The organism is Aeromonas finlandensis (genome assembly GCF_000764645.1).
GTDB lineage: Bacteria > Pseudomonadota > Gammaproteobacteria > Enterobacterales > Aeromonadaceae > Aeromonas > Aeromonas finlandensis.
Window position 1 is genome coordinate 1 of the sequence record NZ_JRGK01000350.1, and the last position, 55,759, is coordinate 55,759.

The 55,759-nt window shown below is 60.8% G+C and carries 52 protein-coding genes and 1 tRNA gene (1 of these 53 cut by a window edge); 34 read left to right on the forward strand and 19 right to left on the reverse strand.

Annotated elements, in window-relative coordinates:
- Window positions 1-228: 228 nt before the first annotated feature.
- The 6 genes from LD28_RS0120735 to LD28_RS0120760 all read left to right on the forward strand — a co-directional run bounded on the left by LD28_RS0120735 (window position 229) and on the right by LD28_RS0120760 (window position 5,249).
- Window positions 229-1,293 carry a polyamine ABC transporter substrate-binding protein gene (locus tag LD28_RS0120735; protein WP_241462330.1) on the forward strand — a complete coding sequence of 355 codons (1,065 nt, stop codon included), beginning with the start codon at window positions 229-231 and terminating at the stop codon, window positions 1,291-1,293.
- A 78-nt stretch (window positions 1,294-1,371) separates the two neighbouring features.
- Window positions 1,372-2,526 (forward strand): polyamine ABC transporter ATP-binding protein, encoded by a 1,155-nt coding sequence (potA, locus tag LD28_RS0120740; RefSeq protein ID WP_033138795.1) that lies wholly within the window; start codon window positions 1,372-1,374, stop codon window positions 2,524-2,526.
- On the forward strand, window positions 2,523-3,428 hold the full coding sequence (locus LD28_RS0120745; protein WP_033138796.1) for an ABC transporter permease subunit: 906 nt from the start codon (window positions 2,523-2,525) through the stop codon (window positions 3,426-3,428). Before potA ends, LD28_RS0120745 begins: the two co-directional genes overlap by 4 nt.
- Entirely contained in the window at window positions 3,425-4,267 is an 843-nt protein-coding gene (locus tag LD28_RS0120750) for an ABC transporter permease subunit (RefSeq protein WP_033138797.1), read from the forward strand. Before LD28_RS0120745 ends, LD28_RS0120750 begins: the two co-directional genes overlap by 4 nt.
- Before the next feature lie 45 nt (window positions 4,268-4,312).
- Entirely contained in the window at window positions 4,313-5,017 is a 705-nt protein-coding gene (locus LD28_RS0120755) for an MOSC domain-containing protein (protein ID WP_033138798.1), read from the forward strand.
- A 155-nt stretch (window positions 5,018-5,172) separates the two neighbouring features.
- Window positions 5,173-5,249 (forward strand) — tRNA-Pro (locus LD28_RS0120760).
- Window positions 5,250-5,739: 490 nt separating this feature from the next.
- Here the strand turns inward: LD28_RS0120760 and LD28_RS0120765 are convergent.
- Window positions 5,740-6,267 carry an AbiTii domain-containing protein gene (locus tag LD28_RS0120765; protein ID WP_005356927.1) on the reverse strand — a complete coding sequence of 176 codons (528 nt, stop codon included), beginning with the start codon at window positions 6,265-6,267 and terminating at the stop codon, window positions 5,740-5,742.
- A gap of 124 nt (window positions 6,268-6,391) precedes the next feature.
- Complete coding sequence (locus LD28_RS0120770; protein WP_033138799.1) at window positions 6,392-6,856, reverse strand: thioesterase family protein; 465 nt, start codon at window positions 6,854-6,856, stop codon at window positions 6,392-6,394.
- 133 nt (window positions 6,857-6,989) lie between these two features.
- On the opposite strand from LD28_RS0120770, the gene recQ reads away from it, so the two are divergent.
- Window positions 6,990-8,825: an ATP-dependent DNA helicase RecQ gene (gene recQ, locus LD28_RS0120775; protein WP_033138800.1), complete on the forward strand. Its 1,836-nt coding sequence runs from the start codon at window positions 6,990-6,992 to the stop codon at window positions 8,823-8,825.
- A gap of 72 nt (window positions 8,826-8,897) precedes the next feature.
- Here recQ and LD28_RS0120780 read toward each other — a convergent pair whose 3' ends face one another.
- Window positions 8,898-9,200 carry a c-type cytochrome gene (locus LD28_RS0120780; RefSeq protein ID WP_033138841.1) on the reverse strand — a complete coding sequence of 101 codons (303 nt, stop codon included), beginning with the start codon at window positions 9,198-9,200 and terminating at the stop codon, window positions 8,898-8,900.
- 105 nt (window positions 9,201-9,305) lie between these two features.
- Between LD28_RS0120780 and LD28_RS0120785 the strand changes: the two genes are divergently transcribed.
- From LD28_RS0120785 to LD28_RS0120795, 3 genes are all read left to right on the forward strand, one after another.
- Window positions 9,306-10,733: a protein adenylyltransferase SelO gene (locus LD28_RS0120785; protein WP_033138801.1), complete on the forward strand. Its 1,428-nt coding sequence runs from the start codon at window positions 9,306-9,308 to the stop codon at window positions 10,731-10,733.
- A 10-nt stretch (window positions 10,734-10,743) separates the two neighbouring features.
- Window positions 10,744-11,031: a DUF3630 family protein gene (locus LD28_RS0120790; protein WP_033138802.1), complete on the forward strand. Its 288-nt coding sequence runs from the start codon at window positions 10,744-10,746 to the stop codon at window positions 11,029-11,031.
- Between the two features lie 159 nt (window positions 11,032-11,190).
- Window positions 11,191-11,865 (forward strand): 7-cyano-7-deazaguanine/7-aminomethyl-7-deazaguanine transporter, encoded by a 675-nt coding sequence (locus LD28_RS0120795; RefSeq protein WP_033138803.1) that lies wholly within the window; start codon window positions 11,191-11,193, stop codon window positions 11,863-11,865.
- Between the two features lie 271 nt (window positions 11,866-12,136).
- Here LD28_RS0120795 and rraA read toward each other — a convergent pair whose 3' ends face one another.
- On the reverse strand, window positions 12,137-12,622 hold the full coding sequence (gene rraA / locus LD28_RS0120800) for a ribonuclease E activity regulator RraA (protein WP_033138804.1): 486 nt from the start codon (window positions 12,620-12,622) through the stop codon (window positions 12,137-12,139).
- 146 nt (window positions 12,623-12,768) lie between these two features.
- On the opposite strand from rraA, the gene LD28_RS0120805 reads away from it, so the two are divergent.
- Both LD28_RS0120805 and LD28_RS0120810 read left to right on the forward strand, forming a co-directional pair.
- On the forward strand, window positions 12,769-14,622 hold the full coding sequence (locus tag LD28_RS0120805; protein ID WP_033138805.1) for a methyl-accepting chemotaxis protein: 1,854 nt from the start codon (window positions 12,769-12,771) through the stop codon (window positions 14,620-14,622).
- Between the two features lie 122 nt (window positions 14,623-14,744).
- Entirely contained in the window at window positions 14,745-15,383 is a 639-nt protein-coding gene (locus LD28_RS0120810; RefSeq protein ID WP_033138806.1) for a chromophore lyase CpcT/CpeT, read from the forward strand.
- A 98-nt stretch (window positions 15,384-15,481) separates the two neighbouring features.
- On the opposite strand, the gene rpmE is transcribed toward LD28_RS0120810, so the two are convergent.
- Window positions 15,482-15,697, reverse strand: coding sequence for a 50S ribosomal protein L31 (gene rpmE / locus LD28_RS0120815; RefSeq protein ID WP_005340673.1), 216 nt, complete (start codon window positions 15,695-15,697; stop codon window positions 15,482-15,484).
- A 148-nt stretch (window positions 15,698-15,845) separates the two neighbouring features.
- Here rpmE and priA point away from each other — a divergent pair, with 148 nt between their 5' ends.
- A complete protein-coding gene (gene priA / locus LD28_RS0120820; RefSeq protein ID WP_081959662.1) occupies window positions 15,846-18,053 on the forward strand; it encodes a primosomal protein N' in 2,208 nt (735 codons plus the stop codon).
- A gap of 64 nt (window positions 18,054-18,117) precedes the next feature.
- On the opposite strand, the gene LD28_RS0120825 is transcribed toward priA, so the two are convergent.
- Window positions 18,118-19,218 (reverse strand): hypothetical protein, encoded by a 1,101-nt coding sequence (locus LD28_RS0120825; protein ID WP_033138807.1) that lies wholly within the window; start codon window positions 19,216-19,218, stop codon window positions 18,118-18,120.
- A gap of 167 nt (window positions 19,219-19,385) precedes the next feature.
- On the opposite strand from LD28_RS0120825, the gene LD28_RS0120830 reads away from it, so the two are divergent.
- From LD28_RS0120830 to dtd, 5 genes are all read left to right on the forward strand, one after another.
- Window positions 19,386-20,819, forward strand: coding sequence for a DUF2867 domain-containing protein (locus LD28_RS0120830; RefSeq protein WP_033138808.1), 1,434 nt, complete (start codon window positions 19,386-19,388; stop codon window positions 20,817-20,819).
- Between the two features lie 230 nt (window positions 20,820-21,049).
- Window positions 21,050-22,276 (forward strand): aromatic amino acid transport family protein, encoded by a 1,227-nt coding sequence (locus LD28_RS0120835; RefSeq protein WP_033138809.1) that lies wholly within the window; start codon window positions 21,050-21,052, stop codon window positions 22,274-22,276.
- A 256-nt stretch (window positions 22,277-22,532) separates the two neighbouring features.
- Window positions 22,533-23,774 (forward strand): malic enzyme-like NAD(P)-binding protein, encoded by a 1,242-nt coding sequence (locus LD28_RS0120840; protein ID WP_033138810.1) that lies wholly within the window; start codon window positions 22,533-22,535, stop codon window positions 23,772-23,774.
- A gap of 176 nt (window positions 23,775-23,950) precedes the next feature.
- Window positions 23,951-24,823 (forward strand): virulence factor BrkB family protein, encoded by an 873-nt coding sequence (locus tag LD28_RS0120845; protein WP_033138811.1) that lies wholly within the window; start codon window positions 23,951-23,953, stop codon window positions 24,821-24,823.
- 86 nt (window positions 24,824-24,909) lie between these two features.
- On the forward strand, window positions 24,910-25,347 hold the full coding sequence (gene dtd / locus LD28_RS0120850; protein WP_033138812.1) for a D-aminoacyl-tRNA deacylase: 438 nt from the start codon (window positions 24,910-24,912) through the stop codon (window positions 25,345-25,347).
- Here dtd and LD28_RS0120855 read toward each other — a convergent pair.
- Complete coding sequence (locus LD28_RS0120855; protein ID WP_033138813.1) at window positions 25,336-26,016, reverse strand: spermidine synthase; 681 nt, start codon at window positions 26,014-26,016, stop codon at window positions 25,336-25,338. The two genes, dtd and LD28_RS0120855, sit on opposite strands and share 12 nt — an antisense overlap.
- A gap of 170 nt (window positions 26,017-26,186) precedes the next feature.
- Here LD28_RS0120855 and LD28_RS0120860 point away from each other — a divergent pair, with 170 nt between their 5' ends.
- Window positions 26,187-27,095 carry a bifunctional GNAT family N-acetyltransferase/hotdog fold thioesterase gene (locus LD28_RS0120860; RefSeq protein WP_033138814.1) on the forward strand — a complete coding sequence of 303 codons (909 nt, stop codon included), beginning with the start codon at window positions 26,187-26,189 and terminating at the stop codon, window positions 27,093-27,095.
- A gap of 54 nt (window positions 27,096-27,149) precedes the next feature.
- Here LD28_RS0120860 and LD28_RS0120865 read toward each other — a convergent pair whose 3' ends face one another.
- The 4 genes from LD28_RS0120865 to gntU form a co-directional block, all read right to left on the reverse strand.
- Window positions 27,150-29,261 (reverse strand): AsmA family protein, encoded by a 2,112-nt coding sequence (locus tag LD28_RS0120865; protein ID WP_033138815.1) that lies wholly within the window; start codon window positions 29,259-29,261, stop codon window positions 27,150-27,152.
- A gap of 31 nt (window positions 29,262-29,292) precedes the next feature.
- Window positions 29,293-31,362 (reverse strand): ATP-dependent DNA helicase RecG, encoded by a 2,070-nt coding sequence (recG, locus tag LD28_RS0120870; protein ID WP_033138816.1) that lies wholly within the window; start codon window positions 31,360-31,362, stop codon window positions 29,293-29,295.
- Window positions 31,363-31,552: 190 nt separating this feature from the next.
- Window positions 31,553-32,902 carry a CDP-diacylglycerol--serine O-phosphatidyltransferase gene (gene pssA / locus LD28_RS0120875; RefSeq protein WP_033138817.1) on the reverse strand — a complete coding sequence of 450 codons (1,350 nt, stop codon included), beginning with the start codon at window positions 32,900-32,902 and terminating at the stop codon, window positions 31,553-31,555.
- 148 nt (window positions 32,903-33,050) lie between these two features.
- The gene (gene gntU, locus LD28_RS0120880) at window positions 33,051-34,391 is read right to left on the reverse strand and encodes a gluconate transporter (RefSeq protein WP_033138818.1); all 1,341 of its coding nucleotides are present in this window, start codon (window positions 34,389-34,391) and stop codon (window positions 33,051-33,053) included.
- A gap of 243 nt (window positions 34,392-34,634) precedes the next feature.
- Here gntU and LD28_RS0120885 point away from each other — a divergent pair, with 243 nt between their 5' ends.
- The 3 genes from LD28_RS0120885 to LD28_RS0120895 are packed head-to-tail and all read left to right on the forward strand — an operon-like array spanning window position 34,635 to window position 37,602.
- On the forward strand, window positions 34,635-35,144 hold the full coding sequence (locus tag LD28_RS0120885; protein WP_033138819.1) for a gluconokinase: 510 nt from the start codon (window positions 34,635-34,637) through the stop codon (window positions 35,142-35,144).
- Window positions 35,141-36,937, forward strand: a complete 1,797-nt coding sequence (gene edd / locus LD28_RS0120890) for a phosphogluconate dehydratase (protein WP_033138820.1) — start codon at window positions 35,141-35,143, stop codon at window positions 36,935-36,937. Before LD28_RS0120885 ends, edd begins: the two co-directional genes overlap by 4 nt.
- Before the next feature lie 23 nt (window positions 36,938-36,960).
- Entirely contained in the window at window positions 36,961-37,602 is a 642-nt protein-coding gene (locus tag LD28_RS0120895; RefSeq protein WP_033138821.1) for a bifunctional 4-hydroxy-2-oxoglutarate aldolase/2-dehydro-3-deoxy-phosphogluconate aldolase, read from the forward strand.
- A gap of 132 nt (window positions 37,603-37,734) precedes the next feature.
- Here LD28_RS0120895 and LD28_RS0120900 read toward each other — a convergent pair whose 3' ends face one another.
- On the reverse strand, window positions 37,735-38,742 hold the full coding sequence (locus LD28_RS0120900) for a substrate-binding domain-containing protein (RefSeq protein ID WP_033138843.1): 1,008 nt from the start codon (window positions 38,740-38,742) through the stop codon (window positions 37,735-37,737).
- Between the two features lie 89 nt (window positions 38,743-38,831).
- On the opposite strand from LD28_RS0120900, the gene LD28_RS0120905 reads away from it, so the two are divergent.
- Entirely contained in the window at window positions 38,832-39,482 is a 651-nt protein-coding gene (locus LD28_RS0120905) for a Qnr family pentapeptide repeat protein (RefSeq protein WP_033138822.1), read from the forward strand.
- A 131-nt stretch (window positions 39,483-39,613) separates the two neighbouring features.
- Here LD28_RS0120905 and envC read toward each other — a convergent pair whose 3' ends face one another.
- Together envC and gpmM are read right to left on the reverse strand one after the other, a co-directional pair.
- Complete coding sequence (gene envC, locus LD28_RS0120910) at window positions 39,614-40,963, reverse strand: murein hydrolase activator EnvC (RefSeq protein ID WP_033138823.1); 1,350 nt, start codon at window positions 40,961-40,963, stop codon at window positions 39,614-39,616.
- A 9-nt stretch (window positions 40,964-40,972) separates the two neighbouring features.
- Window positions 40,973-42,502, reverse strand: a complete 1,530-nt coding sequence (gene gpmM / locus LD28_RS0120915; protein ID WP_033138824.1) for a 2,3-bisphosphoglycerate-independent phosphoglycerate mutase — start codon at window positions 42,500-42,502, stop codon at window positions 40,973-40,975.
- A gap of 246 nt (window positions 42,503-42,748) precedes the next feature.
- On the opposite strand from gpmM, the gene LD28_RS0120920 reads away from it, so the two are divergent.
- From LD28_RS0120920 to gpsA, 3 genes are read left to right on the forward strand one after another with little or no spacing between them, the layout of a single operon-like run.
- Window positions 42,749-43,180 (forward strand): rhodanese-like domain-containing protein, encoded by a 432-nt coding sequence (locus LD28_RS0120920; RefSeq protein WP_033138825.1) that lies wholly within the window; start codon window positions 42,749-42,751, stop codon window positions 43,178-43,180.
- A 50-nt stretch (window positions 43,181-43,230) separates the two neighbouring features.
- The gene (gene secB, locus LD28_RS0120925; RefSeq protein WP_033138826.1) at window positions 43,231-43,701 is read left to right on the forward strand and encodes a protein-export chaperone SecB; all 471 of its coding nucleotides are present in this window, start codon (window positions 43,231-43,233) and stop codon (window positions 43,699-43,701) included.
- 2 nt (window positions 43,702-43,703) lie between these two features.
- Window positions 43,704-44,708: an NAD(P)H-dependent glycerol-3-phosphate dehydrogenase gene (gene gpsA / locus LD28_RS0120930; protein WP_033138827.1), complete on the forward strand. Its 1,005-nt coding sequence runs from the start codon at window positions 43,704-43,706 to the stop codon at window positions 44,706-44,708.
- An 84-nt stretch (window positions 44,709-44,792) separates the two neighbouring features.
- Here the strand turns inward: gpsA and nfuA are convergent, their stop codons facing one another.
- Both nfuA and LD28_RS0120940 read right to left on the reverse strand, forming a co-directional pair.
- The gene (nfuA, locus tag LD28_RS0120935) at window positions 44,793-45,371 is read right to left on the reverse strand and encodes a Fe-S biogenesis protein NfuA (protein WP_005340636.1); all 579 of its coding nucleotides are present in this window, start codon (window positions 45,369-45,371) and stop codon (window positions 44,793-44,795) included.
- A gap of 80 nt (window positions 45,372-45,451) precedes the next feature.
- Entirely contained in the window at window positions 45,452-46,180 is a 729-nt protein-coding gene (locus LD28_RS0120940; protein ID WP_033138828.1) for a ComF family protein, read from the reverse strand.
- A 38-nt stretch (window positions 46,181-46,218) separates the two neighbouring features.
- Here LD28_RS0120940 and bioH point away from each other — a divergent pair, with 38 nt between their 5' ends.
- The 4 genes from bioH to LD28_RS0120960 all read left to right on the forward strand — a co-directional run bounded on the left by bioH (window position 46,219) and on the right by LD28_RS0120960 (window position 48,423).
- Window positions 46,219-46,983: a pimeloyl-ACP methyl ester esterase BioH gene (gene bioH, locus LD28_RS0120945; RefSeq protein WP_033138829.1), complete on the forward strand. Its 765-nt coding sequence runs from the start codon at window positions 46,219-46,221 to the stop codon at window positions 46,981-46,983.
- Between the two features lie 71 nt (window positions 46,984-47,054).
- Window positions 47,055-47,288: a flagellar basal body rod C-terminal domain-containing protein gene (locus LD28_RS0120950; RefSeq protein WP_005340632.1), complete on the forward strand. Its 234-nt coding sequence runs from the start codon at window positions 47,055-47,057 to the stop codon at window positions 47,286-47,288.
- A gap of 1 nt (window position 47,289) precedes the next feature.
- Window positions 47,290-48,060 carry a putative metalloprotease CJM1_0395 family protein gene (locus LD28_RS0120955; protein WP_033138830.1) on the forward strand — a complete coding sequence of 257 codons (771 nt, stop codon included), beginning with the start codon at window positions 47,290-47,292 and terminating at the stop codon, window positions 48,058-48,060.
- 84 nt (window positions 48,061-48,144) lie between these two features.
- Window positions 48,145-48,423 (forward strand): hypothetical protein, encoded by a 279-nt coding sequence (locus LD28_RS0120960; protein ID WP_005340630.1) that lies wholly within the window; start codon window positions 48,145-48,147, stop codon window positions 48,421-48,423.
- A 70-nt stretch (window positions 48,424-48,493) separates the two neighbouring features.
- Here LD28_RS0120960 and LD28_RS0120965 read toward each other — a convergent pair whose 3' ends face one another.
- The gene (locus LD28_RS0120965) at window positions 48,494-50,806 is read right to left on the reverse strand and encodes a Tex family protein (RefSeq protein ID WP_033138831.1); all 2,313 of its coding nucleotides are present in this window, start codon (window positions 50,804-50,806) and stop codon (window positions 48,494-48,496) included.
- A gap of 265 nt (window positions 50,807-51,071) precedes the next feature.
- Window positions 51,072-51,545, reverse strand: coding sequence for a transcription elongation factor GreB (greB, locus tag LD28_RS0120970; RefSeq protein ID WP_033138832.1), 474 nt, complete (start codon window positions 51,543-51,545; stop codon window positions 51,072-51,074).
- Between the two features lie 249 nt (window positions 51,546-51,794).
- Here greB and ompR point away from each other — a divergent pair, with 249 nt between their 5' ends.
- Complete coding sequence (ompR, locus tag LD28_RS0120975; protein WP_033138833.1) at window positions 51,795-52,517, forward strand: osmolarity response regulator transcription factor OmpR; 723 nt, start codon at window positions 51,795-51,797, stop codon at window positions 52,515-52,517.
- Complete coding sequence (gene envZ, locus LD28_RS0120980; RefSeq protein ID WP_033138834.1) at window positions 52,514-53,824, forward strand: two-component system sensor histidine kinase EnvZ; 1,311 nt, start codon at window positions 52,514-52,516, stop codon at window positions 53,822-53,824. The genes ompR and envZ overlap by 4 nt, the downstream gene beginning before the upstream one ends.
- Window positions 53,825-53,876: 52 nt before the next feature.
- Here envZ and LD28_RS0120985 read toward each other — a convergent pair whose 3' ends face one another.
- On the reverse strand, window positions 53,877-54,803 hold the full coding sequence (locus LD28_RS0120985; RefSeq protein ID WP_033138835.1) for a DMT family transporter: 927 nt from the start codon (window positions 54,801-54,803) through the stop codon (window positions 53,877-53,879).
- 379 nt (window positions 54,804-55,182) lie between these two features.
- Here LD28_RS0120985 and rpsJ point away from each other — a divergent pair, with 379 nt between their 5' ends.
- Together rpsJ and rplC are read left to right on the forward strand one after the other, a co-directional pair.
- Complete coding sequence (rpsJ, locus tag LD28_RS0120990) at window positions 55,183-55,494, forward strand: 30S ribosomal protein S10 (RefSeq protein ID WP_005307944.1); 312 nt, start codon at window positions 55,183-55,185, stop codon at window positions 55,492-55,494.
- Between the two features lie 22 nt (window positions 55,495-55,516).
- Window positions 55,517-55,759 carry the 5' end (the start) of a 50S ribosomal protein L3 gene (rplC, locus tag LD28_RS0120995; protein WP_005340620.1) on the forward strand. It continues 390 nt past the right edge of the window, so only the first 243 of its 633 coding nucleotides appear in the window; it begins with the start codon at window positions 55,517-55,519; its stop codon lies beyond the right edge, outside the window.

Here is a 55,759-nt window from a genome sequence, read left to right on the forward strand (position 1 = left end):
CTGCAGAAGATCTACACCTTCCCGGATCTGCCGGCCAAGGTGCAGCGGGTGATGACTCGCAGCTGGACCAAGATCAAGTCCGGCAAGTAAGTAACGAATACCCCTCCCGGTCCGCAGTTCGGCCGGGAGGGTAGTGATGCCATCCCCGGGATGGGCCGCGCGAATGGATGCGCCGACGGTCAACCACTGAACAGGAGAACTGACACCGTGCAGACAACCAGATTGGCAATGATCGCCCTGACCATGGGGTTGGCGAATGCAGCGCAGGCGGAGCCTGTGTTGCACTTCTACAACTGGTCTGACTATATCGGCGAGACCACCCTCAGCGACTTTCAGCAGGCGACCGGGATCAAGACCGTCTACGACGTGTTTGACTCCAACGAAACCCTGGAAGGGAAGTTGCTGACGGGGCGGACCGGTTACGATCTGGTGGTGCCCTCCAACAATTTTCTGGCCAAGCAGATAGAGGCGGGAGCGTTCCAGAAGCTGGACAAATCCCAGCTGCCCAATATGGCCAACCTGGATCCCGTGTTGCTTGCTCAACTCGACAAGGTTGATCCGGGCCATCAGTACGCGGTGCCCTATCTCTGGGGCACCAACGGCATCGGCTACAACGTCGACAAGATCAAGGCGGCGCTGGGGGTCGACAAGATTGACTCCTGGGCCGTTATCTTCGAACCGGAAAACATGAAGAAGCTTTCTCATTGCGGCGTCGCCTTCCTCGACTCCGCCGACGAGATGATTCCTGCCGCTCTCAACTACCTCGGTCTTGATCCCAACAGCCACCAACCGGCTGATATCAAACAGGCCGAGGCGCTGCTGCTCAAGGTGCGGCCCTATGTGGCCTACTTCCACTCCTCCAAATACATCGGTGATCTCGCCAATGGCGATATCTGCGTGGCGGCCGGTTTTTCCGGCGACATCCTGCAAGCCGCCGCACGCGCCAATGAGGCTGGCAAGGGGGTGAAGATTGCCTACAGCATTCCGAAGGAGGGGGGCAATCTCTGGTTCGACATGATGGCGATCCCGGCTGATGCCACCAATGTCAAAGAGGCGCATGCCCTCATCAATTACGTACTGCAGCCAGAGGTGATCGCCAAGGTCAGCAACTATGTGGGCTATGCCAACCCCAATGCCAAGGCGGCCGCATTCATGGATGAAAAAGTGCGTGACGACCAGTCTGTTTATCCACCACAGCCGGTGCTGGCGAAGCTCTATGTGTCGCAGACACATCCTCGTGCAGTGATGCGGCTGATGACCCGGAGTTGGAACAAAATCAAGTCCGGTACCTAACCTTGGTGCCCGTTCGGGGGCGCCAAATCGCTTTTATGGATCGGCCGTGAGGTCGGTATCACGTTGGGGAGTTTGGTAATGGCGATAGCCTCCAGTGCCTACAAGAAAGCCCTCGAGGGCAGCCAGCAGCGCAAAGATGTGCTGGTGAAGATTGATCGGGTGAGCAAGCAGTTCGATGAAACGCTGGCGGTCGATAACGTATCTCTCAATATCCACAAGGGGGAGATCTTTGCCCTGCTCGGTGGCTCCGGCTCCGGCAAGTCGACCCTGCTGCGGATGCTGGCCGGTTTCGAGCGCCCGACCGAGGGTCGGCTGTTCCTCGACGGGGTCGACATCACCGATATGCCGCCCTATGAACGCCCCATCAACATGATGTTCCAGTCCTACGCCCTGTTCCCCCATATGACGGTGGCGCAGAACATCGCTTTTGGCCTCAAGCAGGATGGTTTGCCCAAGGCCGAAGTGGATGCGCGGGTGGAGGAGATGCTCAAGCTGGTGCAGATGACCCAGTATGCCCGCCGCAAGCCGCACCAGCTCTCCGGTGGTCAGCGCCAGCGGGTGGCACTGGCCCGTTCGCTGGCCAAGCGGCCCAAATTGCTGCTGCTCGATGAGCCGATGGGGGCGCTCGACAAGAAGCTGCGCTCCAAGATGCAGCTGGAGCTGGTGGAGATCATCGAGCGGGTCGGGGTTACCTGTGTCATGGTGACCCACGATCAGGAAGAGGCGATGACCATGGCGGAGCGGATCGCCATCATGCACCTCGGCTGTATCGAGCAGATCGGCAGCCCGATGGATATCTACGAGACTCCGGCCAGTCGGCTGGTGTGCGAGTTCATCGGCAACGTCAACCTGTTCGATGGCCTGCTGGTGGAGGATGAGCAGGACCACGCCACTATCGCCTGCGCCGATCTGGAGCAGCCCATCTATGTGGGTCACGGCATCAGTTCCCGCGCCGAGAACAAGAAGGTGACCTACGCCCTGCGGCCGGAAAAACTGCTGATGAGTCTGCAAAAACCGGAGGAGATCGAGCACCCGGACTTCAACTGGACCAAGGGTGAGGTCTATGACATCGCCTATCTGGGCGGTCACTCGGTTTATCACATCCAGCTGCCCTCGGGCAAAATCGTTCAGGCTTTCATCGCCAATGCCGAACGCCACGGCAAGCGGCCAACCTGGGATGACCAGGTGTTCCTCTATTGGGAAGATGACAGCGGCGTGGTGCTGCAATCATGAAGTTTTTGCGACGACTGAAGCGGGTCGGGGGGCGTCGGCTGGTGATCGGCATCCCCTTCTTCTGGCTGTTCCTCTTCTTCCTGCTGCCCTTCATCATCGTGTTGAAGATCAGCTTTGCCGAAGCGGATGTGGCGATCCCGCCCTACACCGACGTGGTGAGCTGGGCCGACAATCAGCTCACCATCCTGCTCAACATGGGCAACTACCTGCTGTTGCAGGAGGATGAGCTCTATATTGCGGCTTATCTGGGCTCGCTCAAGATGGCCTTTATCAGCACCGTTCTCTGTCTGTTGATTGGCTATCCGATGGCCTACTCCATCGCGCGAGCCAACAAAGAGACCCAGACCGTGCTGCTGCTGCTCATCATGATGCCGACCTGGACCGCCATTCTGATCCGGGTCTACGCCTGGATGGGGATCCTCAGCAACAACGGCCTGCTCAACAGCTTTTTGCTAAGCATGGGTCTCATCAATGAGCCGCTGCAGATCCTCAACACCAACCTGGCGGTCTATATCGGCATCGTTTACTCCTACTTGCCGTTCATGGTGCTGCCGCTCTACGCCAATCTGGTCAAGCATGACCAGAGCCTGCTGGAGGCGGCCTCCGATCTGGGTGCTCGCAACCTGACCCGCTTCTGGCAGATCACGGTGCCGCTCTCCAAGAACGGCATTATCGCCGGCTGCATGCTGGTGTTTATCCCGGTGGTGGGGGAGTTCGTGATCCCGGAAATGCTGGGCGGCCCGGAGACCCTGATGATTGGTAAGGTGCTGTGGCAGGAGTTCTTCAACAACCGCGACTGGCCGGTCGCCTCTGCACTGGCGGTGGTGATGTTGGCGGTGCTGATCATTCCGATCATCCTCTTCAACCGTAACCAGGCCAAAGAGCTGGAGGGCAAGGCATGAGACATTTCGGTTTTGCCAAGTTGATGCTCTGGTTGGGGCTGCTGTTTATCTACCTGCCCATGGTCATTATGGTGATCTACTCCTTCAACGCCTCCAAGCTGGTGACGGTATGGGGCGGCTGGTCGCTCAAGTGGTACTTCGGTCTGCTCGACAACAAGCAGCTGATTGGCTCGGTGTTCCGCTCGCTGGAGATCGCCTTCTACACCGCAATTGCCGCGGTTGCGCTGGGGACGGTGGCCGCCTTCGTGCTGACCCGAATTCCCCACTTCCGTGGCCGTACCCTGTTCGGTGGCATGGTGACGGCGCCGCTGGTGATGCCCGAGGTGATCACCGGTCTGTCGCTACTGCTGCTGTTCGTGGCGATGGCCCAGCTGGTGGGCTGGCCCGCCGAGCGAGGCATGCTGACCATCTGGATCGCCCACACCACCTTCTGTACCGCCTACGTGGCGATCGTGGTGTCGGCGCGGTTGCGGGAGCTGGATCTCTCCATCGAGGAGGCTGCGATGGATCTTGGCGCCAAGCCGTGGAAGGTGTTCTTCCTGATCACCATCCCGATGATCGCCCCCTCGCTGGCAGCAGGTGGCATGATGTCGTTCGCCCTGTCGCTGGATGATCTGGTGCTGGCGAGCTTCGTCTCCGGCCCGGGCTCCACCACGCTGCCGATGGAGGTCTTCTCGGCGGTGCGGCTCGGCGTGAAACCCGAGATCAACGCGGTGGCCAGCCTGATCCTGCTGTCGGTATCGCTGTTTACCTTCGGGAGCTGGTATCTGATGGCCAGAGCGGAGAAGCGCCGTCGCGCCGAGATCGCCATGACCACCCAGATGCAGGCCGTCGTCTGATGCCATGATAAGATCCGCTTACTCTCGTCAACCTGGAGGATGAGTATGCGGATCTCCCTTTTTAGCGGTCGCAGCACTGAGTTGGTGCCGGGCCTCACCACCGCCATTCACAAGCAACCGATCTCTGCGCCAGTTCGCTGTACCTTTGCCGGTCTGGAAGGGGATGAACAGTGTGACCAGCGCCACCACGGTGGCCCGGATCGGGCGCTCCACTACTATCCGGCCGATCACTATCTCTGGTGGCAGACCTGGCAAACCGCGCTGGGTCTTCCGGCGCCACGCACCCCCTGGCAACCTGCCGCCTTTGGCGAGAACCTCTCCGGTATCGGGCTGACCGAGGCGCAAGCCTGCATTGGCGATGTCTATCGACTCGGTGAGGCGCTGATCCAGATCAGCCAGCCGAGATCCCCCTGTTTCAAGCTCAACCAGCGCTTTGGCTATGGCCAGATGTCGCAGGTGATGCAGCTCAATGGCCGCTGTGGCTGGCTGCTGCGGGTACTGGAAGAGGGCATGATCGCGCCCGACGCGGCCATAGAGCTGGTAGACAGACCCTATCCCGAACTGACGGTGAAGCGCACGGCGGATATCCTGTTCAATCAGGTGCGCAACGAGGCCGACCTGCTGCTGTTGCTGGAAAACCCTGCCCTCTCCCCCAACTGGCGCCAGCATGCAGCCGACTGGCTGGAGCATGGCACTGTGGCTGACTGGCAGCGCCGTCTGCTTGGGCCGGCATCTCTGCGCGTGGTCTGACTCTGGGTTGCCGGAATGTCACCAGCTGGCTGCATCCCGGTAAACGGGTGAAAAGAGTGCTGAATAGTTAAGCGAACGGCACTTTTTTTCCTGTCAAATGCAAAAAAGGCTTGTGTCAGGTCGGGGCTTTCGGTAAATTCCCGTCCCGCAGACATCGGTGTGTAGCGCAGCTTGGTAGCGCACTTCGTTCGGGACGAAGGGGTCGGAGGTTCGAATCCTCTCACACCGACCAAATTTGAAAAGGCCGCTCAACAGAGCGGCCTTTTTGCATTTGTCTTCCGCCGCGCGTTACCCTTTTCTCTGCCGACCTGCCGACCTGCCGACCTGCCGACCTGCCGATAGTCCAAGACTCTACGAGCCATGATTGCCTGTTTGTGTTGCTGGTTCACGACGTGCGGCGCCACACTTTGCCTATCCGCTATCCGCTATCCGCTATCCGCTATCCGCTTGCGATGGCAAATCACTCTTATCCCGGTCGGGGGGCATTGAGGGGCGATAAGCCGGTGCGATATGGGAAGGGTGGGTAAAGGAAGAAAGGCTGGATATAAGCAGATGGTGTTTATGGGTTTCTGGCTGTCGATAGTGTGGTGGCTGCGGACATTAAAAGGGCCACCGCTCGGTGGCCCATCGGTGGAGTCTGATCCTGACTCCGGCACTCTAGATTGTGGCAATCTCGCTATGGGTCTTGTCTATGGTGCCCTCCTTGCGCGCCAGGCGCTTACTCAGATATGCCAGTGCTGATGCCGCAAAGCCTTGAAACTGTGTTGAGGCAGCAAGGCCGCGTGCTTGGGGTACTCACTAATGAAATGTTCTATTCCCTCCATCAGTTGTGCACGTAATGAAATGACGGGCTCATGCCAGGCTTGCAGGCATAGATGGCCGGGGATCAACTGCTCCTGATAATCTTCCAGCAGCTGTTCTGGCCAGGGTTCAATACCGGAATTGCGTTGCAGTAAATAGTGGGCGGCGGGTTCACGGGCATAAATGAACTGAATTTGGGCCAGATCGCGTTGGCATAGCGTTTGACTGTTGATGTGACAGGTCAAATATTTTCCCGTTTTCAGATCCAGAAAGTGACCGCGTTGCCGACAGGGAACGATGCGATACCAAGGCAGGGGTGAGGAGAGAGAATACCCCTCAAGCTCCTGTTCCAACCAGTGGCGACACTCGGGTGTCTGCACCTCGTCGAGCATGGACTCGAGCTGTGTCAACAAGGCTCTGGATGGTTTGATGGCCAGTTTCGCACTCATCGCCTGCAATCCTCCCTCTGCACACAATCCCGACTATGAGTATGGACCTTGTTCGGCCAGAGGGGGTAAGGAATCTAATGATTAAAAGTGGATTAGCAGCGTGGTTTTTATGCACTAACTTGGTTCAACCCACCAGATAGGTGCCGGTGCCGAAGGCGATGTGGGTGCCCTCTTCGTTGTGCAGCTCCATCCGGGCGACGGCGACCTTGCTGCCAGCCCGGATGATGTGGGCGGTGGCGATAAACTCGTTGCCGCGCCCCGGGCGCAGGTAGTCCACCCGCAGATCGATGGTGCCGAGGCGAGCGAAGCGCTCCTTGAGATAGCTGGGGGAGAACTCCTCCAGCTCGTCGATACAGGAGGCGGCGACTATCATGCCGCCCGCCACATCGAGCAGCGTGGCGGTGACGCCGCCGTGCAGGATGTTGTGGAAGGGGTTGCCGATCAGCTTGTCGTCCATCTTGATGCGCAGCTCCACCTTGTCGAAGTCGTAGTAGGTCACCTGCATGCCAATCAGCTTGTTGAAGGGCATCTTCTCGGCGAACAGGTTGGCAATGCCACTGAGCGCCATCTTCTTGAGCATCTGTTTCATTCTCTGATCCCAATCCTTGTCATCAAAGCCGAGTAAAAACTCCAGTCAGTCTGCAACAGTTCCTTAACAGTCGCAATGGCAGGTTTATTGTGGGCGGCGGCTGCTTTAGAATGGCGACCCCAAAGGAGAGCCCATGACCGCGATTGCCGAAACCCTGCCAGATCCTCAGCCAGAGAGTCCGCTTGCCTTGCTGCAGGCGGTCTTCGGCTATCAGCAGTTTCGGCCGGGTCAGCTCGAGATCATCGAGCAGATCGTTGCGGGGCGCGATGCGCTGGTGCTCAAGCCCACCGGCGGCGGCAAGTCGCTCTGTTACCAGATCCCGGCGCTGCTGCGGCCCGGGCTCGGGGTGGTGGTCTCTCCCCTTATTTCGCTGATGAAGGATCAGGTCGACAGCCTGCGCGCCAACGGCGTGGCGGCGGTCTACATCAACTCGGCGCTGAGCCGGGAGGAGATGATCCAGAACTTCGCCGCCATGCGGCGCGGCGAGATCAAGCTGGTCTATGTCTCCCCCGAGCGACTGTTGCAGCACGAGTTTATGGATCGGCTGGCCGAGCTGCCGCTCGGTCTGTTCGCCATCGACGAGGCGCACTGCGTCTCCCAGTGGGGTCACGATTTCCGGCCTGAGTATGCGGCGCTGGGGCGACTCAAGCAGTGGTTCCCGCAGGTGCCGGTGGTGGCGCTCACCGCCACCGCCGACGAGGCGACCCGCAGCGACATGCTGCATCGGTTGGAACTCAACGATCCCTTTATCCACACCGCCAGCTTCGATCGCCCCAATATCCGCTACAGCCTGGTGGAGAAGTTCAAGGCAGCCGAGCAACTGCTGCGCTACGTGCAGAGCCAGAAGGGCAACTGTGGCATCGTCTACTGCTCCAGCCGCAACCGGGTGGAGGAGGTGGCCGAGCGGCTATCCCGCCACGGTTGCAAGGCGGCGCCCTATCATGCCGGTCTGCCGCTCGAGCAGCGCCAGCGGACCCAGGATGCCTTCCTCAAGGATGACATCGAGATAGTGGTGGCGACGGTGGCGTTCGGCATGGGCATCGACAAGCCCAACGTGCGCTTCGTGGTGCACTACGACATCCCGAAGAACATCGAATCCTACTATCAGGAGACCGGCCGCGCCGGTCGCGATGGTACCCCTGCCGAGGCGCTGCTGCTCTACGATCCCGCCGATATCGGCCGGGTGCGCCGCCTGCTCGACAATATCGAGAATCCCCAGCAGTTGCAGGTGGAGCAGTACAAGCTCAACGTGATGGCGGCCTTTGCCGAGGCGCAGACTTGTCGCCGTCAGGTGTTGCTCAATTACTTCGGCGAGTACAACGACAAGCCCTGTGGCAACTGCGATATCTGTCTCGATCCGCCCAAGAGCTATGACGGCACCGAAGACGCCCAGAAGGCGCTCTCCTGCGTCTGGCGGGTGGGGCAGGCCTTCGGGGTGGGCTATGTGGTGGAGGTGCTGCGCGGGTCGCTGAACCAGCGCATCAAGGATCATGGCCATGACAAGCTCTCGACCTACGGCATCGGCAAGGATCAGAGCCACGAATACTGGATGAGCGTGATCCGTCAGCTGATCCACAAGGGGCTGCTGACTCAGAACATCACCCGCAATCTGGTGCTGCAACTGACCGAAGCAGCCCGCCCCGTACTGCGCGGCGAGGTGAAGCTGGAGCTGGCAGTGCCCCGCCTGCAGCCTATCTCCAGTCGCAAGGAGAAGCGCAACGGTCTGCTCGACAATGCCAACTACGACAAGCGGCTGTTCAAGGAGCTGCGCGGTCTGCGCAAGCAGATTGCCGAGGATGAAGAGGTGCCGCCCTACGTGGTGTTCAACGATGCAACCCTGGTGGAGATGGCTCAGCTGATGCCGATGACCGAGGACGAGATGCTGGCCATCAACGGCGTCGGTCACCGCAAGCTGGAGCGTTTCGGTGAAGCCTTTATGGACCTTATCATCGACTATTGTCGACGTTAAGAAAGTCTGGCGAAGCAGAACCGCACGGATGCGTCGCCTGTGTAGAGGTGTCCGACTGCTGGGCGCGCAAGATTACTTGAGGCTGGCGTAGAAGGCCGCCAGGTTCTCCATATCCGCATCGGTCAGTGGCGCCATAAAGGGAACCATCAGGGGCTCTTTGCGTGTGCCATCCTTGAAGGCTTTCAACTGTTTCACCAGATAGGCGGCATTCTGACCCGCCAGATGGGGATAGTTGGGGATCATCGCCTTGCCCTCTACCCCGTGACAGGCGGCACAGACAGCAGCCTTGGCTTTGCCTGCCTCGATATCGGCAGCCTTGGCCTGATGAACCCAGGCCAGTGCCAGCAGAGGCAGGGCATATAGCCACTTTTGCATCTTCTTCTCCTCGAATTGAAAAATGATGGTCGCCAGTGAGCGCAAGCATGGCTGACGGCAGTATAAAGAGTGACACGAGCATACGCAGGGACGAATGGCACAACCATGAAGCTGATCAACACTTTTGCGAGCGAATTGCCCTGGGCCTGTGAACCGGTGGCACCCCAGCCGCTGCAGCAACCCCGGTTGCTTCATCTCAACCGGGCTTTGCTGGCAGAGCTGGGGTTGGGAGGCGTCAGCGAGTCTGACTGGATCGCCTGCTGTGGCGAGGGAAAACTGCTGCCCGGCATGCAGTCGGTGGCGCAGGTCTATGCCGGCCATCAGTTCGGGGGTTACAGCCCCCGGCTCGGGGATGGCCGGGCGCTGCTGCTGGGTGAGCAACTGACCCCCGATGGTAGCCGTTGGGACCTCCATCTGAAGGGGGCGGGTAAAACCCCGTTCTCCCGTTTTGGCGACGGCCGCGCCGTATTGCGCTCCAGCATTCGCGAGTATCTCGCCTCTGAAGCGCTTCATGCCCTCGGCATCCCGACCACCCGAGCGCTGGTGCTGGTGGGTAGCCAGGAGCCGGTCTACCGCGAACAGGTCGAGACGGGCGCGACTGTGCTGCGCACCGCCCCCAGCCATCTGCGCTTCGGCCATATCGAGTACTTCGCCTGGAGCGGGCAGGGGGAGAAGATACCGCCGCTCATCGATTATCTGCTGCGCCATCACTTCCCCACGCTTGAGAGCGGTGCCGAACTGTTTGCCGAGGTGGTGCGCCGCACCGCGCGGCTGATTGCCAAATGGCAGGCGGCGGGCTTCTGTCACGGGGTGATGAACACCGACAACATGTCGCTGCTCGGCCTGACGCTGGATTATGGCCCCTACGGCTTTATCGATGCCTACATGCCAGATTTTGTCTGCAATCACTCGGATCCGGCGGGTCGTTACGCGCTGGATCAGCAGCCTGCGGTCGGTTACTGGAATCTGCAAAGGCTGGCGCAGGCACTGGCTGGCCATGTAGACGGTGATGCGCTGGCTGCGGCGTTGGCCCAGTACGAACAGCAGCTGATGTTGCACTACTCCGAACTGATGCGGGCCAAATTCGGGCTGGCGGTGTGGGAGGAGGATGACCCGGCGTTGTTCCGCGAGCTGTTCCGGTTGCTGGCGGCTCACAAGGTGGATTACCACCTGTTCCTGCGCCGTCTCGGCGAGGTGACGAGAGAGGGGGCGTGGCCTTCGTCTCTGCTGGCCCTGTTGCCTGATCCGAGCGCTTGGCAGGAGTGGCTGGAACGCTATCGGGCGCGGCTGGTGCGCGAAGGAAGCGAGGATGCGGTGCGCAAGGGGCAGATGGATGCCATCAATCCCAAGTATGTGCTGCGCAATGTGCTGGCCCAGCAGGTGATCGACGCCGCCGACGCAGGGGATATGCTGCCGTTCGAGCGGTTGTTCACCGCCCTGCAGCGTCCCTATGATGAACAACCCGAATATGAGGATCTCGCCACCCCGGCTCCGGCATGGTATTGCGGTGGTGAGCTCTCCTGCAGCAGCTGAGAGACAGGGAATGAGTTGGCAAATCAAACAGGTAGATAGCGAAGCTGGCGTGGTGACGCTGGATTGCCCGGCGCTCGACTGGGACACGTTTCCTGCATTGGCCGGGGAGCTGCTGCAGGCGTGGGAGCTGCATCCACTGGAACGGGATGTTGGTGCAGATCGCCACAGCTGGTTGCTGGAGTTCGAGGGAAGTCAGTTCAGGCTGGAGTATGAACACTACTGCGGTTGCTGGCTGGAGGCGGTGCGCCCGGCGGATCGGGAGGTGCTGCGCTGGCTTGCCAGGCAACACAAGGAGTAACGATCGCCCGCAAGGCCTGCTCTGCGGCTGGCCAACCCGGGCGAGCTCAATCGCATAAAGATTGAACTATCGGTTTTGGGGCGTATAATCTCGCCCCTCGATTATCGCCAATGGTGGCGGTATGGGTTCCCTAACCCCATTAACCAAAAAGGTCACAAGATGAATCTGACCCCTGCGCAGTACCAAACGGCGCTTGTTCGCCTGTCGTTGTTCCACATTCTGATCATTGCCAGCAGCAACTATCTGGTGCAGCTGCCGATCACCGTGTTTGGCTTCCACACCACCTGGGGTGCGTTCAGCTTCCCGTTTATCTTCCTGGCAACTGACCTGACGGTGCGGATCTTCGGTGCCGGTCTGGCGCGCAAGATTATCCAGACCGTGATGCTGCCTGCGCTGGCGGTCTCCTATGCGCTCTCTGTGCTCTTCTTCGAAGGGAGCTTCCAGGGTGTTAGCCATCTGGCAGAATTCAACCTGTTCGTGGCGCGTATCGCGCTGGCCAGTTTTATGGCCTATCTGGTGGGCCAGTTCATGGATGTGGTGGTGTTCAACCGGCTGCGACTGATGAAAGCCTGGTGGGTTGCTCCGGCGGCTTCCACCCTGTTTGGTAACCTGGTCGATACCATCGCTTTCTTCAGTGTGGCCTTCTGGCGCACCACAGATCCTTTCATGGCGGAACACTGGGTCGAGATCGCAACCGTTGATTACGTATTCAAGTTGCTGATAAGCCTTGGTTTGTTCGTGCCGCTCTACGGCGTCTTGCTGCGTTACCTCAGCCGCAAGCTGGTGGGCGAGGCCGGATTATCCAGCCTGCAAACGGCCAGCCGACAAGCCTGATGAGATTGACCACCCTTCGCGGTGGTCAATTTTTTTGCGCTTTCTGCAAATAGCGCTTGCCTAGTTAAATGAGAATGATTATTGTTAACTTGTTTTCCGGGAAAGACTTCATTCGTTCCAACGTGATGGACTTCTTGTGAAGGCACGACATTGCTCACATTGCTTCCAGTTAAGGGCCAGTTTATCTGGCCCTCTTTTTTTGTCATTTTTCAGCAGGTTGCAGGCATAAAAAAACGGGAGCCAAGGCTCCCGTCGTCACTCTGTCTGTGGCTTACTCGATATCGAGTGCCTCGGGGGAGAGGATCACCCCTGTGGTATCGGCGTAGAGGTGGTCGTCAGGCAGGAAAGTCACGCCACCGAAGTTGACCGGCAGATCGGTCTCCCCTACATCCTTACTGTCGGCACCGACCGGAATGGCTGCCAGTGCCTGAATGCCGATGTCCAGATCTTCCAGAATATCGACTTCGCGGACACAGCCGTAACAGACAATCCCTTCCCAATCGTTCTCGGCCGCCGTGGTGGCGATGTCGCTGTCGATCAGGGCGCGGCGCATGGAGCCACCGCCATCGATCAGCAATACGCGACCGACGCCGTTCTCTTTGACGAGTTCACGGATGAGGCCATTCGATTCGAAGCATTTGACGGTGGTGATGACGCCGCCGAAAGAGGCGCGGCCGCCGAAGGAGCAGAGCATGGGTTCAAGCACATCCACCATGTCCTGATAGATGTCGCACAGTTCAGAAGTATTGTATTCCATAGTGTCAAATCCACGGCTGGAAACAGGTGCAACCAGTATAAGGAGTGGGTGTGGCATTTCAATGAATATTCCTTGAACAGGTCACCCGTCGTCGCTTTTCTGCTTAAGCTCAATGCAGTTCATCCTTTGTCTGCGTGAGGTTCATCGTGCTGATCCGCCATAAATTAATCCTGAATACCGTACTGGTTGCTGTTGCCATGGTGGTGTTGAGCGGCCTGTTTCTCTACTCGAGTCAGGTCAATCGCCATCTGACCAATGCCCAGCGCAATGTGGACCAGCTGGAGATCTCCATGCTCAATCTGCGGCGGGCCGAGAAAGATTTCCTGATCCGCAAGGAGATGAGCTTCGTCGAGCATTTCAATCAGGGGCTGGCTGATTTTCATCAGCTGGACCGGGTCATGAGTAGCGATGAAAACCTTGCCGCAGCGCAGGGTGAGCTGGTCCGACTGGACCAGCAGATGACGGCTTATGGCAAGGCCTTCAACGATCTGGTGGCCCAGCAGCAGAAAATAGGACTGGGGCCGGAAGAGGGTCTCTACGGCAAGCTGCGGGCGGCGGTGCATGAGGTGGAAGATGGGCTCAAGCAGCTGGATCAGCAGGGGCTGCTCATTACCATGCTGCAACTGCGGCGGGCGGAGAAGGATTTCATGTTGCGTTTCGACATTCAGTATCTGGAGCGTTTCGAGACCTTGCACAAGAGTTTTCAGGATAGCCTTGCTGCTTTGCCAGAGGCTGAACGTGGCAAGCTGGAGCAAGCCAGCAAGCACTACCGGGAGGATTTTGTCGCCCTGGTGCAGGGGATGCAGGTGCTGGGTCTGAAAGATGATGAGGGGCTACGCAACCAGATGCGCGAACTGGTGCACCAGACTGAACAGGAATTTGTGGCGGTCGACCGGCATATCGCCGACCAGCTGGAGCAGCAGACCTCGCGCCTGAATCTGCTGATGTTGGTCTGTGGCGGTATCATTATCGTGCTGATTGGCATTATGAGCCTGTTGTTGGGTCGCAGCATCGACCGCCCCATTACCCGTGTGAATGATACCGTCAATCGCATTCGTCAGGATAATGATCTGCGACTGAAGATTGAGCTGCAAGGGGCGGATGAAATGGCCCAACTGGCGGGTAATCTCGACGTGATGCTGGGGGGATTTCGCCATCTGATCGGCGATGTGAAACAGAGCGTGCACACCCTGACGGAAGCGGCCGATCATCTCTCGGCCAATGTGAAGCGCACCAGCGAGGGGGCGGCTCGCCAGTTGCAGGAGACCGACATGGTGGCGACCGCTTCCACCGAGATGGGTTCCACCATCGAAGAGATCGCCCGCAACACCGAGCAGGCGGCAAACAATGCCCAGGCCACCAACAACAAGGCGATGGAGGGGCGGGCCGCGGTCGAGAATACTGTCGAGCAGATCCGCTCTCTGGCGGGCAATCTGGAGATCTCGTCCCGTGAAGTGGGTCAGTTGCAAAAAGAGAGCGAGACCATCGGCTCGGTACTTGATGTGATCCGCGGCATTGCCGAACAGACCAACTTGCTGGCCCTCAATGCGGCGATCGAAGCTGCCAGGGCCGGGGATCAGGGGCGGGGCTTTGCGGTGGTGGCAGATGAGGTACGCAGCCTCGCCATTCGCACTCAGAAATCGACTCAGGAGATCGCAGGCATTATCAGCTCGCTGCAGAAGCAGACTGGCAGCATTGTCGAGGTGATGGCGACTTGTCGCGAGCAGGGCAACCGTAGCTCGGATCAGGCCAATGTAGCGGGGGAACTGCTGGAGCAGATCACTCAGGATGTCACCCATATCATGGACATGAGCACCCAGATTGCGGCGGCTATCGAGCAGCAGAGTCTGGTGGCCAACGAGGTGAACCGCAACGTCAACAACATCCGCGACATCGCGCAGGAGTCGAGTGGCATGGCGGAGGAGAACGCAAGCTCCAGTCAGGGCTTGAACGAACAGGCCAAGCTGCTGAATCAGGCGGTGGCGAAATACCGGGTTTAGTGACCGGACGGGCATCCTTGCGAGGTTTTTGCACCAGAGTGGCAATGATTTGATCGTAATGGCTGTTATTGGGCGGATTCGCTCATATAATCGCCGCCACTATGATGATTCGGAAGGATTCGATGGCAAAGTTGCTGGTGGCCGTATTCGGGCTGCTCTGTTCCTGTCTGGCATTGGCAGGCTCGGCACCCTTGGCCCCCCCACTCAAGCCCGATATGGAACCGCTGCTCAGCTGGTTCAACGGGTCATTCTCGAGTCGGGAGCAGGCCAGCTACGACAGCCGCTTTACCAGTGCCGAGCTGCGCCTGATGGAGATCTGGCCCGGCTATCAGGGCTACCGCTGGGTCTATGCCGAGCAGTATCTGAGCATGCGCTCCATCCGCCCCTTTCGCCAGCGCATCTATCGCTTCTCTCCCGCCCCAGATGGGCGGATCCTGATGGCCGAGCTGACCATGCCCAGAGCCACCGATTTTGCCGGTGCCTGGCACGATCCCGAGCTGCTCGCCAGCCTGACCCCGCAACAGCTCTCCTTGCGCCAGGGTTGCGAGATCTGGCTCACCAAGAGTGCATCCGGTGAGTATGCCGGTCATACCCGGGTCGGCCACTGTGCCACCGATTTTGGCGGCGCCAGCACCCTGGTGCAGCATATCTGGATTGGCCCTGACAGCGTCCGGCTGCTGGATCGTGCTTACGACAACCAGGGGCGCACGCGCTGGGGGAGTCCGGGGGAGGGCTACGTCTACCTGCGCAGTGCCAGATAACAGGGGCGATAGCCAGTCAGGATGGTGATGGGGGGGAATAGCGGCAATTAAAAAAGGCGCCTGATGGGCGCCTTTTTCAGAATTCTTCAGAAGTAAAATTACTTCTTGGTGGTCATCGCACCGAAACGCTTGTTGAACTTGTCTACGCGGCCGCCGCTAGAAACTTCTTTCTGCTTGCCGGTGTAGAACGGGTGGCACTCGGAGCACACGTCCAGGTTCAGATCTTTACCGATGGTAGAGAAAGTGTTGATGACGTTACCGCAAGAGCACTTGGCGGTGATGGCTACGTAGTCAGGATGGATACCAGCTTTCATGGACAACCTCAATATAATAGGCCGTGTCGCCATCCGATCTCTTGTCGGACACCACACGATTGTTGAACACAGTTTCAAAGGCTGCGAATAATATAGGAAATGCCTGAGATCAGGCAAGTGGCTTCGCAGAAAAAATAGGCAACCCCTGGTGAATTCTTCCCAAACGCTGGATCTGGTTCGTGTCGCTGTCCCGGTACCGTTACGCCGTCACTTCGACTATCTCTCTCCCCTGCCGTTACCTGCCCCCGGTTGCCGGGTCGAGATCCCTTTCGGTCCCCAGACCCTGGTCGGGCTGGTGGTGGATCACCCGGCCGACAGCCAGGTGCCCCGCAACAAACTCAAGCCTCTCAAACGGGTGCTTGATAGCTCCCCTGTGCTGGGACCGGACATTCTGGCGCTGATGAACTGGAGCGCCAACTACTACCAGCATCCGCTGGGGGAAGTGTTACCCCATGCCCTGCCGGTACTGGTGCGCAAGGGGGAGCCTGCCGCCTATCGGGAGTTGGAGTTCTGGTTTGCCACCGAGGCAGGTATGGCGATCGATCTCAACGAGCTCAAGCGGGCCGCCAAGCAGCAGCAGGCGCTTGCTCTGCTGCGCAAGGGGCCGCAAACGCCATCTGCCCTCAAGCAGGAGGAGATCCAGAGCGCCGCTCTCACAGCGCTGGAGAAGAAGGGGCTGCTGGAGAAGCGCTCGCTGGAGCCGAGCCACGATGGCGATTGGGCTACCCGTTTTGAGCCGGGAGAGGGGCTGCGCCTCAACGGCGAGCAGGCACTGGCCGTCTCCGCCGTCACCAGCCAGAGCGACAAGTTCGGCGCCTTCCTGCTCGATGGCATCACCGGCTCCGGCAAGACCGAGGTCTATCTGAGCATCCTCGAGCCCCTGCTCAAGGCGGGCAAGCAGGCACTGGTGATGGTGCCGGAGATCGGCCTCACCCCGCAGACCATCAACCGCTTTCGCCGCCGCTTCAACGTGCCTGTGGTGGCGATGAACTCTGCCATGAACGACCGGGAGCGGCTCGATGCCTGGCTCGCCTGTCGCGACGGCGGCGCCGCCATCCTGATCGGTACCCGCTCTGCAGTGTTCACTCCGTTTCACAACCTCGGCATCATCATCATCGACGAGGAGCACGACGGCTCCTTCAAGCAGCAGGACGGTTTCCGTTACCACGCGCGGGATCTGGCGGTGATGCGGGCTCATCGCGCCGGTATCCCCATCCTGCTCGGCTCGGCCACTCCGTCGCTGGAGACGCTGCACAACGCCCGCACCGGCAAGTATCACCACCTCACCCTGACTCGCCGCGCCGGTAACGCTCAGACCGCCCGTCAGGTGATCCTGGATATCAAGAACGTGCGGCTGCAGGCCGGGCTCTCCCCCCAGCTGGAGCAGTTGATGGCAGAGCATCTGGCGGCGGGCAATCAGGTGATGCTGTTTCTCAACCGCCGTGGCTATGCCCCGGCCCTTATCTGCCACCAGTGCGGCTGGAGCGCCGCCTGCGAGCGCTGTGATGCCTGGTACACCTGGCATCAGGCCGGACGGCGGCTGCACTGCCACCACTGCGACAGCGTGCGCCCGCTGCCCCATCACTGCCCGGAGTGCGGCAGCAACGAGTTGATCGGCTCGGGAGTGGGCACCGAGCAGCTGGAGCAGCTGCTTACTACGGTGTTCCCGCAATATCCGGTGGTGCGCATCGATCGGGACAATACCCGCCGTAAGGGGGAGCTGGAGACCCATCTCGGCGACATCAAGGCGGGCAAGTACAAGATCCTGATCGGCACCCAGATGCTGGCCAAGGGGCACCACTTTCCGGATGTGACGCTAGTGGGTCTGCTGGATGTGGATGGCGCCCTGTTCAGTGCCGATTTTCGCGCCGCCGAGAAGCTGGCCCAGCTCTACACCCAGGTGGCGGGCCGAGCCGGTCGCGCCAGCAAACCCGGGCTGGTGGTACTGCAGAGCCACCATCCGGAGCACGCCCTGTTGCAGGATCTGACCCAGAACGGTTATGGCCACTTCGCCGATACGGCGTTGAAAGAGCGCCGCCTGCTGGGGCTGCCGCCCTTCAGCTATCAGGGGTTGTTTCGCGCCGAGGCCAATGGCCGCGACGAGGTGCAGCTGTTCCTCACCCGTCTCGCCGATACCCTGCGCAGCGCCCGCTATCCCCATGTTCAGGTGCTGGGGCCCATTAGTGGCTTTATGGAGCGCAAGGCAGGCAAGTTCCGCATGCAGTTGCTGGTGCAGGGGCCGAACCGGGCACCGCTGGCCCAGCTGCTGGATTGGGCGGTGAAGGAGCTGGAGGGGTGGCCGGAGACCAAAAAGGTGCGCTGGAGTCTGGATATCGACCCCACCGAACTGAGTTGATGGTGCCGGAGCCGGTCGCTGGCAGAGCTCGTCAGCGACCGGGCGGATGATTCTGTTTCAACGCTCAGACCCGCAGATCGATCTGCTGCACCCAACCCCCCTTGCCCTGTTCGGTCACATAGAGGCCGGACTGGCGCAGCACACCCTGATTGCCGCTCTCCCCCAGATGGGTGAAGGGGGTGTCGAGGGGCCTTAGCAGGATGGCGCCGATCCCCAGCTCGACCAGAGCGATGGGGGCGTGGTCGGGGTGCCAGAACTGCAGGGTTGAAAACTGGCTATCCCCCTCGTCCAGCACTCCGTTGCCATCCTCATCCAGCGTGGCCAGCTCGCCGAAGCCATTGCCGGAGCGGGCACCAAACAACTCGCCGCCGTCATCTATGGTGCCGTTGCCGTTACGATCCAGCGCCACGAAGCCACTCCCTTCGCGCAGGCCGGGCAGGTTGTCCTCTTTGCCATCCTGATCGATGTCGAATTTGACCCGGGCGTCGGTCAGGCCTGCGATCTTGCCATCCAGACTGAGCACCAGCGGATCCTTGAGGGCATTGAGGGTGGTGCGGCGCTTGCTGATATCGAGCTGGCGCCAGTCGAGCACAAAGCCGAGATCGAGCTGCAGGCTCTGGCCGTCCTGTGTCTCTATGCTGGCCGAGGCGACCACGTTGAGCTGCTCCTGTTGCAGCAGGGTGTCTGTCACCTCCACCAGTTGATCCGGCTCGGCGGCCTGAGCAGCGGCTTCTCCTTGGGTCACCCCTTCGCCACCCTCTTCGGCAGGTTTGATCGGTTTGGGCAGCTCGATTTCGTGGCCCAGCATCGACTCGATCATCAGCTTGATCAACCGCTGGCGGTTGTCGAGCCCGTCGTTGGGAACGCCGTTCTCCTCCTGATTTTTGCTCCCCTGCGCCTTGGTTGGTGCGGCTGCAGCCTGCGGGGGAGTCTGGGCATTGCTCCGGCTGCTGGCTTGCAGCGTCAGGGCGCTGCTCTGCATCAGAGTGGTTCGCTGCTCGCCTGATGGTGGTGTGGCGGCGGTCCCGTTGGCGCCATTGGCCTGCGGCGCGACTGGCCCCAGTCTGCGCACCTTGCGTGCTTGCGCCTGTTGCTGTTGGTATTGCACCTCCCCCTGGAGGTCGTAGTGATCGATGCGCATACGTTCGCCCTCGGCGCTATACATCTGGTCAGTTATCGACCAGTTAATGAGCAGGGCTTAACACCAAATCGGACTAATCAGAGAGGTGGTTAGTACTAGGTTGCAAGGTGGCGGCGTGGCAGGATGATGGGCATGCGGGTGGTAGCCCGTTTGCCCAAGCGCAGGGCGCAACATGTGAAGAGGAAGAGAGGATGAGAAACTGTCTGGTGATGGGTGCGGCGGGTTATATAGGCTCCTACCTGGTGCCCCACCTGCAAACCCTGGGCTACAGGGTGATTGCCGGGGCGCGCCGTCCCTGCCGCCTGCCGGAGGGGGTGGAGTTTCGCCTCGCCGACAGCCTCAAACCCATCACCCTGCTGCCTGCGCTGGCGGGCATAGATACCGTCTTCTATCTGGTGCATGCCATGGGGGCGGGGGCCGATTTTCACCGGCTGGAGCAGCAGGGGGTGAAGAACTTTGCTGCCGCCGCTCGCGCCGCCGGGGTGCGCCGCATCATCTATCTCGGGGCAATCCAGCCCGAGCAGTGCAACAGTCGCCATCTTAACTCCCGCCGCCACTGTGGCGAGCTGTTTCGCGAATCCGGCGTACCGACGGTGGAGCTGCGTGCCGGCATCATCATCGGGCCCGGGTCAGCGGCGTTCGAGGTGATGCGGGATCTGGTGTTCAACCTGCCGATGATGGTGACACCGAAGTGGGTGCGCTCGCGCACGCCTCCCATCGCCCTCTCAAACCTGCTGCACTATCTGGGCGGGCTGGTGGAAGCCGAGGAGGTGGATGGCCGCATCTTCAATGCGGTCGGCCCAGAGCTGCTCAGCTATCAGCAGCAGTTGCAGAAGTTCGCCGCCCATATCGGCAAGCGCTGCCCCATCATTCCCATCCCGTTTCTGAGCCCGCGCCTCTCTGCCTGGTGGCTGCAGTTTGTCACCTCGGTGCCGCAGCCGGTGGCCAAGGCGCTGGTGGGTGGCCTCAAGCACGACATCCCGGCCGATGACGGCCCGCTGCGTGCCCTGCTGCCACAGACCTTGCTCAGCTTCGACGAGGCGCTGGCGGAGAGTCTGGCGCTGGAGCAGAAGCTGGGTGCCGAACAGCAGGGGCAGGAGACGCCGCTTGGCCTGCGCTGGCGCCATCCCGAATATGGCTTCTACGACCGCACCGCCAGCGGCGATGCCATCTGTCTCGCCTCGCCCGAGGTGGTGTGGCAGGTGTTGCAGCAGTTGGGGGGTGAGCAGCGCTACTTCTACATGAACGAGCTGTGGGTGGTGCGCGAATGGATGGATCACCTGATCGGCGGCCCGGCCCGCACCCGTGGTCGCAGCAATCCGGATCGCTTCGTGAAGGGGGATATGCTCGACTCCTGGCAGATCCTCGGGGTGGATGAGGGGCGCAGGCTCGATCTGCTGTTCAATATGAAGGCCCCGGGCGTCGGGCGGCTTGAGTTCAACATCCTGCCGGAGGAGTCGGGGCTGACCCGCATCCGGGTCACCGCTCACTGGCATCCGCAGGGCGCCTGGGGGCTGGCCTACTGGCTCGCCATGCTGCCGTTCCATCTCTTTATCTTTCAGGGGATGACCGAGGCTATCGCCCGTCAGGCGGAGGCGAAGGCCGGAATCCCGGTGATGGATTGACTGCGGTGGCCTGATCGCCGCGTTTCCGCCGTTAGCATGAGAATAAAGGCCTGCTACCGGGCCTTCCCTGTGCGCCGTTTATGCTGATTTTATGCACTCACATCAAGCTCCATTTGAAAATTAACTTTCTCTTTTAGCCCGATATTGATGTGCGTCTTGCGACAAAGACTGGCATCATGCCCTGCTATTTATGCAGTTTAGGTGTGTGACTAATTAATAAAGAAGGGATTATGAAGAAAAAACCGTCAATTTTGGGGGGCGCTTGCATCATTGCCAGCGTCTGCGTGGGAGCCGGCATGCTCGGTCTGCCGAGTTCGGGGGCGGGGGCCTGGACCCTCTGGTCGGTGCTGGCACTGACCGTCACCATGGTGATGATGACCCTCTCCGGCTGGATGCTGCTGGAGTCCTTCCAGCACCACGACATGCGGGTCTCCTTCAATACCGTGACCCGTGAGCTGCTGGGGGAGAAGCTCAATCTCCTCAACAACCTCTCGGTCTACTTTGTTGGCGGCATTCTGCTCTACGCCTATATCACCTCCTCCGGTGCCATCCTGCAGGGGATGCTGGGGATCGACAGCAAGCTCGCCTCGGTGTTGTTCGTGGTGCTCTTCTCGCTGGTGGTGTGGCACTCGACCCGCGCCGTTGACCGCATCTCTGTGGTGCTGATCGCCTTCATGATCCTCAGCTTCGCCCTTGGTGTGGCGGGGCTGCTTGGCAATATCAAGTTGCCGACCCTGCTCGATCTGGCGGGCAGCGAGCACCGCTACGCCCCTTATGCCATGGCGATGCTGCCGGTGGCGCTCACCTCGTTTGGTTATCATCACTCGGTCGCCTCCCTGCGCGCCTACTACCAGAACGAGCAGCAGGCCCGATGGGCCATTCTGGGGGGAACCCTGATCGCGCTGGCGCTCTATGTGCTCTGGTTGCTGGGGATCTTCGGCAACCTGCCCCGTCAGGATTTTGCCCCCGTGATTGCCAAGGGGGGTGACGTGAGCGTGCTGCTCTCCGCGCTCTCCGGGGTCATTGAATCGGAGAAGGTGGCCAGCGCCATCAACGGCTTCTCCATGGCGGCTATTCTCTCCTCCTTTATCGGGGTGGGGCTCGGGGTGTTCGACTATCTGGCGGATCTGTTCAAGTTCGACAACAGCCGCGCCGGTCGCAGCAAGACCTGGGCGGTTACCTTTCTGCCGCCGCTGGTGCTTTCCCTGCTCTTCCCGTTCGGTTTCCTGCTGGCCATCGGCTATGCCGGTGCCGCCGCCACCATCTGGACCTGCATCATCCCGGCCCTGCTGGTGTTGCGTACCCGGGCGCGGGCCGAGCGGGGCGAAGTGACGTCCCGCTTCGTCACCCCCGGCGGCAAGCTGATGGCCTGGCTGCTGATCCTGTTCGGATTGGCGACCGCGCTGTTCCACTTCCTGTCGATGGCGAATCTGCTGCCGGTCTATCTTGGCAACTGAGCCGGATCTACATAGCTGACAGAAAGGGCGACAAGGCCAACTTGCCGCCCTTTTTTGTCCCATTTTTTGCCCCGCATAGCAGCATCTATAACTAAAGAGGTAGTGGCTGGTGGGGTAAGGCACTGAAATGACTGGTCTGATCTGGTTGGCGGCAGCATGATCTGCTGGGCATGCCCACCGCTTTCTTTTATGATCCCCGCCCTTCTGCGTGCCCCCTGTCGGCACCTCATTTGCACCAACCACATCGGGGTCCCCCATGTCCGATCTGCGTCAAGAAGCACTCGATTACCACGCCCAGCCCGTACCGGGCAAAATTGCCATCGCCCTGACCAAGCCTGCCGAAACCGCCCGCGATCTGGCGCTGGCCTACAGCCCGGGTGTTGCCGAGCCGGTGCGCGAGATCGCTGCCAACCCGGCCGATGCCTACCGCTATACCGGCAAGGGCAATCTGGTGGCCGTCATCTCCAACGGCACCGCTATTCTGGGTCTGGGCAATCTGGGGCCGCTGGCCTCCAAGCCGGTGATGGAGGGCAAGGCCCTGCTGTTCAAGCGTTTCGCCGGTATCGACGCCATCGACATCGAGGTGAAGCACGAGACCAGCCAGCAGTTCATCGACACGGTGGCGGCCATCGCCGATACCTTCGGTGGCATCAATCTGGAAGATATCAAGGCGCCGGAGTGCTTCGAGATTGAAGAGGCGCTGATCGCGCGCTGCGACATTCCGGTGTTCCACGATGATCAGCACGGTACCGCCATCGTGACCGCCGCCGGTCTGCTCAACGCGCTGGAAGTGCAGGGCAAGCTCATCAGTGACAGCCGCATCGTCTGCATGGGGGCGGGGGCTGCCGCGACCGCCTGTATGGATCTGCTGATCAAGTGTGGCGCCAAGCCGCACAACATCTTCATGCTGGATCGTCAGGGTGTCATCCACACCGGCCGCACCGACCTCAACAAGTACAAGCAGCGTTTCGCCAACGAGACCCCGCTGCGTACCCTGATGGATGTCATCGAAGGGGCGGATGTGTTTGTCGGCGTCTCCGGCCCGGATGTGCTGCCCGCCGAAGCAGTGGCCCTGATGGCGCCCAATCCGGTGATCTTCGCCTGCTCCAACCCGGATCCGGAGATCAAACCGGCGCTGGCCCACGGGGTGCGCAGTGACCTCGTCATGGGTACTGGTCGCTCCGATTACCCGAACCAGATCAACAATGTGCTCTGCTTCCCCTTCATCTTCCGCGGTGCCCTCGATGCCCGCGCCAGCCGCATCAACGATGCCATGAAGATTGCCGCGGTCGAGGCGATCCGCGGTTTGGTGAAGGAGCCGGTGCCAGCCGAGGTGCTGACCGCCGCCGGGGTGAGCGCGCTCACCTTCGGCAAGGATTACGTCATTCCCAAGCCGATGGATGCCCGCCTGCTGCCACGGGTTGCTCGCGCTGTGGCGCTGGCGGCGGTCGCCTCCGGTGTTGCTCGCACCGAGCTGCCAGCGGACTACATGCTGTAATCTGCGTTGCAAACGGCCCCTTTATCGGGGCCGTTTTTGTTGCGGCTTCCCGTGACAGCTCAAGGCGCAGCCTGTACAGCAAATGGGCGGATATGGCGGCAATCCGGGTTCAAAGGTGGTCAAACAGCGCTCCCCTCTGACACAATGTCTGCATGACGACGCTTACGAGAATCAAGATGCAGCAGCAAATCCGCGGCCGTTTGGCCCACGCCCTCTCCTTTGTGCGCCATGATGGTCGCCACTTCGCCCAGTTTGTCTGGGGCCGTTTCCAACAGGACAGATTGACGGTTACCGCCGGTTATCTGGCCTATGTCACCCTGCTCTCGCTGGTGCCGATGATCGCCGTGGTGTTTGGCATGATGTCCGCCTTTCCGGTGTTCCAGAGCCTCAAGCAGGAGATGGAGCAGTTCGTCTACCACAACTTCGTGCCGACCGCCGGGGAGATGCTCAAGGAGTACATCGACGGCTTCGTCGCCAACGCCACCAATACCACGGCGGTGGGGATCGGGGCGCTGGTGGTGGTGGCGCTGATGCTGATCTCCGCCATCGACAAGAACCTCAACTACATCTGGCGCTCGACCCAGAGCCGCCCGCTGGCGCAGGCATTCGCCATGTACTGGATGATCCTGACCCTGGGGCCGGTATTGATTGGGGCCAGCATCGCCATCTCCTCCTACATCTTCTCCCTGCGGCTGTTTGGCGCCGAGAGCCTGTTCGGCATCGGTTATCTGCTGCTGCGGGGTTTGCCGTTCCTCTTCTCGGTGCTCACCTTCCTGCTGGTCTATACCGTGGTGCCCAACTGCAAGGTGCGGCTGATCCACGCCTTTATTGGCGCGCTGGTGGCGGCCACCCTGTTCGAGCTGGCCAAGCGCGGCTTTGCTATCTACATCACCAACTTCCCCTCCTATCAGGCCATCTATGGCGCGTTGGCGACCATTCCTATCCTGTTTGTCTGGGTTTACCTCAGCTGGCTGGTGGTGCTGCTTGGCGCGGAAACCACCTCCTGCCTCGGCGAGTACGAGAAACCTGCGAGCGAGGAGCTGGGCTAAGCCATCGCCTTGCCCACTGGTTTATTGGTAGCATCGACGACCGCCCCTGTAAGGGGGCGGTCGTTCTGTTTTGAGAGGAGAGGGATGTGATTGCATTGATTCAGCGGGTCAGCGAGGCCAGCGTGACCGTCGAGGGCGAAGTGACCGGCGCCATCGGTCAGGGGCTGCTGGTGCTGCTCGGGGTGGAGCAGGGGGATGATGAGGCCAAGGCCGACAAACTGCTGCACAAGGTAAGCGGCTATCGGGTTTTCAGTGACGAGAATGGCAAGATGAACCTCAATGTCAGCCAGATCGGCGGCAGCCTGCTGGTGGTCTCCCAGTTTACCCTGGCGGCCGATACCAAGAGCGGGATGCGCCCGAGCTTCTCCTGCGGTGCCCATCCGAGCGAGGCCGAGCGCCTCTATGACTACTTCGTGGCGAAGGCTGCTGCCAGCGGCATCCCGACCGCAACCGGCCGTTTTGCCGCCGACATGAAGGTGGCGCTGGTCAACGACGGCCCGGTTACCTTCTGGCTACAGGTCTGAGGATGCCTGATCCCGCGGTGTGACGTGGACGATCACGTTGATAAGCCCAGCGACCGGATAGGGGGTAGCGGGGCCAATCCACTGTTCGATCAGCATCAGGGCGTGGGTTAGCTCCAGCTCGGTGCGCGGCAGCAGGTTGATGACCAGGGTGCCGGTCAGTCGGGGGGCCAGCGCCCGGTAGAGCCGCTCCTGAAACAGCAGCAGCGGGTTGCCATCCTGACTGAAAAGATCGAGCAGGATGAGGTCGTACTGCTGCTCGCTCTGCTCGAGAAAGGCGAGGGCATCGGCCTGATGGAGTGCCGGAACGGCTTGCCCATCGTGCGCCTGATGCTGGAAAAACTGCTGATAAACGGTCAGCACCTCTTCGTCGAGGTCGATGCATTCATGGCGGGCCGAGGGCCAGCGCTGGCAGAGGTGGCGGGTGAGATCGCCGCCACCCAGCCCCAGTTCGAGGATCTGCCCGGCCTGTTCCGGCAGCAGGCAGGCGATGACCCGTTGATGGGGCAGACAGAGGGCTGCGGGGTCGGCGAGCGACATGGCAGATTGCACCACGCCGTCTATCTCCAGCCAGCGATGGTGGCTATTTTCCTGTACCGTGAGGCGGCGCTGGGGTTTGACGCTGAGGTGCAACAAGTGATCGGCTTGGTACGCTTGCAGATTGAAGTCCATGAATTTGCACGGCAAGATGGTTTCCGACCAGTGTAACTCAAGGATGAAACTATGTACCGGGTAGTCACCCCCCAAACGGCAGCCGAGCCGGGTACTGACTGCATGCTGCGCTGGAAACGTCTGTGTAAGTCCTTCCATCTGCCAGTCGGCGCAAACTCAAGGATCGCTTTATGTATCGGGTAGTCACCCCTCAGACAGCCGCCGAGCTGGATGTCTATTACCAGTTGCGCTGGGAACTTCTGCGTAAACCCTTCAATCTGCCGGTCGGTTCCGAGCGGGACGAATACGATACGGTCGCCATTCACCGGCTGATGTTGGCACCCGATGGTACCCCCATCGCGGTGGGCCGCCTCTTTATCGGCGGCGACGAGGCGCAGATCCGCTTTATGGCGCTGCGCCCCGAATATCGCGGGCAGGGGCTGGGTGCCAAAATGGTGGAGGATCTTGAGCAGCTGGCCCGCAGCGAGAAGGTGAAACGACTGGTGATGAATGCTCGTCAGGAGGCGGTGGAGTTCTATCGCAAGTGCGGTTTTCTCGAAGTGGGGGGCGGCCCCGTCTCCTTTGGTCGCATACCCCATCGCCAGATGATCAAATCCCTGAGCCCGTTGCAGACCATCCAGTATCGGCCGGAGTGGTGTCAGGATCTCACCACCCGCTGGTCGCGCGGGGTGCCCATCAGCGAGAAGATGGGGATGCACATCAGCCACTACGACGGCCAGACCTTCCATCTCAAGGCCAATCTGGCGGCCAACTTCAACGTGCATGGCAGCATGTTTGCCGGCAGTGTCTACAGCCAGTGCGTGCTGGCGGGCTGGGGGCTGATCTGGCTGCAACTTAAAGAGGAGGGGCTGGTGGGCGAGCCGGTGCTGGCCGAGAGCACCATCAAATATCATGGCCCGGTCGATGAGGAGCCGGAGGCGCGAGTAGCCCGCGAGGGGATGCCCGCCGTGCTGCAGCCGCTCAAGCGGGGCGAGCCGGTTACCTTTAGCCTCAAGATCCAGCTGTTCAGCGGCAGCAAACTGGCGGCAGAGTTCTGCGGCCACTACGTGGTGCAGCCGCCCCGCCGCCCGGGCCAGTAACCGCGTCGTTTCCCCATCAAACAACAAGGCCTCATCATGAGGCCTTGTCTGTTTTTACCCTTGCTGGCTGTCGCTTGTCTGCCCGGCTTGGGTCTGGACTTGGGCTTGAGCTTTCGGCGCGGGAGCCGGTCGCCAGAGCGGGGCGCTGTTGCCTTGGGGTGGATAACGTACCCCCACTTCCCAGCCGCAGGCGTCCTGCTTCTGCGGGAAGCTCCAGGCCAGTGTGGGTTCCGTCAGCGGCCCGCGCCACTGGCCGAGCAGCTCGGCGCAGCGGTTGCCATTGAGGATCCCCAGATCCAGCTGCCACTGCTCGTTGACCAGATCGATCCCCCCTTGCAGCGCCAGCAGATGGGTGATGGTGGAGGCACCAGCCTGCTCGATCTGCAGTTGGCCCTTGTCGATCTTGCCCAGCAGCTTGATGCGGTAGAAGGGGGTATCACCCTCCTGCATCGCCTGCCACAGCTGATCCGGCGTCAGGGTGGGTGGGGTTGCCCCCTTGAACCACTCATCCAGCAGCGGATCTATCTTCACCTTGTCCCAGAACGGCTCATCGGCATCGAGGGCAAAGCTGCCTTGCAGGGTCTGGCGCCACTCGCCCGCCGTTTTGCCATGTTCGGCTTGCAGGTCGGCGCTCACGTCCGCTTTGCCGGCAAAGGAGACCGGGGAGTGGAGTATCTTGCCCCACTGCTGCAGATCCAGCTTGGTTGCCTGCAACTGCAGGCGGCTGCTCTGGCCCGGTTCGCGGCCCCACTGGCCACTCAGGCTGAAGGTGCCCTCATCCGGCAGCGAGCTGGTGAGTTTGCCCAGTTGCCAGGAGCTGGGGGTCAGCTCCCCATCCAGCTCGCCGTTACGGGCGCTGAGGCCATCCCACACCAGCTCGAACCACTTGCTCTCGATACGAGCGCGGCCGAGCAGCGGGCCGGGTTGGTTATCGCGCAGGGCGAGATCGCTCAGATAGAGCTGCCAGCCGGTCAGCGACAGGGGCAGGGTATCGTCGAAGGAGAGCACCTTGAGCTTGTCGAACGCCAGCTTGCGGATATCCACCTGCTGCGGGCGCCAGCTCTGCCAATCCTGCCACCAACCCTGCGGCAGGCTGATATCCATGCCGCTCAGCGCCACGTCTTTCAGGGTCAGCTTCTGCTGCTGGGTATCGAGGGAGAGCTCGACACTGAACGCCCCTTCATAGGCCTTGCCCTGCAGTTCGCCGTCGATCTGCTGGGGCGAGAAAGCGAGCTTGCCCTTGATCTCCTCCAGCTGGAACAGGCCACGCCCCATATCGCCCAGGGTGCCGATCAGATAGCCGGTAGGCTGGCTGCCCGCCTGCCAGTTGAAGGCGGTGAGCTGGCCGCTGAAGTTGTTGAAGGAGAGCTCCTGATTGATGTCGTTGAGGCTGACGCCGTCCAGCTGGCCGCGATCCAGCGACACGCTTTGCAACGGGAAGCGCTGCGGGAAGCCTTGCTGCGTCAGATCACCCAGCTCCACCCGCATGCCGCGGGCCTTGAGATCGTGCAGTTGCAGGGTGCGGGCGGGCCAGTCCAGCACCATGCCGGCCTCCAGCAGACCGTCGAACAGGTTGGTCACCAGCTTGTCGGTACGCAGCACTTCCCCCTCCAGCCGTCCTTGCAGGTTGAGACGGGCGAAGGTGAATTGCGGGGTCTCCAGCTGGCCGATATTGAGGCTCAGGTTGGCCTGTGGCTGCCGTTTCGGGTCGATCAGCTCCCAGTCACTCAGGGTGGCATTGAGGCCACGCAGGGTCAGCTCGGGGCTCTCCAGACTGAGCCGGTCTATGGTGCTGTCGCTGATGGTGAGGGAGTGCACCGGCAGGCTCGGCAGCTGGTTGGGCAGCGGCAGCTTGATGGCGGGGCGAATGAGGTCGAGATGGGCGATGCGCACGTCGCGGCTCAGCCAGTCGATGCTCTCGATCTCCAGATAGATCTTGTCGAGGGAGACTGCATCGCCGTAACGCACCTGCTCCGCCAGCAGGGTGTAGGGGTGCAGCGGGTTGAACACCAGCCGCCCTATGGTGACCGGCACGCCGGTCTGCTGGCTGATCCAGCTGGCGATGGGGCCTTTGGCGCGCTCGGCGTCGAACAGGCCGAGGGCAACCCAGACCAACAACAGCAGGAAGGCGAAGGTGTAGAGCAGGCTGCGTAGCCAGGAATTCATGGATGCTTTCCTCCTGTTTTGGGGTGTGTTGTCAGGCGTTTGAGTAGTGGTCCCGCAGACCGAGCCAGCGGCGGATCAAGGGTTCAACATGGTTGGGATGACGATCCATCAGGAATCTCGCCATCTTCTGTACCTGCGGAATAAGCGGCTGATCTCGCACCAGATCGGCGATCTTGAGGTCGGCCAGACCGGTCTGGCGGGTGCCGAGCAGTTCCCCCGGGCCGCGCAGTTCCAGGTCGCGCTGGGCGATGAGGAAGCCATCGTTGGTCTCACGCAGCACCCCGAGTCGGCTCTGGGCCGTCTTGGACAAGGGGGCATGATAGAGCAGCACACAGTGGGAGGCTACCGCTCCGCGGCCAACCCGACCGCGCAGCTGGTGCAGCTGCGCCAGCCCCAGTCGTTCCGGGTTTTCGATGATCATCAGGCTGGCATTGGGCACATCCACCCCCACCTCGATGACGGTGGTGGCAACCAGCAGTTGCAGTATGCCTGCCTTGAACTCCTCCATCACCCGCTGTTTCTCGACCGGGCGCATCCGGCCGTGTACCAGCCCGATATGCAGCCCGGGCAGCAGGTTTTGCAGCTCGGCGGCGGTATCCTCGGCGGCCTGGCACTCCAGCACCTCCGACTCCTCGATCAGGGTGCAGACCCAGTAGGCCTGCTTGCCCTCGGTGCAGGCGAGTTTGACCCGCTCGATCACGTCGCCGCGACGGCTGTCGGGCAGCGCCACCGTGGTGATGGGGGTGCGGCCCGGCGGCAGTTCGTCGATGACCGAGGTATCGAGGTCGGCATAGGCGGTCATCGCCAGGGTGCGGGGGATGGGGGTGGCGGTCATGATGAGTTGATGAGGATGTACCCCTTCACGCTCCCCTTTCTCACGCAGGGCGAGGCGCTGATGCACCCCGAATCTGTGCTGTTCATCGATGATGACCAAGGCGAGGCGCTGGAACACCACCTGCTCCTGAAAGATGGCGTGGGTGCCCACCACCATCTTGACGCTGCCGTCGGCGATGGCGGCCAGCGCCTCTTCCCGCGCCTTGCCTTTCTGCTTGCCCGCCAGCCAGCCGACACCGATGCCGAGCGGCTCCAGCCACTTGGCGAAGTTGATGGCATGCTGTTCCGCCAGCAGCTCGGTCGGTGCCATCAGCCCCACCTGACAGCCGTTGCCGATGGCCTGCAGGGCAGCCAGTGCCGCGACCAGGGTCTTGCCGGAGCCCACATCCCCCTGTACCAGCCGCATCATGGGGTGGCTCTGTTGCAGATCCTTACTTATCTCCGCTACTACCCGGCTCTGGGCGCCGGTCGGCTTGAACGGCAGGGCGCCGAGCAGCTGTTCGACCAGCGCAGGCGCCGGTTTGAGGGCGCGGGCCAGCTGGGTTTGGGCCTGAGCGCGCACCTTGAGTACCGAGAGGTTGTGGGCCAGCAGCTCTTCCAGCACCAGCTGCTGCTGGGCCGGATGCTGACCGCTTTCCAGCAGCGGCAGCGCCACCGAGGGGGGCGGGCGATGCAGCAGCTTCAGGGCGGCGGCCAGTTCAATCTGATGGGGATAGAGACCGGCGGGCAGCAGCTCCTCCACGCCATAGAGGTCGAGCTGGGCCAGCGCCTGATCGGTGAGGCTGCGCAGGGTGAGTTGGCGCAGCCCCTCGGTGGTCGGGTAGACGGGGGTGAGTGCCTCTTCGGTCTGGCCGGCCTGCTCCTCGCCGAGCAGCTTGTACTCGGGGTGGGCCATCTCCAGCCCGTATTTGCCGGGGCGCACCTCGCCAAAGCAGCGGATCAGGCGGCCCGCCGCCAGACTGTTTTTCTGGGCGGCGGTGAAGTTGAAGAAGCGCAGGGTGAGGGTGCCGGTGCCATCGCTGATGCGACAGACCAGCATGCGGCGGCGCCCCATCACCAGCTGAGTGTCCTGGATTTCGCCCTCGACGGCGCCGTGCAGGCCGGGCGGCAGATCGCCGATGGGCCACACCTGGGTGCGGTCCTCGTAGCGCAGGGGGAGGTGGAACAGCAGATCCTGTACCGTGGCCAGCCCCAGCCGCTCGAGCTTCTCCAGCATTTTGCTGCCGACACCCTTGAGGCTATCGAGAGGAATTTTATCCAATTTCATCAATTAGATGCCCGAAAACACTGTAAATATGTCCAGATGATAGGGGTTGTTGAGGGGCCGATGCAAGCCGAGTTGCTGCTGGCAGGGGCGCCAAAGCGGGGGAAACGGCGGATATAACAAAGGCCTGCCGAAAACGGGAGGCCTTTGTGCGGGTGCCAGCGGGCGAGGTGCAGGCGCATGGCGCCCGGGGTCAGATGATGCGTTTGAGCAGCAGATGAGCCTTGACCCGGTGGATCCGTCCCAGCAGCTTGCGCACCTGTTCCGGGTAGTCCTGGATCTGCTCCACCTGATCGAAGTGGCTGATCCGCTTGGTGTTGGCCAGGATGTTCTCCCGCTCCGCGTTGAACTGGGGACGCAGCAGGTGGCGACGATCGTGCACCAGCAGGCCGTTCTCCAGATCCAGCGCCCAGGCACGCGGGTTGAGGTTGTTGCCGGTGAGCAGGGCCCACTCGTCATCCACGAAGATCCCCTTGAGATGGTAGGAGTTGCGCTCGCAACACCAGAGCATCAGGTTGAGGCGACCGTCGTCAATGTGACGCTGGTTGCGCTCGGCAAACTTGCGCAGGTTGGTCTCGTAGAGATAGGGCAGGCCACCGATGGTGGAGAACTTCTCTTCCGGCGGAATGAAGAAGTCGTTGGCGGTCTTGTCGCCCACCACTATGGTGACTTTGCAGCCGCGCTGCAGCAGATCCTCGATATCCTTGCTCAACTCCTTGGGCGGGTTGAAGTAAGGGGTGCAGATGAAGATCTCCCGCTCGGTGGAGCGCACCAGATTGCGGATCATCAGGTTGAGCTGATTGTTGCGCTTGCCCAGACCCACCATGGGGGTGACGGCCACCTCCTGGGTGTTGACCGGCATGGTGCTGAAGCGGTACTGGCTCTGGCGCAAGCTCTGCTTGAAGCGGCGGATCGGCCCCTTCAGCTGCTTGGCGCTGGGGATGTCGCTGTGATCCAGTCGCTGCACCGCGTCGCTCTTCACGAACAGGTCATCCACGTAGTTGACCATGCTGCGGGCCAGCTCCGGGCTGGTGAGCTGGTGATAGCGGTCGAAGCGGTAGCGATCCTGCTGATGCAGGTAGATGTCGTTGAGGCTGGCGCCGGAGTAGAGCACGGTATCATCGAAGATGAAGCCCTTGAGGTGCAGCACGCCAAGCAGCTCGCGCCCCTTGACCGGCACGCCGTAGATTTCGATCTGGTGCTCGTGTTTGGCAGCCATGCTCTGATACATCAGGTGGTTGCCGCCCTGCTTGCCCTTGCCGATCAGGCCGCGCTGGGCACGGTGGAAGTCGACGAACAGTTTGATGTCGAGAGCCGGGTTGCGCTGCTTGGCGGCGTAGAGGGCGGCGAGGATCTCCCGTCCGGCCTCGTCATCCTGCAGATAGAGCGCCACCAGATAGATGCGCCGGGTGGCACTGGCGATAAGCGCAAGAATGCGGCGCTTGAAATCCTGGGCGCTGTAGAGCACTTCAAACTGATCCGCCGCGACGGCGATCTGGGGCAGGCGCGCCAGCAGTTGTCGATAATGGGCCGAAGAATGCATAGAGAAACCTGAAATCACGGGGTTAAGCGTTCCACTCGGAGCGATGAATAGGCAATTCTAACAATCTCGCCCTCTCAGCCAAAGAAAGAATCGTCAGAAAGATGAAAAAGGCCTCACAAGTGAGGCCTTTTGTCAGCTTTTCGCGTGATTACAGGAAGCTGTAGATGATCATCGCCATCATGCCGCCGGTGGTACCGATGATGGTCTCCATCACGGTCCAGGTCTGCAGGGTCTGCTTTTCGGTCAGCCCGAGGTAGCGGTTGGCCAGCCAGAAACCGGAGTCGTTGACGTGGGAGAGCACGATCGAACCGCCGCCGATGGCGATGGTGACAGCCGCCAGCTGGGCACCGTTCAGGCCGAGGGGTTCCAGCATTGGCAGTACCAGACCGCAGGCGGTCAGCATGGCGACGGTGGCGGAGCCCTGAATCACCCGTACCGCGGCCGCCAGAATGAAGGCCAGTGCGACGATGGGCAGACCGGTGTCAGCCAGCATGTTGCCAAGGGCGGCACCCACGCCGGAATCGACCAGCACCTGCTTGAAGACGCCACCGGCACCGGTAACCAGAATGATGACGCCGGCCGGCTGGATAGCGCTGTTGCAGACGCTCATCACCTCGTCACGGGACATGCCGCGGCGAATACCCAGCAGGTAGAAGGCGGCCAGACAGGCGACCATGATGGCGGTGAAGGGGTGACCGATAAACTCCAGCCAGCCGTGCAGGGTAGAGCCCGCCTCGACGAAGCGACCGACGATGGTCTTGAGGCCGATCAGCAGCAGCGGCAGACCGATGAGACCCATGGCCAGCCCGAAGGAGGGGAGGGATTTGCTGTCATCGTGGACGCTGTTCTGGGCATCGGCAGGCAGCGGCACATCGACGATCTTGCTGATGAAGTCACCGAACAGCGGGCCTGCCAGGATCAGTGCCGGTACGGCGGCGATCAGACCGAACAGGATCATGTAGCCAAAGTCGGCACCCAGCTGGGAGGCCACCAGAATGGGACCAGGTGCCGGGATCAGGAAGGCCTGGCAAGTGGCGATACCCGCCAGCAGGGCGATACCGATCTTCACCACGCTGCCGCCGCCACGACGGACGATGGCGAAGGCGACGCCAATCAGCAGCACCACGGCCACGTCGAAGAAGAGCGGCAGAGCGCAGACAAAGCCGGTCAGAGCCATGGCCCAGTTGGCGCGCTTGACGCCGAACTTGCCGAGCAGGGTGTGGGCCACCCGGTCGAGGGCGCCGGTCACTTCCATCACCTTGCCAAACATGGCGCCCAGCGCCACCACGACCGCGACGAAACCGAGGGTGCCGCCCATCCCTTTCTGGATGGTGGCGGCGATATCGGCCGGGTTCATGCCAGCGGCGAGACCCGCCACCATGGAGACCAGGATCAGGGCAACCACGGCGTGGAGCCGGGCCTTCATCACCAGGAAGAGCAGCAGCACAATCGAGCCTGCGGCCGTCATGATCAAAGAGATATCCGACATTGTTCTCTGTTCCTTGTTAGTTGTTCAGTGGCAATGCAGCAGGACTCGGTATTAGCCATAAGATTATGATTTATTTGTATATATGGCTAATCTGCCGCATCAGGCACGGGGCCGGAGAGTGTTAGTTACAGTCTGTGGCCGACTTCACATTTCTAATCGTTACCGGTAACATGTTACCGGTAACGTGCTAGATTAGAACCCATCAACAGCTGGTTTTTTGAAAAGTGGGACAGAGGTCAAATTATGGCGGGTAAGTGCATTATCGTGATGGGTGTATGTGGCAGCGGTAAATCCAGCGTGGGCCTCAAGGTGGCAGAAGCGCTGGGCGCCAAGTTCATCGATGGTGATGACCTGCACCCCAAGGCCAATATCCAGAAGATGGCTGGCGGCAACCCCCTCAACGACGAGGATCGCGCCCCCTGGCTGGAGCGTATTCGTGATGCGGCTTACAGTCTGGAGCAGAAAAACGAAGTGGGTATCATCGTCTGTTCCGCCCTCAAAAAGCAGTATCGCGACCAGATCCGTGAAGGCAACGAGTCGGTCAGCTTTATCTTCCTCGATGGCAGCCAACCGCTGATCCTCGAGCGGATGCGGGCCCGCAAGGGCCACTTCATGCGCGAAAGCATGGTACAAAGTCAGTTCGATACCCTGGAGCGCCCGGATGGCGAAGCTGGTGTATTCCACATTGATATCGACGGCACCTTCGAACAGGTGGTTGACCGCGCCGTCACAGCATTGGAGCAAGCCCGATGATTCATCAGGTAATTTCCGACGTCACTGCCCGCATCCGCGAGCGCAGTGCCGCCCGTCGTCAGGCCTTTATGGCCCGCATCCAGCGTCAGGCAGAGCAGGGCAAGACCCGCGCCGCACTGGCCTGTGGCAACCTGGCTCACGCTGTGGCCGCCTGCAGCAGTGACGAGAAGGGTCGCATCCTCGACATGACCCGCGCCAACGTCGGCATCGTCACTGCCTACAACGACATGCTGAGTGCCCATCAGCCCTATCAGGGCTATCCGGACATCATCAAGGGTGCGCTGGCCGAGCTGGGTCACAGCGCTCAGGTCGCTGGCGGCGTGCCTGCCATGTGCGACGGCGTGACTCAGGGTCAGCCGGGGATGGACATGTCCCTCTTCTCCCGCGACCTGATCGCCCAGGCGACCGCGCTGTCGCTCTCTCACAACACTTTCGATGCGACCCTGCTGCTCGGCATCTGCGACAAGATCGCCCCGGGCCAGATCATGGGGGCGCTCTCCCACGCCCATCTGCCGACCGCGTTTGTACCGGCTGGCCCGATGGCGAGCGGCATCAGCAACGACGAGAAGGTGAAGGTGCGTCAGAAGTACGCCGCCGGTGAAGTGGGTCGCGATGCCCTGCTGGAGATGGAGTGCGGCGCCTACCATGCGGCGGGCACCTGCACCTTCTACGGCACCGCCAACACCAACCAGCTGGTGTTCGAGGCCATGGGCCTGATGCTGCCGGGCTCTGCCTTCGTGCACCCGCACAGCGAGCTGCGCCATGCCCTGACCATTGAAGCGGCACGCCGCATCAGCGCCATGATCCCGGGCTCCCCGGCCTATCGCCCCCTGAGCGAAGTGCTGGACGAGCGTTCGCTGGTCAACGGTCTGGTGGCCCTGCTCGCCTCCGGTGGCAGCACCAACCACAGCATCCACATGGTGGCGCTGGCCCGCGCGGCCGGTCTGGTACTGACCTGGGATGACATCAGCGATCTCTCCGACGTGGTACCGCTGTTGGTGCGCATGTACCCGAACGGCCCGGCCGATGTGAATGCCTTCGAACAGGCGGGCGGCGTGCCCGGTCTGATGCGCCGTCTGGCCGAAGAGGGGCTGATCCACATGGATGCCACCCCGGTCTTTGGCGAGATGCAGGATTACCTCAGCCGTCCGGTGCTGGTCGATGGCCAGCTGGTATGGCAGCCGGTCGGCGAGAGCGGCGATGCGAGTGTGCTCTCTCCCACTGGTAGCGTATTTAATGCGACCGGCGGCACCAAGCTGCTGGCGGGCAATCTGGGCCGTGCCGTGGTCAAGGTCTCCGCCGTGGCTCCCGAATATCGGGTGATTGAAGCCCCGGCCCGGGTCTTCTCCTCCCAGCATGCGGTGGAAGCGGCCTACAAGGCGGGCGATCTCAATCAGGATGCCGTGATCGTGGTGCGCCACAATGGCCCGGCCGCCAACGGCATGCCGGAGCTGCACAAGCTGATGCCGGTACTCGGCAACCTGCAGAAGGCGGGTTACAAGGTGGCTCTGGTCACCGATGGCCGTCTCTCCGGTGCCTCCGGCAAGATCCCGGCCGCCATCCACGTCACCCCGGAAGCGCTGCACGGCGGGGCCATCGGCCTGCTTGCCGATGGCGATCTGCTGCGGGTGGATGCGGTAAGTGGTCGCCTCGACTGCCTGACCGATTTGAGTGGTCGCACCCAGGCCGAGATTGACCTCACTCTGGAACAAGAGGGGTGGGGCCGTGAACTGTTCAGCGTGATGCGTCGCGCAGTATCGAGCGCCGAGTGCGGCGCCACTATTTTTGACTAAGAGCCTTTGACTAAGGAAGAGCTATGCAGAACTGGAAAGTGACCCCGGCCGAGGTGTTTGCCGCCTCTCCGCTGGTACCCGTGATGGTCATCAATGAGCTGGATCAGGCCCTGCCGATGGCCAAGGCGCTGCTCGATGGCGGCATCTCTGTCTTCGAAATCACCCTGCGCACCCCGGTAGCCCTCGATGCCATCGCCCTCATCGCCAAGGCGATGCCGGATGCCATGGTCGGTGCCGGTACCGTGCTCAACTGCGCGCAGTTTGACGCAGCCGTCGCCGCCGGTGCCCGCTTCGTCATCTCCCCGGGGATGACGCCGGCCCTGCTGGCCCACGCGGCCAAGAGCACCGCGCCGCTGATCCCGGGCGTGGCTACCCCGTCTGAAGTGATGCAGGCGCTGGAAGCAGGCTACGACCACCTGAAGTTCTTCCCGGCCGAAGCGAACGGCGGCACCAAGGCGCTCTCCGCCATTGCCGCGCCGCTGCCCCAGGTGAAGTTCTGCCCCACCGGCGGTATCGGCCCGAAAAACGTGGCCGACTATCTGGCGCTCAAGTGTGTGGCCACCGTCGGCGGCTCCTGGATGCTGCCGGCCGATGCGGTCAAGAGCGGCAACTGGGAAGAGGTGACTCGCCTCTCCCGCGAAGCGGTTGAAATGGTTAAACGCTAAGCGTTAGTCGTGTAGATAAATCGAACAGGCCACCCTCGGGTGGCCTGTTCTGTTATCAGGATAAATGGGAGAAAAGGCGCCGACGGACGGTCTGCAGGGTCTCCGGATCGGGTTATGCCGCTCGGGAAGGGGCTAGCTCAGGCTCTCCCCTTCATAGAGAGAGAAGCCGATATCCTTGCAGGTCTCTGGCAAGGGGTGGCCGCTGAGGCGCGCCAGCAGCATGGTGGCCGCTTCGCGACCGATCGCTTCCCGTGGGGTGACGATACTGGCCAGCTTGGGGGTCATGGCGTGGCCGATGTCGAGGGCGTTGCTGCCAGCGATGGCGATCTGTTGCGGCACCGGGATCCACTTGGCCTGACACTGCAGCAGGGCGCCGACCGCCAGGTCATCGTTGGTACAGAACAGGCCGTCGAGGTCGGGATAGCGCACCAGCGCCTGATCCAGCAACTCGCCGCCGAGGGTAAAGGTGGAGGACTGTTCGGTCAGCAGATGCTGGCCGGTGAGGCCAAAGTCGGCCATCGCCTGATAATACCCCTCCATCCGCAGTTGGGTGCGCACGTCGAGCCGAGCCCCCAGATAGACCACCTTGCGTCGGCCCCGGCGCAGCATCTCTGATACCATGGCCCGGGCGGCGGCCTTGTGATCCATACCGACCACCATGTCGATGGGCGTCTGCGGCAGATCCATGGTTTCCACTACCGGAATGCCAGCGGTGGCGATCATCTTGCGGGTGCGCTCGGTGTGGCGGCTGTCGGAGAGGATGAGACCATCCACGTTGTAGGAGAGCAGCGAGGCGATCTGCTCCTCCTCCCGTTCCGGGCTGTAGCCGTAGTGGGCCAGCAGGGTCTGGTAACCGGCCGGGCGGGTCACCGACTCGATGCCGTGCACCACGGCGGAGAAGACCTGGTTGGAGAGGGAGGGGATCAGGATGCCGATCGCCCTGCTGGTCGCGTTGGAGAGAATGTCCGGCGCCCGGTTGGGGATGTAACCCAGCTCTTCCACCGCCGCCGCGATCCGCTCGCGCGTCCCCTCCGCCACGGTCTGCGGGTCACGCAGATAGCGGCTGACAGTCATCTTGGTTACGCCGGTCTGATCGGCGATATCTTGCAGGGTGGGGCGGCGCTTGCGGGTCGGGTTCATAGGGCTGTCCAGCATAGATGTTACATGTAACATTACCTTTTTTGGCGGCCAAAGTCAGCATATGAAACCGTATCAGGGGGAGTTTTCCGATGATTAAAGGCAAGCAGTTCGAGGGCGTGCGTTTCGAGCCGCAGGATGTGGAGGGGGGGCAGTTCTCGGGTTGCCGCTTTATCGGCTGCAACTTCTCCTGGCTGGATCTGAGCGAGAGCCGCTTCATCGATTGCAGCTTCTACGATCGCGAGAGCGAGCGGGGCTGCCTGTTGCAGGGTTGCGATCTGCGCGAGGCCAGCTTCCTGCGCTGCGATCTCACCATGGCGGATTGCAGCCGCAGCCAGTGTCTGGGGCTGGAGATGCGCGACTGTCAGGCGGTCGGCATCAACTTCAGCCACGCCAGCTTTGCCAACCAGATCACCGCCAAAAGCTACTTCTGCGAGGCCCATCTGACCGGCAACAACTTCAGTTACGCCAGCTTCGAGGGCTGTCTGCTGGAGCAGTGCGAGCTGACCGGCAACCGCTGGCAGGGGGCCAATCTGTTCGGCGCTTCGCTGGCGGGTTCCGATCTCAGCGGTTCCGAGTTTGGCCAGATAGAGTGGACCAGCTTCAAACTGCAGGGCTGCGATCTGCGCCAGTGCGATCTGCCGGGGCTGGATCTGCGCCGGGTCGACCTGCAAGGGGTGCAGATCAACGAGGATCAGCAGCAGACGTTGCTGGAGCAGATCGGCCTGGTCGTGTTCCCCTGAGTCGGCCGAAAAGAGGTAATTTTTCATCAAATGGGAGCCGCCAGTGAGTGGTCGCGCTCCTGAAACGACAAAAGCCTGCGTGATGCAGGCTTTTGTCGTGGGCGTGTGACGCGCTGGTCGGCAGGGTTAACTCAGCGCTTGGCCAGCCATTTGGTCGGGTTGATCGCCTCGCCCTGATAGCGAATTTCGAAGTAGAGGCCAGGTCTGTCCTGACCGCCACTGTCACCGACCAGTGCCACCGGTTCACCCTGTTCCACATTCTGGCCCACCTGGCGCAGCAGCGACTGATTGTGACCGTAGAGGCTCATGTAGCCCCTACCGTGGTCGATCACCAGCAGCATGCCGAAGCCGTCGAGCCAGTCGGCGTAGACCACCTGGCCCGGTGCGACCGCCTTGACCTGGGTCCCTTCGCTGGCGCCGATCAGGGTGCCTTTCCACTTCAGCTCGGCGGTGCGCGGTGAACCGTAGGAGATGAGGATCGGTCCCTGCACCGGCCAACGCAGGCTGCCATTGGTCTTGAGACCGCTGTAGTGACCGGCGCTGCTGATGCCCGAGCCGCGTTCCGGCTTGGTGCTGGCCACCTCTTCGGCAGGTTCTGCCGGTTTGACGGTTTTGTTCTGCTGGGCGGCGAGTCGCTGCTGTTCGGCACGGCGCTGCTCGGCCAGCTTGCGCTGACGCTCCTGCTCCGCCTTCAGCTTGGCCAGCCGTTCCCGCTCGGCCCGTTCACGGCGCTCCTGCTCTTCCCGCTTGCGGCGCAGCTCTTCCAGCCGGGCTTTCAGCGCTTTTTCAGCCTTGACCAGCTTGGTGAGCTTTTGCTCGTCATCCTCGACTGACTGCTGCAACTGGTTGCGCACCTTGGCCCGGCTCTGCTGGCTGGCCAGCAGGGTTTGATGGTGCTCCTGCTGTTCGCTTAGCAGGGCTTGCAGCTTGCTTTCGGTCTCTTTGGTGGCCTGCTGGTTTTTCGCCAGCTTGTCGTGGGTGGCGCGCAGGGCGTCGATGGCCTCGATGCGGGCCTTGTTGAGGTAGTCGTAGTAGTCGAGGGAGCGGCTCAGTTTGGCCGGATCCTGCTGATTGAGCAGCAGTTTGAGGTAGTCGTGGTTGCCCGCCTGGAAGGCGCTTTCCGCCTGTTTGGCCAGCAACTGCTTCTGATGTTTGGCTTGTTGTTCCAGCCCCAGCTTGTCTTTTTGCAGCGTCGCCAGCTTCTGCTGGTTCTGCTTCAGTTGTTGCCTGGTCTGGTTAAGCTTGGCGGCAGCGACCGAAATAGCCTGCTCGTCAGCCTTGAGCTGGGTATTGAGCTTGGCCAGCTCCTGCTTGCTGAGCTTGATGGTCTTCTGCTGCTCTTTGATCTGGGACTGCATGGTACCCAGCTGCTGATTGGCGGCAACCGCCTGGTCGGCGCCAAACGACAGACAAAAAAACAGCGCGCCGGCCAACAGGCCGACGCGACTGGTTTTGTGTGAAATAACTTCGCATCCCCGCATGGGGAAGGATTATTTCAGAATCATCAGGGGCTTGCCAGTCATTTCCGGCGGCACCGGCAGACCCATCAGGGTCAGCATGGTGGGGGCTAGATCGGACAGTTTGCCACCTTCAACCACCTCGGCTTTGCGACCGAAATAGATGAGCGGAACCGGCAGATTGGTGTGGGCGGTGTGGGCCTGACCAGTCTCTTCGTCCATCATCTTCTCGGCGTTGCCGTGGTCGGCAGTGATCAGGCACTCGCCACCCACTTCGGCCAGGGCGTCGGTGACGCGACCCACGCAGTGGTCAACGGCTTCACAGGCTTTGACGGCGGCATCGAACACACCGGTGTGGCCAACCATGTCGCCATTCGGGTAGTTACAGATGATGACGTCGTACTTGCCGCTTTTGATGGCAGCAACCAGCTTGTCGGTCAGCTCTTCGGAGCTCATTTCCGGCTGCAGGTCATAGGTCGCCACTTTCGGGCTGGCGACGATCTCGCGATCTTCGCCGGTGAAGCAGGACTCTTCGCCACCGTTGAAGAAGAAGGTGACGTGAGCGTACTTCTCGGTTTCGGAGATGCGCAGCTGGGTCTTGCCCTGCTTGGCCAGCCACTCACCCAGGGTGTTGACCAGGGCAGTCGGCGGGTAGGCACAGGCAGTTTTGATGTCGGCCGCATATTCGGTCAGCATCACGAAGTTCAGCGCAGGGGTGGCCGCACGGGCGAAACCGGTGAAGTCTGCGTCAACGAAGGCGCGGGTGATTTCACGGGCACGGTCGGCACGGAAGTTCATGAAAATCAGCGCATCGCCATCTTCCATCGGTGCAGCTTCGCCGATGCGGGTGGCTTTGACGAACTCGTCGTTCTCGTCGCGGGCATAGGCGGCAGCCAGTGCTTCGGTGGCGCTCTCGGCGGTGAACTCGCCCTTGCCCTGAGTCATCAGGTCATAGGCTTGCTGCACGCGATCCCAGCGGTTGTCACGGTCCATGGCGAAGTAACGGCCGATCATGGAGGCGAAACGCCCCTTGCCCAGCTTGGCGAACAGGGCATCGAACAGCTCGATGGAGGACTGGGCGGAGCGCGGCGGAACGTCGCGGCCATCCAGGAAGGCGTGCAGATAGATCTTCTCGGCGCCACGCTTGGCGGCCATTTCGATCATGCCCATGATGTGCTCTTCGTGGCTGTGTACGCCACCCGGAGACATAAGGCCCATGATGTGAACGGCTTTGCCATTGGTCACGGCAGAGTCAACGGCTTTGGCCAGCTCGACGTTCTGGAAGAAGTCGCCATCTTTGATCTCTTTGGAGATGCGGGTCAGCTCCTGATAGACAACACGACCGGCGCCGATGTTGGTGTGACCCACTTCGGAGTTACCCATTTGGCCATCCGGCAGACCGACGTCCAGGCCGGAGCCGGAGATCAGGGTGCTGGTGTAGTCACGGGTGAGACGGTCGAGGTTGGGAGTCTTGGCGGCTGCGACGGCGTTGTGCTCTTGCTTGGTGCTGTAGCCCCAACCGTCCATGATGACCAGAACCAAAGGTTTCTTAGCTGTTGACATAAGACTATGTCCTCTCGGATTGGAAAAAATGCGGGAAGTGAAACTAGCGTAATATTACTACATCTGCCGAAATAGTCACCTGATAGCCAAGGGGCGCTCTCGCGACCCTGCAAGCCACGCCCTTCCTGCCATGTCTGCTTCCCGTTGATGATGGGAGCCTGCTCGCGCTTTGCCGCCAAGATGGCTGATCTTATCAATACCCCCATGTATACTCGGGCCCTTGTCTTGGTCCCTGGATAGTAGAAGATGCAAGAGTATTTGGATTTTGCGGCCCGTAACCCGCTGCTGACCGCAGCCTGGTTGGGTCTGGCTGGCACCCTGGTTTACACCACTGTGCGTGCCCGTATGTCTCCGGTAAAAACCGTCAACAACCACACCGCTACCCTGCTGATCAACCGCGAGAACGCCACCGTGGTGGATATTCGCAGTCAGGAAGAGTACGCCAAGGGTCATCTGGCCGGTGCCCAACATCTGCCGCTGACCCAGATCCAGAGCAATAATCTGGGTCCGGTTGAAAAGCATAAAGATGCCCCCATCATAGTGGTGTGCGAGTCGGGAATGACTGCGGGCGGCGCGGGCCGTCAGCTGAGCAAAGCTGGCTTCAAGCAGGTTTATGTGCTCGGCGGTGGCATGGCCCAATGGCGTGCAGACAATCTGCCGGTAACCAAGAAACGCTGATTTAAGCAGGGCCTGAGCCCACTTATCCATATAACAAGGAATCAAACGAAATGGCTGACGAGATCAACAACCAGGAAGTACAACCGGAATTCCACATCCAGCGTGTCTACACCAAGGATGTCTCTTTCGAAGCGCCGAACACCCCGCACATCTTCCAGAAAGAGTGGCAGCCGGACGTCAAGCTGGATATGGATACCAAGACCAACATCCTGGCTGACAACGTGTACGAGGTTGTGCTGACCCTGACCGTGACTTGCAAACTGGAAACCGAAACTGCCTTCCTGTGCGAAGTACAGCAAGCCGGTATCTTCACCATCGGTAACCTGCCGGAGCCGCAACTGGCTCACTGCCTGGCTGCCTTCTGCCCGAACATCCTGTTCCCGTATGCCCGCGAAGCCGTGGCCAACATGGTGAGCAAGGGTTCCTTCCCGCAGCTGAACCTGGCACCGGTCAACTTCGATGCCCTGTTTGCCCAGCACATGGCGCAAGCACAGGCCCAGCAGGCGACTGCGGAAGCCTGATAATGGCTGACCAGATCGCTATCTCGGTCTTGGGGGCGGGGTCTTACGGCTCCGCCCTTGCCATTTCTCTGGCGCGCAACGGTCATCCGACCCTGCTGTGGGGTCATGACCCCGCCCATGTCGCCGAGCTGGAACAGGATCGCTGCAACAAGGCATTTTTGCCGGATGTCCCTTTTCCCGCCGATCTGCAGCTGACTGCGGATCTGCAACGTGCGGTACAGGCTGCCCCCGTGCTGCTGCTGGTCGTGCCGAGCCACGTATTCGGCCAGGTGCTGACTCAGGTCAAACCCTTCCTGCGCCCTGATACCCGTATCGCCTGGGCCACCAAGGGGCTGGAGCCTGACAGCGGCCGCCTGCTGCAGGATGTGGCCCGCGAGGTGCTGGGTGACGAGATACCGCTGGCGGTGATCTCCGGCCCCACCTTCGCCAAGGAGCTGGCTGCCGGTCTGCCGACCGCTATCTCGGTCGCCTCGACCCACGACGAGTTTGCCGACGATCTCTCTCATCTGCTGCACTGCGGCCGCTCGTTCCGGGTCTATACCAATCCGGATTTCGTCGGTCTGCAGCTGGGCGGTGCGGTGAAGAACGTCATCGCCATCGGTGCCGGTCTCTCCGACGGGCTCGGGTTTGGCGCCAACGCCAGAACCGCGCTCATCACCCGGGGTCTGGTGGAGATGCAGCGTCTGGGTGCCGCCCTCGGTGCCGATGCCAAAACCTTTATGGGGATGGCGGGGCTCGGGGATCTGGTGCTCACCTGTACCGACAACCAGTCGCGCAACCGTCGCTTCGGGCTGGCGCTGGGCGCCGGTAAAGATGTCGACACCGCCATGACCGAGATCGGTCAGGTGGTGGAGGGGTATCGCAACACCAAGGAGGTGCATCTGCTGGCGGCCCGCTGCGGCGTCGAGATGCCCATCTGCGAGCAGATCTTCAAGGTGCTCTACGAGGGTAAGAACCCGAAAGAGGCGGCCATCGCCCTGCTGTCGCGAGACAAGAAGGACGAGTAATCTGCCGATTGCCCATGCAAAAGGCCCCGCCAGATGGCGGGGCCTTTTCTTTGCAGCATGTTTTTGCCACAAGGGCTGTGCAAATCAGTAGTAGGAGTGGTCGCCGCGCTGGTGCTCGGTGGCGTCTTTCACCCCGTTGAGCTCGCCCGGGAACTTCTCCAGCAGCTGCTTCTCGATCCCCTCTTTCAGGGTGTAATCGACCATGGAGCAGCCGTTGCAACCGCCGCCAAACTGCAGGATGGCCAGTTTGTCCTCGGTCAGCTCGACCAGAGTGACCTTGCCACCGTGACCGGCCAGCATGGGGTTCACTTCGGACATCAACACGTACTCGATGCGCTCGATCAGCGGCGCGTCATCGGCCACTTTACGCATCTTGGCGTTCGGTGCTTTCAGAGTGAGCTGGGAGCCCATCTGATCGGTCACGAAGTCGATGGTGGCATCCACCAGGAAGGGGGCGCTCAGGGGATCGACCATGCAGTCGAAGCCGCTGAAGGGCAGGTGTTGATCTTCCGGGTCCACGGCATCGGGCGGGCAATACGATACGCCACACTCGGCATTCTGGGTTCCCGGATTGACCACAAACACCCGGATATTGGTGCCATCAGGCTGTTTTTCCAGCAGTTTACGGAAATGGGCCTGGGCGGCGTCGGAAATGCTGATCATCACTATCCTCATAAACCTGAGTGTACGACTAGGGTATTCATAATAACGCGGTTATTAATGCTTGGGTAGCATGCCGATGGCTACTTGCTGTGCCGGAGGGTACGACAGATTGCCCACACTTCTACCTTTGTGATGCCGCTCTCATGGAGCACACGGCTGAGCTGACCGGCGGTGGCGCCGGTGGTCACGACGTCGTCGAGCAGGGCAACATGGCGATAGTGGTGGGGGCGGATCTGGAATGCCCCGCGCAGATTGCGCCGCCGTTGCCCGGCGCTGAGGGTTGTTTGCTGCGGGGTCGCCTTGATGCGCTGCAGCAGGGTGTTGTCGCAGGGAATGCCGGTGAGCTCGCCAAGGGTGTGCGCGATCTCCTCCGCCTGATTGAAACCGCGTCGCCACTGCCGCCACCAGTGCAGGGGAACCGGAATGATTGCCTCCGGCGGATCGCTGCCATCCAGATGATCGGCCAGCAGGCGGGCCAGCAATGGCGCCAGCAAGATCTGGCCGGAATATTTGAGCCGGGGGATCAGCATGGGGTAGGGGGCCTGGTAGTCGCCGATCACCTGCAACCGCTCCCAGGGGGGAGGTCTGCGCTGGCAGCGGCCACAGACCGGTATGCTCTCTTCTATATAGTCTGCCAGCGGCGCGGCGCAGAGGCGGCATCTTGGCTGTGATTGGTGCAATGCTTGCCGACACCAGCTACAGAGCAGGGGCTCGTTGTCGCAAGGCTGATGACAGAGCAGGCAGCTCCCTTGCCAGTCGCCGTGGCTGCCGAGCAGCGGGCTTGCTTTAGCGAGCAGTCGCTTTAACATGCTGACCCCAAGAGCATGAACAGGGATCTTGAGTCTAGATGAGCATATCGGTAGAGCAGTTTGGCCAGGGGCCCGATCTGGTGCTGTTGCACGGATGGGGGATGAATGGTGCGGTCTGGCATGGCATTGCCCAACAGTTGGCGTCCCATTATCGGGTTCATCTGGTGGATTTGCCCGGCTTTGGCAACAGCCCGCTGGCAGATGAGGTGGATTACAGCCTGCCCTGGCTTGCCGAGCAGGTGGCCACCATCTTGCCGCAGAAGTGCCATCTGCTTGGCTGGTCGCTCGGCGGTCTGGTGGCAAGCCAGCTGGCGCTGACTCATCCCGAGCGGCTGCACTCCCTCGTCACCGTGGCCAGCTCCCCCTGTTTCATGGCCCACGATGAGTGGCCGGGGATCGCTCCCAAGGTATTGACCGGTTTCAACCAGATGCTGGCGGGAGATTTTCGTCAGACCATAGAGCGTTTTCTGGCGATCCAGGCGATGGGCAGCGAACATGCCCGGGACGACATCCGTCAGTTGCGCCACTGGCTGGCCGAGCGTCCGGCGCCGCAGTTTGCCGCACTCGAGGCCGGGCTGAAGCTGTTGGCCGATATTGACCTGCGCGAACCGCTGCGGGAGCTGGATCTGCCCTGGTTGCGGATCTATGGCCGACTGGATTCATTGGTGCCCAAGGCAGCCATTCCCCTGCTGGATGATCTCTACCCTGCCAGCCGCTGCGTGACCCTCAATAAGGCCTCACACGCACCTTTTATCTCCCACCCTGACGAATTCATTGAAATCGTTCGAGATTTTGTTGGCTAAAAAACAGCCGGCAAGCTTCATTAATCCTCTGGTCTGGCGGATAATTAAGCTGTGACCAGAGGAGTAACACCATGCGTATTGATTCAGCCTTCAACAGCGGGGTACAGGGATTTCAGCGAGCCGAGCAGATTGCCGACAAGGCATCCAATCAGATCGCCCGCCTCAACACACCCAGCGGTGATCAGGTGCAAGTGACCGATGAACTCGTCAATCTCAAGGTGGCCGAGCAGCAGGCTGGCGCTTCCGCCAAGGTAGTGCAGACCGCCAGCGATATGATGGGAACCCTGATCGACATCCGGGTGTGAGATGAACATCAATGTCAGTCTGCCCCCCCTTATTCCGACGCAGCTGCAACCCCAGGTGGAAGCGGCCAGGACGGATAATCGCCGGGCAGAACTGATCCCGCAGGCCCGTGGGGGTCAAGCCTCCGTTGCCGAATCCGAAGTCGGCTCCCAGAAAGAGAAATCCAAGGCCAGCCAGGCTGCTAACAGTAATCCTGCCACTCAAAGTAGCCGTGAAGGCAGTCAGCCCCCGGTCCAAAATCCCCTCGATCACCGCTTTGTCGAGGCGACCGGTGAAGAGAGTCAGCGCAAGCAGCAAGATCCCAAACAGCAGGAGCAGCAGCAAAGGCACGAAAAACAGGTGCAGGATCTGGCTGATCGGGACAAGGAGGTACGGACTCACGAGCAGGCTCATCAGTCTGTTGGTGGTGGTTATGCCGGTTCCCCTACCTATCAATTCTCGGTTGGCCCTGATGGCAAGCAATATGCCACTGGTGGTTCAGTATCGATAGACACCTCTGAAGTACCCGGAGATCCCTCCGCCACCATTGCCAAGATGCAACAGATACGTGCAGCTGCGCTGGCCCCTGCCGAGCCCTCCGCTCAAGACCTGTCAGTCGCGCGCAGTGCGGCCGCGAATGAGGCTAAGGCTCGTAAAGAGCTGATCGCCGAGCGCAGCAATAGTACGGACGGGGTACTGAGTGCTTACATGGACAAGCGTAATCAAGTGATTGCAGGTCGTTATCAGCACGCAGTCAGCCCCGCCACGACCCAGTCCCTCAGCCTGCATGTCTGAGTCAATATGACCAAACTTTCGTCAGCTCTGTTCGTTTTGCATCTAATCTGAAGATCAGTCCCACCCTATTTCACAGGAGCTGTCATGCATTTCGACGAAGTCAAAGCGGAAGATTTCACAACCTTCTCCCGTGTGCCACCACCCCACTTGCAGATGGAGCAGTTTCTGATGCAGCTCGGAGGGGGTGGGACAGAAGGGACCAGTTTCAAGAAAAAAGTGATGCTGGCGGCTGGCTGGAGCCATACTGGCGTCGTCTCTTACGGCAAGTATCCGCAAGAGGCCTGCAAGGCATTCAATCGGCTGCGGGAGGTGCTGGCCCAGCATGGAGAGCCCGAGAGCATTCTCGCCGCCCTGGCGCAGTAATCCTGAGCTTCGCTGGTAAAAAAGCCCCTTGCGGGGCTTTTTGCATGTAGAGCGCTGCTGGAAGGCTTCGTTACTTTTTCGCTTTGGAGAGCGCCGCCGCGAAGGCGCTACCCATGGCGCCACCCATAGGGGCGCTTTGCCGCGGCTCATTTCTTGGCTTGGCGTTGCCAGCGCTACTGGTGCGCGCTTCAGCCGGCTTGCGGGCAGGTTGCCCCGCTTTCTCGTCGAGGCGCATGGTCAGGCTGATCCGCTTGCGCGGGGCGTCCACTTCCAGCACCTTGACCCGCACGATGTCGCCTGCCTTGACCACCTCGCGGGGATCCTTGACGAAACGGTCGGTCAGGGAGGAGATGTGCACCAGCCCGTCCTGATGAACACCGATGTCGACGAAGGCGCCGAAATTGGTGACGTTGGTGACCACCCCTTCCAGCACCATCTCGGGCACCAGGTCGCTTAACTTCTCCACCCCTTCCTTGAAGGTCGCGGTTTTGAACTCGGGGCGCGGATCGCGGCCCGGCTTGTCCAGCTCGCCGATGATGTCGGTGACGGTAGGGACGCCGAATTGCTCATCGGTGTAGTCAGCCGGTTTCAGGCTGCGCAGCAGGCTGCTGTTGCCGAGCAGGCTCTCCACGGTTTGCTCCAGCTTGGCGAGGATCCGCTCCACCACCGGATAGGACTCCGGGTGTACCGCCGAGCTGTCGAGGGGGTTGCTGCCGCCGCGAATGCGCAGGAAGCCGGCGCACTGTTCGAAGGCTTTGGGGCCGAGGCGGCTGACCTTCAGCAGTTGCTGACGGCTCTTGAAGGCGCCGTTTTCATCCCGGTAGGCGACGATATTCTGGGCCAGCGTCTGGGATAGGCCGGAAACCCGGTTGAGCAGGGCGACCGAGGCGGTATTCACATCGACCCCGACCGCGTTCACACAATCTTCGACCACGGCATCCAGTCGACGAGCCAGCTGGCTCTGGCCGACGTCGTGCTGATACTGGCCCACCCCGATACTCTTGGGGTCGATCTTGACCAGCTCTGCCAGCGGGTCTTGCAGGCGGCGGGCGATGGAGACGGCACCACGGATCGAGACGTCGAGATCCGGGAACTCCTGAGAGGCGAGCTCGGAGGCGGAGTAGACCGAGGCTCCCGCTTCGCTCACTACTATCTTCTGCGCCTTGGCGGCGGGGTAGCGTTCGAACAGGTCGCTCACCAGTCGGTCGGTCTCCCGCGAGGCGGTGCCGTTGCCGATGCTGATGAGCTCGACCTTGTGTTTCTGGCACAGCTCACTCAGGGTCTTGAGGCTCTGATCAATCTGGCGTTTCGGTTCGAACGGATAGATGGTGGCGTGATCGACCAGTTTGCCGGTGGCATCCACCACGGCTACCTTGACCCCGGTGCGGATGCCCGGATCCAGCCCCATGGTGCAGCGCATGCCCGCCGGGGCCGCCATCAGCAGATCCTTGAGGTTCATGGCGAACACTTTGATCGCCTCCTCCTCTGCCGACTCGCGGATGCGACCGATCAACTCGGTCTCCATCTGCAGGGATAGCTTGATCTTCCAGGTCCAGCTCACCACCCCTTGCAGCCACTTGTCGGCCGGGCGGTTCTGCAGATTGAGCTTGAGGTGGTGGGCAATGATCCCTTCGCAGGGGCTGGCACTCTCATCGTCACCGGTGACCAGCGCCAGATTGAGGATCCCCTCATTGCGCCCACGCAGCATGGCCAGCACCCGGTGGGAGGGGGCCTTGTGCAGCGGCTCGTCGTGTTCGAAGTAATCTTTGAACTTGGCCCCTTCCTGCTCCTTGCCTGCCACCACGCGGGCGCGCAGGGTGGCGTTCTGCCACAGGTAGTCCCGCAGCTTCTCCAGCAGGTCGGCCTGCTCGGCGAAGCGCTCCATCAGGATATAGCGGGCGCCATCGAGAGCTGCCTTGCTGTCGGCAATCCCCTGTTCGGCATTGAGGAAGGCGGCGGCCGCTTGCTCGGGATCCTGCATCGGGTCGGTGAGCAACAGGTTGGCCAGCGGTTCCAGCCCCGCTTCGATCGCCATCTGCCCCTTGGTGCGGCGCTTGGGTTTGTAGGGGAGGTAGAGATCTTCCAGCCGGGTCTTGCTGTCGGCGCCGTTCAACTCGCGCTTCAGTTCGGGGGTCAGCTTGCCCTGCTCCTCGATGGAGCGAATGATCACCTGACGGCGATCTTCCAGTTCACGCAGATAGCCGAGGCGGCTCTCCAGAGTACGCAGCTGGCTGTCGTCCAGACCGCCAGTCACCTCTTTACGGTAACGGGCGATAAAGGGCACGGTCGAGCCTTCATCCAGCAGGCGCACTGCAGCCTGCACCTGCTCCGGGCGAGCATTGAGCTCACCGGCAATCTGATGTTCTATTACGTGGCTTTGCATCGAAGATCTCTTGGTCGGGTCCTGGTCAACGGATTGGCGCGGGGCGATATCACCGTACAGGGGGTCTGTCCTGGCGGAACTCAAGGTACCACCAGGCCACTGCCGCGCGGGCCGGTTGGCGCCACAAGGCGCCGAGTGTGAGCACTATATGGGGTCGGGCTGCGGGACGCCAGTCCCGACAGCGGGTGCTGTTTCCATCCCGAATCGGCAGCTCGGCTTGTGGGTCGCCCGCCAGCTGGGGAGTGTGTGGTGGCGTGGAGGTGCCTTATTTGGGGTAGCTGATCTCGTTGATATACCAGCAGGCGTCACCAACTGGCGTACGGACGATGGCTTCATCCCCGACCTCTTTCTTGAGCAGGGCGCGGGCCATGGGGGAGTCGATGGAGATGTAATCTTTGCGCTCGAAGATCTCGTCATAGCCGACGATGCGAAAGCGCTTGGTCTCGCCCTCTTCGTTTTCCACCTCGACCCAGGCGCCGAAGAAGACCTTGCCCTCCTGCGCAGGGGCATAGTCGACGATCCCCAGCTCTTCAAGGCATTTGCGCAGGTAGCGCACCCGCCGGTCGATCTCCCGCAGCCGTTTCTTGTTGTACTGGTAGTCGGCATTTTCGCTGCGATCCCCCAGACTGGCGGCCCATGCCACCTTCTTGGTGACCTCGGGGCGCTCCTGACGCCAGAGGAAATCGAGCTCTTCTTTCAGCTTGTTGTAGCCTTCGCGGGTGATCAGCTTTGTCTTCATGGTGATCCGGACCTGGTCAAAGAGGGGTATTCATCGCTAACTGCTCGGGAATATTAGCTTTTGTCCTCTTGCTGTCGAGGTAAATCGTGATGGCTCGGCTGGCGCCATTCAGGGCGTGGCTGGCCAGCGCGCTGACTTGATGGCCGTCACGCTCTCGGGATGGGTAATAACCGGTAACATATTTGTGCTTTGCTCCCGCTATATCCCCCCCTAGTATTGGGGGCAGCTAAAGAATAAAGAGGCAAAGCAATGAGTCAGCAGCAATACAAGGTCCTGGTCGTGGACGATGACCTGAAATTACGTTCCCTGTTGGAACGCTATCTCACCGAGCAGGGATTTGTGGTGCGCGGAGTGGCCAATGGTGAACAGGCCGATCGCTTGCTGACTCGTGAAAACTTCAGCCTGATGGTGCTCGACCTGATGCTGCCGGGGGAGGATGGGCTCTCCATCTGCCGTCGTCTGCGGGAAGCGGGTAACCAGATCCCGGTGCTGATGCTCACCGCCAAGGGTGATGAAGTGGATCGCATCGTCGGGCTCGAGATGGGAGCCGATGACTATCTGCCCAAGCCGTTCAACCCCCGCGAACTGCTGGCGCGGATCCGTGCCGTGCTGCGCCGCCATACCGTTGAGCTGCCGGGGGCGCCCTCTGCCGCAGAGAAGGTTGTCAGCTTTGGCTCCTTCCAGCTCAATCTGGCCACCCGCGAGTTGAGCAGGGATGGCGAGCCGATGGCGCTCACCAGCGGTGAATTTGCAGTGCTCAAGGTGCTGGTCAGCCATCCACGCGAACCGCTCTCCCGCGACAAGCTGATGAATCTGGCCCGTGGTCGCGAATACACCGCCACCGAGCGCAGCATCGACGTGCAGGTTTCCCGCTTGCGCCGCCTGCTGGAGCAGGACCCGGCCCAGCCTCGCTATCTGCAGACAGTCTGGGGTCTGGGGTATGTGTTCGTGCCCGATGGTGACGGTGCATGAAAAAGGTCGGCAGCATGTTTTCGCGCATGCTCTGGTTTCTGGCCGCCGTACTGGTGGTCTATCAAGCGGTCTCCTATGTCACCTTCTACAACTATCTGCTGGCGCCTACCGTCAAGCAGATCAGTCACTTGCTGGCCAATCAGGTCAAGCTGATCTTTCCGGTCAATACCGAGCAGCTGGCGCTGAGTGAAGATGCCGAGGCGCTGGTCTATGTGACGACCGGTACCGACATCTATACCCAGAGCGAGGCGGTGCAGCACGGCTTCAACGATGCCAAGCCGTACCCCTATCTGGAAGAGAACATCAGTCGCGAGTTGGGGGGGAAAGCCAAGGTGCGGGTCGAGGTCCAGGATCACTACATCATCTGGATCCAGCCGCCCCAGGCCAGCAAAATCTGGGTGCGGATTCCGCTGACCGAGATTGAAGATGACGATATCGAACCCCTCATCATCTATTTGAGCGTGTTGCTGGTGATCACCCTGTTTGCGGCCTGGCGTTTTGCCCGCCAGCTGGTGCGCCCACTCGAGGATCTCGAGGCTGGGGCTGTGGCGGTGGCAAGAGGCCATTTCCCCGAGGCGTTGGGAGAGCTGGGCTCACGGGAAGTACGGCGGTTGACCCGCACCTTCAACCATATGTCGCACTCCATCAAGAGTCTGATAGAAGAGCGAAACCTGATGATGGCGGGGGTATCTCATGATCTGCGTACCCCCCTGACCCGCATCCGGCTGGCGACCGAGATGATGTCCTCCGGTGATGAGTATCTCAAGGAGAGCATCAACTCAGATATCGATGAGTCCAATGCCATCATCGATCAGTTCATCGACTACATCCGCCCGGATGAGGGGCAGGATCTGGAGCCGATCGACCTGACCCAGCTGGTGCACGATACCCTGCTGATCTACTCGGAGCAGGGGTTGGAGGTTGATCTGGCGCTGCCCCAAGAGGCGGTGCGGGTAGCCTGCAATCCGGTCAGCATCCGGCGGGTGTTGAACAACCTCTCAAGCAACTCGCAGCGTTATGGGGCGAGCCGCTTGCATGCCGAGTTGAAGGACGACGGGCACTGGGTGCGCTTGCGCCTCTCTGATGATGGCCCCGGCATCCCGGAGCAGGACTACTCCCGGGTGCTCAAGCCCTTCACTCAAGGCAATGTGGCGCGGACCGTCGGTGGTAGTGGCTTGGGGTTGGCTATCGTTGCCAAGATAGTCGCCCAGCACCACGGTACTATCCGGCTGGGGAGTTCGGATCTCGGCGGCTTGCTGGTCGAGATGCGGCTGCCGAAACATCAGCCACAGGAGTGGATGGATTGAGAGAAGGGCGTATCGGTGGATACGCCCTTCTGCATTATCAGACCAATTTTTATCAGACCACTTTCTCCGGTGTGGCTGCCGCCGCCTTGCGGTAGCGCTTGCCATATCTCAGCTGTTGGATCAGCAAGGCTGCCACGATCAATCCCAACCCGATAGGCGTGGCAGGATGGATCGCCTCGCCAACCAGCAGGTTGAGCAACACCAGCGAAGCAAAGGGAGAGATAAAGATGAGGTTGCTGATGGGGGCCGTGTTGGTGGCATGGCGCATCGCCATCAGCCAGAGCACGAAGCCAAAACCCATTTCGATGATCCCGACATAGATGGCACCCACCCATCCCTGCCAGGCGGTCAGCTGGAAGTCAGCCAACAGCCAGGTGGCGAACACAATGAAGGGGAGGCTGATAATAAAGCCGAGCAACAGACTGACGATGGGATCCCCCTGATTGCGGGTATTGAGGATCCAGTAACCGGCCCAGATAAGAGTCGAGAGCAGCACCAGCGCCACCCCCAAGGGATTGTCAAAGTGCAGACCGAAGACATCCCCCTTGGTGGCGATGACCAGTGCCCCGAAATAACCCAATACGATAGCGACGCCATCGCGGCGGCGTAGTGTCTGGCCGAGAAACGGTACCGACAACAGGCTGAGGGTGATGGCCCAGGTGTAGCTGAGAGTCTGCGCCTGTTGGGCAGGCAGCAGATCATAGGCTTTGAACAGCAGCAGGTAATAGAGGAAGGGGGTCATCACTCCCAGCATCAGGTAATAGAGCGGTCGGCTGCGCAGATAACTGCAGAGCAGTGGCAGCTTCCCCTGTTTGAGCACAATCACCGTCAGCAGCAGGGTGGAGGTCATTGCCGCAACCAGCAGCAGTTGTACCGGGACAAAGTAAGTGAGGGAAATCTTGAAGGCGGTGGCGACCGTGGACCAGAGGGCTACCGCGCAGAGCCCATATTGATAGGCTTTCTTTTGATCTTTGATCATGGTTGTCATGTCATAAACAGGAGGAAAGGCGCAGTTTATCAGCCTGGTGATGAGCTTGTCGTGACACCGGACATTCCTTGGGGCGATTCCTGTAACGGGAGTGCTTGGTCAGGGGCAGTCACAGAGATCCATCTGTCACAGAAAATTGCGCACAATCTGTGCGCCTTCACTTGCGCAAAATTGAAAAATCCGTATAATCCCCTCCGCTTACCCATGAGGTAAGCCAGACGATATGTCTGCTGCTGAGTTTCCTGTTTACAGGGGCCAGCCATACAGTCCTCCCGATATGGGGGGAAACGTGAAAAATCACACCTCTGGCGGGAGTAATCTCGGTCGGGCGGTGTTGATTTATGTTCTTTTATCTATTGGAGCTCTGTCAATGCAGAACCAAAGAATCCGTATCCGCCTGAAGGCTTTTGATCATCGCCTGATTGATCAATCCACTGCGGAAATCGTTGAAACTGCTAAGCGCACTGGCGCGCAGGTTCGCGGTCCTATTCCGCTGCCGACTCGCAAAGAGCGCTTCACCGTCCTGATCTCCCCGCACGTCAACAAAGATGCGCGTGATCAGTACGAGATCCGCACTCACAAGCGTCTGGTAGACATCGTTGAGCCGACTGACAAGACCGTAGACGCCCTGATGCGTCTGGATCTGGCAGCTGGTGTAGACGTCCAGATCAGCCTGGGTTAATTACGGAAAGAGGTTGATAACAATGACAATCGGTCTTGTAGGTCGCAAAGTGGGTATGACTCGCATCTTCACTGAAGATGGCGTTTCTATCCCGGTGACTGTTATCGAAGTTGAAGCTAACCGTGTAACTCAGGTCAAATCTGTAGAAACCGACGGCTACAACGCTATTCAGGTTACCACTGGCGCCAAGAAAGCCAGCCGTGTGACCAAGCCGGAAGCTGGCCACTTCGCCAAAGCTGGTGTAGAAGCCGGTCGCGGTCTGTGG

Bases quoted from the DNA above. Each gene is read 5' to 3' on its own strand.
- LD28_RS0120735 (WP_241462330.1), top strand. From the start codon at position 229: ATGATCGCCCTGACCATGGGGTTGGCGAATGCAGCGCAGGCGGAGCCT.
- potA (WP_033138795.1), top strand. From the start codon at position 1,372: ATGGCGATAGCCTCCAGTGCCTACAAGAAAGCCCTCGAGGGCAGCCAG.
- LD28_RS0120745 (WP_033138796.1), top strand. From the start codon at position 2,523: ATGAAGTTTTTGCGACGACTGAAGCGGGTCGGGGGGCGTCGGCTGGTG.
- LD28_RS0120750 (WP_033138797.1), top strand. From the start codon at position 3,425: ATGAGACATTTCGGTTTTGCCAAGTTGATGCTCTGGTTGGGGCTGCTG.
- LD28_RS0120755 (WP_033138798.1), top strand. From the start codon at position 4,313: ATGCGGATCTCCCTTTTTAGCGGTCGCAGCACTGAGTTGGTGCCGGGC.
- LD28_RS0120765 (WP_005356927.1), bottom strand. From the start codon at position 6,267: ATGAGTGCGAAACTGGCCATCAAACCATCCAGAGCCTTGTTGACACAG.
- LD28_RS0120770 (WP_033138799.1), bottom strand. From the start codon at position 6,856: ATGAAACAGATGCTCAAGAAGATGGCGCTCAGTGGCATTGCCAACCTG.
- recQ (WP_033138800.1), top strand. From the start codon at position 6,990: ATGACCGCGATTGCCGAAACCCTGCCAGATCCTCAGCCAGAGAGTCCG.
- LD28_RS0120780 (WP_033138841.1), bottom strand. From the start codon at position 9,200: ATGCAAAAGTGGCTATATGCCCTGCCTCTGCTGGCACTGGCCTGGGTT.
- LD28_RS0120785 (WP_033138801.1), top strand. From the start codon at position 9,306: ATGAAGCTGATCAACACTTTTGCGAGCGAATTGCCCTGGGCCTGTGAA.
- LD28_RS0120790 (WP_033138802.1), top strand. From the start codon at position 10,744: ATGAGTTGGCAAATCAAACAGGTAGATAGCGAAGCTGGCGTGGTGACG.
- LD28_RS0120795 (WP_033138803.1), top strand. From the start codon at position 11,191: ATGAATCTGACCCCTGCGCAGTACCAAACGGCGCTTGTTCGCCTGTCG.
- rraA (WP_033138804.1), bottom strand. From the start codon at position 12,622: ATGGAATACAATACTTCTGAACTGTGCGACATCTATCAGGACATGGTG.
- LD28_RS0120810 (WP_033138806.1), top strand. From the start codon at position 14,745: ATGGCAAAGTTGCTGGTGGCCGTATTCGGGCTGCTCTGTTCCTGTCTG.
- rpmE (WP_005340673.1), bottom strand. From the start codon at position 15,697: ATGAAAGCTGGTATCCATCCTGACTACGTAGCCATCACCGCCAAGTGC.
- LD28_RS0120825 (WP_033138807.1), bottom strand. From the start codon at position 19,218: ATGTATAGCGCCGAGGGCGAACGTATGCGCATCGATCACTACGACCTC.
- LD28_RS0120830 (WP_033138808.1), top strand. From the start codon at position 19,386: ATGAGAAACTGTCTGGTGATGGGTGCGGCGGGTTATATAGGCTCCTAC.
- LD28_RS0120835 (WP_033138809.1), top strand. From the start codon at position 21,050: ATGAAGAAAAAACCGTCAATTTTGGGGGGCGCTTGCATCATTGCCAGC.
- LD28_RS0120840 (WP_033138810.1), top strand. From the start codon at position 22,533: ATGTCCGATCTGCGTCAAGAAGCACTCGATTACCACGCCCAGCCCGTA.
- LD28_RS0120845 (WP_033138811.1), top strand. From the start codon at position 23,951: ATGCAGCAGCAAATCCGCGGCCGTTTGGCCCACGCCCTCTCCTTTGTG.
- LD28_RS0120855 (WP_033138813.1), bottom strand. From the start codon at position 26,016: ATGGACTTCAATCTGCAAGCGTACCAAGCCGATCACTTGTTGCACCTC.
- LD28_RS0120860 (WP_033138814.1), top strand. From the start codon at position 26,187: ATGTATCGGGTAGTCACCCCTCAGACAGCCGCCGAGCTGGATGTCTAT.
- LD28_RS0120865 (WP_033138815.1), bottom strand. From the start codon at position 29,261: ATGAATTCCTGGCTACGCAGCCTGCTCTACACCTTCGCCTTCCTGCTG.
- recG (WP_033138816.1), bottom strand. From the start codon at position 31,362: ATGAAATTGGATAAAATTCCTCTCGATAGCCTCAAGGGTGTCGGCAGC.
- pssA (WP_033138817.1), bottom strand. From the start codon at position 32,902: ATGCATTCTTCGGCCCATTATCGACAACTGCTGGCGCGCCTGCCCCAG.
- gntU (WP_033138818.1), bottom strand. From the start codon at position 34,391: ATGTCGGATATCTCTTTGATCATGACGGCCGCAGGCTCGATTGTGCTG.
- LD28_RS0120885 (WP_033138819.1), top strand. From the start codon at position 34,635: ATGGCGGGTAAGTGCATTATCGTGATGGGTGTATGTGGCAGCGGTAAA.
- edd (WP_033138820.1), top strand. From the start codon at position 35,141: ATGATTCATCAGGTAATTTCCGACGTCACTGCCCGCATCCGCGAGCGC.
- LD28_RS0120895 (WP_033138821.1), top strand. From the start codon at position 36,961: ATGCAGAACTGGAAAGTGACCCCGGCCGAGGTGTTTGCCGCCTCTCCG.
- LD28_RS0120900 (WP_033138843.1), bottom strand. From the start codon at position 38,742: ATGAACCCGACCCGCAAGCGCCGCCCCACCCTGCAAGATATCGCCGAT.
- LD28_RS0120905 (WP_033138822.1), top strand. From the start codon at position 38,832: ATGATTAAAGGCAAGCAGTTCGAGGGCGTGCGTTTCGAGCCGCAGGAT.
- envC (WP_033138823.1), bottom strand. From the start codon at position 40,963: ATGCGGGGATGCGAAGTTATTTCACACAAAACCAGTCGCGTCGGCCTG.
- gpmM (WP_033138824.1), bottom strand. From the start codon at position 42,502: ATGTCAACAGCTAAGAAACCTTTGGTTCTGGTCATCATGGACGGTTGG.
- LD28_RS0120920 (WP_033138825.1), top strand. From the start codon at position 42,749: ATGCAAGAGTATTTGGATTTTGCGGCCCGTAACCCGCTGCTGACCGCA.
- secB (WP_033138826.1), top strand. From the start codon at position 43,231: ATGGCTGACGAGATCAACAACCAGGAAGTACAACCGGAATTCCACATC.
- gpsA (WP_033138827.1), top strand. From the start codon at position 43,704: ATGGCTGACCAGATCGCTATCTCGGTCTTGGGGGCGGGGTCTTACGGC.
- nfuA (WP_005340636.1), bottom strand. From the start codon at position 45,371: ATGATCAGCATTTCCGACGCCGCCCAGGCCCATTTCCGTAAACTGCTG.
- LD28_RS0120940 (WP_033138828.1), bottom strand. From the start codon at position 46,180: ATGTTAAAGCGACTGCTCGCTAAAGCAAGCCCGCTGCTCGGCAGCCAC.
- bioH (WP_033138829.1), top strand. From the start codon at position 46,219: ATGAGCATATCGGTAGAGCAGTTTGGCCAGGGGCCCGATCTGGTGCTG.
- LD28_RS0120950 (WP_005340632.1), top strand. From the start codon at position 47,055: ATGCGTATTGATTCAGCCTTCAACAGCGGGGTACAGGGATTTCAGCGA.
- LD28_RS0120955 (WP_033138830.1), top strand. From the start codon at position 47,290: ATGAACATCAATGTCAGTCTGCCCCCCCTTATTCCGACGCAGCTGCAA.
- LD28_RS0120960 (WP_005340630.1), top strand. From the start codon at position 48,145: ATGCATTTCGACGAAGTCAAAGCGGAAGATTTCACAACCTTCTCCCGT.
- LD28_RS0120965 (WP_033138831.1), bottom strand. From the start codon at position 50,806: ATGCAAAGCCACGTAATAGAACATCAGATTGCCGGTGAGCTCAATGCT.
- greB (WP_033138832.1), bottom strand. From the start codon at position 51,545: ATGAAGACAAAGCTGATCACCCGCGAAGGCTACAACAAGCTGAAAGAA.
- ompR (WP_033138833.1), top strand. From the start codon at position 51,795: ATGAGTCAGCAGCAATACAAGGTCCTGGTCGTGGACGATGACCTGAAA.
- envZ (WP_033138834.1), top strand. From the start codon at position 52,514: ATGAAAAAGGTCGGCAGCATGTTTTCGCGCATGCTCTGGTTTCTGGCC.
- LD28_RS0120985 (WP_033138835.1), bottom strand. From the start codon at position 54,803: ATGATCAAAGATCAAAAGAAAGCCTATCAATATGGGCTCTGCGCGGTA.
- rpsJ (WP_005307944.1), top strand. From the start codon at position 55,183: ATGCAGAACCAAAGAATCCGTATCCGCCTGAAGGCTTTTGATCATCGC.